The 51,223-nt window shown below is 61.7% G+C and carries 54 protein-coding genes and 1 pseudogene; 16 read left to right on the top strand and 39 right to left on the bottom strand.

What is annotated here, in order from left to right:
* The 4 genes from OJJ21_RS14370 to OJJ21_RS14355 form a co-directional block, all read left to right on the top strand.
* The coding region (locus OJJ21_RS14370) for an ABC transporter permease (RefSeq protein ID WP_297687270.1) at window positions 1-590 on the top strand (590 nt) is incomplete at its 5' end.
* A complete protein-coding gene (locus OJJ21_RS14365) occupies window positions 587-1,375 on the top strand; it encodes an ABC transporter ATP-binding protein (RefSeq protein ID WP_297687269.1) in 789 nt (262 codons plus the stop codon). The genes OJJ21_RS14370 and OJJ21_RS14365, both read left to right, overlap by 4 nt.
* 138 nt (window positions 1,376-1,513) lie before the next feature.
* Window positions 1,514-1,723: a dodecin family protein gene (locus OJJ21_RS14360; protein ID WP_297687268.1), complete on the top strand. Its 210-nt coding sequence runs from the start codon at window positions 1,514-1,516 to the stop codon at window positions 1,721-1,723.
* 39 nt (window positions 1,724-1,762) lie between these two features.
* A complete protein-coding gene (locus OJJ21_RS14355) occupies window positions 1,763-2,194 on the top strand; it encodes a GNAT family acetyltransferase (protein ID WP_297687267.1) in 432 nt (143 codons plus the stop codon).
* Between the two features lie 22 nt (window positions 2,195-2,216).
* Here the strand turns inward: OJJ21_RS14355 and OJJ21_RS14350 are convergent, their stop codons facing one another.
* The 5 genes from OJJ21_RS14350 to OJJ21_RS14330 all read right to left on the bottom strand — a co-directional run bounded on the left by OJJ21_RS14350 (window position 2,217) and on the right by OJJ21_RS14330 (window position 7,992).
* Window positions 2,217-2,723 carry a DUF1993 domain-containing protein gene (locus tag OJJ21_RS14350; RefSeq protein ID WP_297687266.1) on the bottom strand — a complete coding sequence of 169 codons (507 nt, stop codon included), beginning with the start codon at window positions 2,721-2,723 and terminating at the stop codon, window positions 2,217-2,219.
* A 120-nt stretch (window positions 2,724-2,843) separates the two neighbouring features.
* Entirely contained in the window at window positions 2,844-5,273 is a 2,430-nt protein-coding gene (locus OJJ21_RS14345) for a methyl-accepting chemotaxis protein (protein ID WP_297687265.1), read from the bottom strand.
* A 111-nt stretch (window positions 5,274-5,384) separates the two neighbouring features.
* A complete protein-coding gene (locus OJJ21_RS14340) occupies window positions 5,385-5,981 on the bottom strand; it encodes a PAS domain-containing protein (RefSeq protein ID WP_297687264.1) in 597 nt (198 codons plus the stop codon).
* A 233-nt stretch (window positions 5,982-6,214) separates the two neighbouring features.
* Window positions 6,215-7,297 carry an AraC family transcriptional regulator gene (locus OJJ21_RS14335; protein ID WP_297687263.1) on the bottom strand — a complete coding sequence of 361 codons (1,083 nt, stop codon included), beginning with the start codon at window positions 7,295-7,297 and terminating at the stop codon, window positions 6,215-6,217.
* 338 nt (window positions 7,298-7,635) lie between these two features.
* Window positions 7,636-7,992, bottom strand: coding sequence for an ArsC family reductase (locus OJJ21_RS14330; RefSeq protein ID WP_297687262.1), 357 nt, complete (start codon window positions 7,990-7,992; stop codon window positions 7,636-7,638).
* Between the two features lie 86 nt (window positions 7,993-8,078).
* Here OJJ21_RS14330 and OJJ21_RS14325 point away from each other — a divergent pair, with 86 nt between their 5' ends.
* Window positions 8,079-8,900, top strand: coding sequence for a potassium channel family protein (locus OJJ21_RS14325; RefSeq protein ID WP_297687261.1), 822 nt, complete (start codon window positions 8,079-8,081; stop codon window positions 8,898-8,900).
* Between the two features lie 18 nt (window positions 8,901-8,918).
* Here OJJ21_RS14325 and OJJ21_RS14320 read toward each other — a convergent pair whose 3' ends face one another.
* From OJJ21_RS14320 to OJJ21_RS14300, 5 genes are all read right to left on the bottom strand, one after another.
* The gene (locus OJJ21_RS14320) at window positions 8,919-9,347 is read right to left on the bottom strand and encodes a RidA family protein (protein ID WP_297687260.1); all 429 of its coding nucleotides are present in this window, start codon (window positions 9,345-9,347) and stop codon (window positions 8,919-8,921) included.
* A gap of 13 nt (window positions 9,348-9,360) precedes the next feature.
* Window positions 9,361-10,542, bottom strand: a complete 1,182-nt coding sequence (purT, locus tag OJJ21_RS14315; protein WP_297687259.1) for a formate-dependent phosphoribosylglycinamide formyltransferase — start codon at window positions 10,540-10,542, stop codon at window positions 9,361-9,363.
* A gap of 110 nt (window positions 10,543-10,652) precedes the next feature.
* Complete coding sequence (locus OJJ21_RS14310; RefSeq protein ID WP_297687258.1) at window positions 10,653-11,087, bottom strand: GFA family protein; 435 nt, start codon at window positions 11,085-11,087, stop codon at window positions 10,653-10,655.
* Between the two features lie 89 nt (window positions 11,088-11,176).
* Window positions 11,177-11,671 carry an SRPBCC domain-containing protein gene (locus OJJ21_RS14305; RefSeq protein WP_297687257.1) on the bottom strand — a complete coding sequence of 165 codons (495 nt, stop codon included), beginning with the start codon at window positions 11,669-11,671 and terminating at the stop codon, window positions 11,177-11,179.
* Window positions 11,668-11,997 (bottom strand): metalloregulator ArsR/SmtB family transcription factor, encoded by a 330-nt coding sequence (locus OJJ21_RS14300; protein ID WP_297687256.1) that lies wholly within the window; start codon window positions 11,995-11,997, stop codon window positions 11,668-11,670. The genes OJJ21_RS14305 and OJJ21_RS14300 overlap by 4 nt, the downstream gene beginning before the upstream one ends.
* A gap of 129 nt (window positions 11,998-12,126) precedes the next feature.
* Here OJJ21_RS14300 and OJJ21_RS14295 point away from each other — a divergent pair, with 129 nt between their 5' ends.
* Window positions 12,127-12,600, top strand: a complete 474-nt coding sequence (locus OJJ21_RS14295) for a VOC family protein (RefSeq protein WP_297687255.1) — start codon at window positions 12,127-12,129, stop codon at window positions 12,598-12,600.
* Window position 12,601: 1 nt separating this feature from the next.
* On the opposite strand, the gene OJJ21_RS14290 is transcribed toward OJJ21_RS14295, so the two are convergent.
* Window positions 12,602-13,537, bottom strand: coding sequence for a LysR family transcriptional regulator (locus OJJ21_RS14290; protein ID WP_297687254.1), 936 nt, complete (start codon window positions 13,535-13,537; stop codon window positions 12,602-12,604).
* 97 nt (window positions 13,538-13,634) lie between these two features.
* Here OJJ21_RS14290 and OJJ21_RS14285 point away from each other — a divergent pair, with 97 nt between their 5' ends.
* The gene (locus OJJ21_RS14285; RefSeq protein ID WP_297687253.1) at window positions 13,635-14,036 is read left to right on the top strand and encodes a RidA family protein; all 402 of its coding nucleotides are present in this window, start codon (window positions 13,635-13,637) and stop codon (window positions 14,034-14,036) included.
* Between the two features lie 481 nt (window positions 14,037-14,517).
* Here OJJ21_RS14285 and OJJ21_RS14280 read toward each other — a convergent pair whose 3' ends face one another.
* The 3 genes from OJJ21_RS14280 to OJJ21_RS14270 form a co-directional block, all read right to left on the bottom strand.
* Complete coding sequence (locus tag OJJ21_RS14280; protein WP_297687252.1) at window positions 14,518-16,146, bottom strand: ABC-F family ATP-binding cassette domain-containing protein; 1,629 nt, start codon at window positions 16,144-16,146, stop codon at window positions 14,518-14,520.
* A gap of 165 nt (window positions 16,147-16,311) precedes the next feature.
* A complete protein-coding gene (locus tag OJJ21_RS14275; protein ID WP_297687251.1) occupies window positions 16,312-17,193 on the bottom strand; it encodes an NAD(P)H-binding protein in 882 nt (293 codons plus the stop codon).
* Window positions 17,194-17,263: 70 nt separating this feature from the next.
* Window positions 17,264-17,938: a class I SAM-dependent methyltransferase gene (locus OJJ21_RS14270; RefSeq protein WP_297687250.1), complete on the bottom strand. Its 675-nt coding sequence runs from the start codon at window positions 17,936-17,938 to the stop codon at window positions 17,264-17,266.
* Window positions 17,939-18,024: 86 nt separating this feature from the next.
* Here OJJ21_RS14270 and OJJ21_RS14265 point away from each other — a divergent pair, with 86 nt between their 5' ends.
* Complete coding sequence (locus OJJ21_RS14265; RefSeq protein WP_297687271.1) at window positions 18,025-18,654, top strand: TetR family transcriptional regulator; 630 nt, start codon at window positions 18,025-18,027, stop codon at window positions 18,652-18,654.
* 95 nt (window positions 18,655-18,749) lie between these two features.
* Here the strand turns inward: OJJ21_RS14265 and OJJ21_RS24410 are convergent.
* Both OJJ21_RS24410 and OJJ21_RS14260 read right to left on the bottom strand, forming a co-directional pair.
* A pseudogene (locus OJJ21_RS24410) lies at window positions 18,750-18,812 on the bottom strand (hypothetical protein); the annotation flags it as partial.
* Window positions 18,813-18,832: 20 nt separating this feature from the next.
* Complete coding sequence (locus OJJ21_RS14260) at window positions 18,833-19,903, bottom strand: NAD-dependent epimerase/dehydratase family protein (protein WP_297687249.1); 1,071 nt, start codon at window positions 19,901-19,903, stop codon at window positions 18,833-18,835.
* Window positions 19,904-20,027: 124 nt separating this feature from the next.
* Between OJJ21_RS14260 and OJJ21_RS14255 the strand changes: the two genes are divergently transcribed.
* On the top strand, window positions 20,028-20,669 hold the full coding sequence (locus OJJ21_RS14255; protein WP_297687248.1) for a TetR family transcriptional regulator: 642 nt from the start codon (window positions 20,028-20,030) through the stop codon (window positions 20,667-20,669).
* Between the two features lie 40 nt (window positions 20,670-20,709).
* Here the strand turns inward: OJJ21_RS14255 and guaA are convergent, their stop codons facing one another.
* The 9 genes from guaA to OJJ21_RS14210 all read right to left on the bottom strand — a co-directional run bounded on the left by guaA (window position 20,710) and on the right by OJJ21_RS14210 (window position 29,904).
* A complete protein-coding gene (gene guaA / locus OJJ21_RS14250) occupies window positions 20,710-22,269 on the bottom strand; it encodes a glutamine-hydrolyzing GMP synthase (protein ID WP_297687247.1) in 1,560 nt (519 codons plus the stop codon).
* Between the two features lie 43 nt (window positions 22,270-22,312).
* A complete protein-coding gene (locus tag OJJ21_RS14245; protein WP_297687246.1) occupies window positions 22,313-22,810 on the bottom strand; it encodes a tetratricopeptide repeat protein in 498 nt (165 codons plus the stop codon).
* Between the two features lie 117 nt (window positions 22,811-22,927).
* Entirely contained in the window at window positions 22,928-23,422 is a 495-nt protein-coding gene (locus tag OJJ21_RS14240) for a tetratricopeptide repeat protein (RefSeq protein WP_297687245.1), read from the bottom strand.
* A gap of 33 nt (window positions 23,423-23,455) precedes the next feature.
* The gene (locus tag OJJ21_RS14235; protein ID WP_297687244.1) at window positions 23,456-24,748 is read right to left on the bottom strand and encodes an RsmB/NOP family class I SAM-dependent RNA methyltransferase; all 1,293 of its coding nucleotides are present in this window, start codon (window positions 24,746-24,748) and stop codon (window positions 23,456-23,458) included.
* Between the two features lie 6 nt (window positions 24,749-24,754).
* Entirely contained in the window at window positions 24,755-26,218 is a 1,464-nt protein-coding gene (gene guaB / locus OJJ21_RS14230; RefSeq protein ID WP_297687243.1) for an IMP dehydrogenase, read from the bottom strand.
* Between the two features lie 11 nt (window positions 26,219-26,229).
* The gene (locus OJJ21_RS14225) at window positions 26,230-26,946 is read right to left on the bottom strand and encodes a transglutaminase family protein (protein WP_297687242.1); all 717 of its coding nucleotides are present in this window, start codon (window positions 26,944-26,946) and stop codon (window positions 26,230-26,232) included.
* A 104-nt stretch (window positions 26,947-27,050) separates the two neighbouring features.
* The gene (locus OJJ21_RS14220; protein ID WP_297687241.1) at window positions 27,051-27,740 is read right to left on the bottom strand and encodes an RlmE family RNA methyltransferase; all 690 of its coding nucleotides are present in this window, start codon (window positions 27,738-27,740) and stop codon (window positions 27,051-27,053) included.
* Complete coding sequence (locus OJJ21_RS14215; protein ID WP_297687240.1) at window positions 27,737-28,741, bottom strand: Ppx/GppA phosphatase family protein; 1,005 nt, start codon at window positions 28,739-28,741, stop codon at window positions 27,737-27,739. Before OJJ21_RS14215 ends, OJJ21_RS14220 begins: the two co-directional genes overlap by 4 nt.
* 209 nt (window positions 28,742-28,950) lie before the next feature.
* On the bottom strand, window positions 28,951-29,904 hold the full coding sequence (locus OJJ21_RS14210; protein WP_297687239.1) for an Ig-like domain-containing protein: 954 nt from the start codon (window positions 29,902-29,904) through the stop codon (window positions 28,951-28,953).
* Window positions 29,905-30,133: 229 nt separating this feature from the next.
* Here OJJ21_RS14210 and OJJ21_RS14205 point away from each other — a divergent pair, with 229 nt between their 5' ends.
* Window positions 30,134-30,838, top strand: coding sequence for a cytochrome b/b6 domain-containing protein (locus OJJ21_RS14205; protein ID WP_297687238.1), 705 nt, complete (start codon window positions 30,134-30,136; stop codon window positions 30,836-30,838).
* A gap of 328 nt (window positions 30,839-31,166) precedes the next feature.
* Here the strand turns inward: OJJ21_RS14205 and OJJ21_RS14200 are convergent, their stop codons facing one another.
* The gene (locus OJJ21_RS14200) at window positions 31,167-31,718 is read right to left on the bottom strand and encodes a hypothetical protein (protein ID WP_297687237.1); all 552 of its coding nucleotides are present in this window, start codon (window positions 31,716-31,718) and stop codon (window positions 31,167-31,169) included.
* 186 nt (window positions 31,719-31,904) lie between these two features.
* Here OJJ21_RS14200 and OJJ21_RS14195 point away from each other — a divergent pair, with 186 nt between their 5' ends.
* Entirely contained in the window at window positions 31,905-32,882 is a 978-nt protein-coding gene (locus tag OJJ21_RS14195) for a TniQ family protein (RefSeq protein WP_297687236.1), read from the top strand.
* Window positions 32,883-32,903: 21 nt separating this feature from the next.
* Here the strand turns inward: OJJ21_RS14195 and OJJ21_RS14190 are convergent, their stop codons facing one another.
* From OJJ21_RS14190 to OJJ21_RS14160, 7 genes are all read right to left on the bottom strand, one after another.
* On the bottom strand, window positions 32,904-34,322 hold the full coding sequence (locus OJJ21_RS14190; protein ID WP_297687235.1) for a hypothetical protein: 1,419 nt from the start codon (window positions 34,320-34,322) through the stop codon (window positions 32,904-32,906).
* An 8-nt stretch (window positions 34,323-34,330) separates the two neighbouring features.
* Window positions 34,331-36,247, bottom strand: coding sequence for a TniQ family protein (locus OJJ21_RS14185; protein ID WP_297687234.1), 1,917 nt, complete (start codon window positions 36,245-36,247; stop codon window positions 34,331-34,333).
* A 2-nt stretch (window positions 36,248-36,249) separates the two neighbouring features.
* A complete protein-coding gene (locus tag OJJ21_RS14180; RefSeq protein ID WP_297687233.1) occupies window positions 36,250-37,320 on the bottom strand; it encodes a TniB family NTP-binding protein in 1,071 nt (356 codons plus the stop codon).
* 64 nt (window positions 37,321-37,384) lie between these two features.
* Window positions 37,385-39,427 (bottom strand): Mu transposase C-terminal domain-containing protein, encoded by a 2,043-nt coding sequence (locus OJJ21_RS14175; protein WP_297687232.1) that lies wholly within the window; start codon window positions 39,425-39,427, stop codon window positions 37,385-37,387.
* Between the two features lie 21 nt (window positions 39,428-39,448).
* Window positions 39,449-40,108, bottom strand: coding sequence for a TnsA endonuclease N-terminal domain-containing protein (locus OJJ21_RS14170; protein WP_297687231.1), 660 nt, complete (start codon window positions 40,106-40,108; stop codon window positions 39,449-39,451).
* A 352-nt stretch (window positions 40,109-40,460) separates the two neighbouring features.
* Window positions 40,461-40,676, bottom strand: coding sequence for a hypothetical protein (locus OJJ21_RS14165; protein WP_297687230.1), 216 nt, complete (start codon window positions 40,674-40,676; stop codon window positions 40,461-40,463).
* Window positions 40,677-40,688: 12 nt separating this feature from the next.
* On the bottom strand, window positions 40,689-41,021 hold the full coding sequence (locus OJJ21_RS14160) for a hypothetical protein (RefSeq protein WP_297687229.1): 333 nt from the start codon (window positions 41,019-41,021) through the stop codon (window positions 40,689-40,691).
* A gap of 762 nt (window positions 41,022-41,783) precedes the next feature.
* Here OJJ21_RS14160 and OJJ21_RS14155 point away from each other — a divergent pair.
* Window positions 41,784-42,644: a hypothetical protein gene (locus OJJ21_RS14155; RefSeq protein WP_297687228.1), complete on the top strand. Its 861-nt coding sequence runs from the start codon at window positions 41,784-41,786 to the stop codon at window positions 42,642-42,644.
* A gap of 132 nt (window positions 42,645-42,776) precedes the next feature.
* Here OJJ21_RS14155 and OJJ21_RS14150 read toward each other — a convergent pair whose 3' ends face one another.
* From OJJ21_RS14150 to OJJ21_RS14140, 3 genes are all read right to left on the bottom strand, one after another.
* Window positions 42,777-43,286 (bottom strand): hypothetical protein, encoded by a 510-nt coding sequence (locus tag OJJ21_RS14150; protein ID WP_297687227.1) that lies wholly within the window; start codon window positions 43,284-43,286, stop codon window positions 42,777-42,779.
* A 46-nt stretch (window positions 43,287-43,332) separates the two neighbouring features.
* Window positions 43,333-43,569 (bottom strand): type II toxin-antitoxin system prevent-host-death family antitoxin, encoded by a 237-nt coding sequence (locus OJJ21_RS14145; protein ID WP_297687226.1) that lies wholly within the window; start codon window positions 43,567-43,569, stop codon window positions 43,333-43,335.
* A 189-nt stretch (window positions 43,570-43,758) separates the two neighbouring features.
* Window positions 43,759-44,256 (bottom strand): hypothetical protein, encoded by a 498-nt coding sequence (locus tag OJJ21_RS14140; RefSeq protein WP_297687225.1) that lies wholly within the window; start codon window positions 44,254-44,256, stop codon window positions 43,759-43,761.
* Window positions 44,257-44,415: 159 nt separating this feature from the next.
* Between OJJ21_RS14140 and OJJ21_RS14135 the strand changes: the two genes are divergently transcribed.
* Window positions 44,416-44,793: a helix-turn-helix transcriptional regulator gene (locus OJJ21_RS14135; protein ID WP_297687224.1), complete on the top strand. Its 378-nt coding sequence runs from the start codon at window positions 44,416-44,418 to the stop codon at window positions 44,791-44,793.
* A gap of 124 nt (window positions 44,794-44,917) precedes the next feature.
* Here the strand turns inward: OJJ21_RS14135 and OJJ21_RS14130 are convergent, their stop codons facing one another.
* The 3 genes from OJJ21_RS14130 to OJJ21_RS14120 form a co-directional block, all read right to left on the bottom strand.
* Window positions 44,918-45,403 (bottom strand): hypothetical protein, encoded by a 486-nt coding sequence (locus tag OJJ21_RS14130; protein WP_297687223.1) that lies wholly within the window; start codon window positions 45,401-45,403, stop codon window positions 44,918-44,920.
* Window positions 45,404-45,710: 307 nt separating this feature from the next.
* Complete coding sequence (locus OJJ21_RS14125) at window positions 45,711-48,248, bottom strand: S8 family peptidase (protein ID WP_297687222.1); 2,538 nt, start codon at window positions 48,246-48,248, stop codon at window positions 45,711-45,713.
* The gene (locus OJJ21_RS14120) at window positions 48,160-49,224 is read right to left on the bottom strand and encodes an ATP-binding protein (protein WP_297687221.1); all 1,065 of its coding nucleotides are present in this window, start codon (window positions 49,222-49,224) and stop codon (window positions 48,160-48,162) included. The genes OJJ21_RS14125 and OJJ21_RS14120 overlap by 89 nt, the downstream gene beginning before the upstream one ends.
* A 559-nt stretch (window positions 49,225-49,783) precedes the next feature.
* Between OJJ21_RS14120 and OJJ21_RS14115 the strand changes: the two genes are divergently transcribed.
* From OJJ21_RS14115 to OJJ21_RS14105, 3 genes are all read left to right on the top strand, one after another.
* Complete coding sequence (locus tag OJJ21_RS14115) at window positions 49,784-50,137, top strand: DUF6634 family protein (protein ID WP_297687220.1); 354 nt, start codon at window positions 49,784-49,786, stop codon at window positions 50,135-50,137.
* 87 nt (window positions 50,138-50,224) lie between these two features.
* The gene (locus OJJ21_RS14110; protein ID WP_297687219.1) at window positions 50,225-50,539 is read left to right on the top strand and encodes a hypothetical protein; all 315 of its coding nucleotides are present in this window, start codon (window positions 50,225-50,227) and stop codon (window positions 50,537-50,539) included.
* 35 nt (window positions 50,540-50,574) lie between these two features.
* Window positions 50,575-51,223 (top strand): metallophosphoesterase (locus OJJ21_RS14105; RefSeq protein WP_297687218.1); only part of this gene is annotated, 649 nt, incomplete at its 3' end.

Genomic DNA, 51,223 nt, shown 5'->3' with positions numbered 1-51,223 from the left:
ATATCGCCATCACCATCTGGCGCGTGCTCGGCGGCTTCGTGATTGCCGCCGTCTTCGCCGTGCCGCTCGGCATCCTGATGGGCGCTTTCAAGAGCGTGGAGGCCTTCTTCGAGCCTTTCATTTCCTTCGCCCGCTACCTGCCCGCCTCGGCCTTCATCCCGCTGCTGATCCTGTGGGCAGGCGTCGGCGAGGCGCAGAAACTGTCCGTGATTGTCATCGGCTCCTTCTTCCAGATCGTGCTGATGGTCGCCGTGATCGTCGGCGGCAGCCGGCTCGACCTGGTCGAAGCCTCCAAGACGTTAGGCGCAAAACGCTCCGGCATCGTGCTGCGCGTGCTGCTGCCCGGCGCCCAGCCGCAGATCGCCGAGACGCTGCGCCTGGTGCTGGGCTGGGCCTGGACCTATGTGATCGTCGCCGAACTGATTGGCGCGCAGAGCGGCATCGGCCATATGATCATGGACAGCCAGCGCCTGCTCGATACCGGGCAGATGATCTTCGGCATCTTCGTCATCGGCGTGATCGGCCTGGTGTCCGATTTCCTGTTCAAGCAGGCCAACCAGCGCCTCTATCCCTGGTATTTCATCAAGTGAGCAAACTTCGCATCGAAAACGTCAGTCGCGTTTTCCCGGGCGTGCGTGGCGGCGAGCCCACGCGCGCGCTGGAACCGGCGACGCTGAACGTGGAAGACAACGACTTCATCACCATCCTGGGGCCCTCGGGCTGCGGCAAGAGCACGCTGCTGCGCATCGTCGCCGGCCTGGATCAGCCCACCACCGGCCAGGTTCTGCTGGATGGTGCAGCAGTGCGCGATCCCGGCCCCGATCGCGGCATGGTGTTCCAGTCCTACACGCTGTTTCCCTGGCTGACCGTGCGGCAGAATATCTGTTTCGGCCTGCGCGAGAAGAACGTGCCGGACAAGCAGCAGGAAGAGATCGCCGCCCATTTCATCGAGCAGGTCGGCCTGCGCGGCTTCGAGAATCATTTCCCCAAGATGCTGTCGGGCGGCATGCAGCAGCGCACCGCGCTGGCCCGCGCGCTGGCCAACGATCCGAAAATCCTGCTGCTCGACGAGCCTTTCGGCGCGCTGGACAACCAGACCCGCGCGCTGATGCAGGAACTGCTGCTCGGCATCTGGGAGCAGCATAAAAAGACCGTGCTGTTCGTCACCCACGATATCGACGAAGCGATCTTCATGGCCAACCGCGTGCTGGTGATGACCGCCCGCCCCGGCAAGGTGAAATGCGACATCGGCATCGACCTGCCGCATCCGCGCCATTACACGGTGAAGACGACGCCGGAATTCGCCGCCTACAAGGCGCGCCTGACCGAGGAAATCCGCGTCGAGTCGATCCGCGCGGCCCAGCTCGAGCACTGACCGCCGATATTCCGCTTCCGCGCCCCGGACAACCGGGCTAGGCTTGCCACGGCCCGTCACAGAAGCGGGACCGTATGCTGCGCATCGTCGCGGCGGTTCGCGATGGCCCGCAGCCCAACAGGCAACCGGGAGAACGTCATGGCCGATAGCGTCTATAAAGTGATCGAAATCGTCGGCACCAGCAAGGATTCCTGGGAGAAGGCAGCCAAGGTGGCTGTCGATCGCGCCGCGAAGTCGCTGCGCGATCTGCGCGTCGCCGAAGTGGTACAGCTTGATATGCAGATGAATAACGGCAAGATCGAAGCCTATCGCGCGAAACTCAAGGTCTCGTTCAAATACGAGGGCTGACATCGGAGATCACGGCGTTGCGGCCGGACGTGTATTAAAATGGATATCAGAGTCTTTCTGCCCCGTGACCGCGACGCCGTCATCGCCCTGTGGGAAGCCTGCGGCCTGACACGGCCATGGAACGATCCCGGCAGCGACATCGCTTTCTGCGTCTCGAAGCCTGAATCGACCATCCTGGTCGGCGAGGCCGAAGGCCCAGAGAACACCAAACGCGTCGTGGCCAGCGTGATGTGCGGCCATGACGGCCATCGCGGCTGGCTGTATTACCTCGCCGTCGATCCCGCCCTGCAGAAAGGCGGCCATGGCCGCGCCATGGTGGCCGCCGCCGAGAACTGGCTCAAAAGCCGCGGCGTGCCGAAAGTCATGCTGATGGTGCGGCCGGAAAACGACAGGGTGCGCGCCTTCTACGACGCACTGGGCTATGCGGAAGAACCGCGCGTGATCTTCAGCCGCCGGCTGGACGGGAAGTAACCCGCCCAGCCTGCCTGCGACCTCAGCCCAGGTTGAGGAAGTCCCGCTTCACCAGCGGCAGACCCTTGTGGCGCAGGATGTCGTAGGCCGTGACCGCGTGGAAAAAGAAGTTCGGCAGCGCAAAACCGAGCAGATACTCCTGCCCGGTGAAACTCAGCTCACCGCTGCCGGTCTTCAGCGATACCGGGCGGGTTTCCGAACCCGCGAACGCAGCCTCGCCGATGCCGTTGATGAAATCCAGCACCGCCGTGATGCGCGCCTGCAGCTCGGCGAAGCTGGTTTCGGTGTCGGGATGGCTCGGCGGGGTCACGCCCGCCGGCCGCGCGGCGCCGAATTTTGCCGCGTCGCAGGCAGCCTGGATCTGGCGCGTGAGCGCATACATGTCAGGCGCCAGCCGCGCCTCCAGCAGTTCCTCGGGCTTCATGCCCTGGGCGGCGGCATGGGCCTCGGCCTTGGCCAGCAGGTTGGACAGCATGCGCAGGCTGCGGGCAAAGACCGGCACCGAGGCCTGGTACATCGATAACGACATGTGATCTGATCTCCGGATGGCAGGATGAATGGCGGCCGCACTGCGCGGTCGCGACAGGACCCGTGTCCAGTTAGGCGCCGGCCATGCAAATGGCAAGCCCGCGACCGTGCAGCCAGGCGTTCAGTTTGCGCCGAAATAGGCTTTCAGCGTGGCCGCCATGGTATCGTCCAGTGGACGATAGCTGACCGCCACCATGCCGCCTTCGACACGGATCACCTTGGCTTCGACCTCGAAGTCCTGCTGGCGCCCCTCGATCCGGACGGCCGCCTTCAGCCGGATCGCGGCGCCGGCAGCAGGAGCCGTGGCAACCGGTCCGAACAGCATGCCGTTGCTGCTCCAGTTGCGCAGCGGCGCGACCGCACCATTCAGCGTGACGCGGTCGTCGGCATGGCTGTCGTGCCGGCTGGTGCGACGGCGCTCTGCCACGCTGCCCGCGCCATGGCTGAAGAAATCGACCAGGGTGGTCAGTTCGCGCGACTGGTAGGAGAGATTCTGCGTCGAGGCATTGGTCTGCTCGACCAGCGCGGCATTGCGCTGGGTCATCTCGTCCATCTGGCCGATGGCGGTATTGACCTCCTGCATCGCCCGCGCCTGCTCGCCGCTGGCGGTGGCGATTTCGGCCACCACTTCGCCGACCTGCAGCACCGAGGCAAGGATATTCTGCAGCGACGAGCTGGTCTGGTTGACCAGATCGACACCCTGCCTGACCTGGCCATTGGACGTATTGATCAGCGTCTTGATGTCTTTCGACGCATTGGCCGAACGTTGTGCCAGCGCACGCACTTCCTGCGCCACCACGGCAAAGCCCTTGCCCGCCTCGCCGGCCCGCGCCGCCTCGACTGAAGCGTTGAGCGCCAGCAGGTTTGTCTGGAAAGCGATCTCGTCGATCAGCCCGACGATATCGCCGATCTTCTGCGCGCTGCCTTCGATTTCGCTCATCGCCGTGACCGCGGCATCGAGCACGGTGCCGCCCTGCCGGGCGGTATCGCGCGCCTCGGCGGCGCTGCGGTTGGCCGCCTGCGCATTGTCGGCATTCCGCTTAACCGTTTCCGTCATCTGATGCATGGCGGCGGCGGTCTGCTCCAGCGTGGCCGCCTGGCTTTCGGTGCGATGCGCGAGGTCCTGTGTGCCGGTGGCGATTTCCGCAGAGGCCTCGTTCACATTGGTGGCGGCATCGCCGATCCGCCCGGTGATTTCCCTGAGCTTGTCGATGGTGGCATTGCAGCTGTCCTGCAGGTGCCTGAGCTGACCGGCGAAATCGCCGTCCATGCGGCGATTCAGGTTGCCCTGCGCCATCTGCTCCATCACACCGTCGAGCGCATCGACGGCCCGCGCCACCGTGTCGACCAGACCGTTGATGCCGGCGGCGATGTCGCGCATGAAGCCGGTTTTGCCCTGCAGCGAGAGACGCGAGCGGAATTCGCCACCGTTGGCCTGCTCGACCAGACCGCGCACCTCGTTCTCGACCGTGACCATGTCGCTGACATCGATGAACTGGATCACCGCGCCGACCTTCGCGCCGGACCGGCTGAGGGTTTCGGCGGCCTCGATGTCGTAGACCTGCTCACCGAACCGCAGACGCAAGGCGCCGGTCCGTGCGGTCAGGGCCCCCAGATCGCCAAGCTGCGCATGAACGGCGCCCAGCTGCCGCCCCACCACGGAGTCGGCCCGGAAGTCGGCGAGCTGCGCCCGGATCACCGGTTCGGCCCGCTCCAGCATGGCGAACATCGCTGCATTGGCAAACAGGACCAGTCCCTGCGTATCGACCACCATGAAACCGGCGCGCGCACCGTTCAGGGCGTTGAGCGCGCGGGCGGAATCGATGGCGGCTTCCTGCAGCGTGATGATGCCGCGCGCGATGGCGCCGAACGCATCCCGGCGCTGGCTGCCCGGCACGGCGCCGTCATAATCGCCGCCGGTCAGGCGCTCCAGCGCATCGGCGAGCCGCTGCGGCAAGGCGTTGCAACTGCGCGCGGCATAGCCGGAAATGGCCAGGCTCGCAGCACCACCGATGACAACGGGCCACCACCAGTTGCCGGTGCCGGAGAGCGCATAACCCGCGATCCCGACGCCGCCCAGCAGCAGGCCGAGCGCCGCATTGCCCCAGAGCAGGCCGGGCATCGTCAGGCTGGTGCCGGATGCGCTGCTGTCGCCGCCGCGGAACTGCCGCTGCAGCCGGCGCCGCCAGGACAGCAGAGCGCGCGTCAGCTCGGTGGAGACGATATGGAACGGGCCGCTCGGCGCGGTATCGCGGTCGTAGCCGGCACGGTCGCCGGTCAGCGCCTTGCGCAGGGTGTCGCCGGCGCAACGGTGAAATTCGGCATGCAGCTGGCGTACGCGCTCGTAATCGGCGCCACGTTCGGCCAGCGGTGCCGCCGCGCCTTCACTGTAAATCCATTTGCCGAACTGGCAGCGGTTGTCGAGGCAGGCCTGTTCCGGCGCAATGTCGCTGGTCTGCGTCTCCACGGCGCTCTTGAGGCGATCCTTCCACTGGGCATGCGCCTTAACGGCAGTATCGAGCGCGGTGAGGATCGGTTTTTCGACAGTCATTTTTTATCTCGGCGAAGCGGGCAGTACCTTGCCTGGAGTAATACACCCCAGATTGAATATCCTTTGTACAATCCTATTTTGTGATTAAAGCAAGCCTTATCCGGGTTATTTTTACCCGGGCCCAGGCAGGTGTCGGACCGACAGCGCCGCCTGGATGCTCCCTTCTCCGCGCTGCTCGTCGAAATACAGCCGCAACAACGGCAGGGCATTGCCGTGGTCCTGCACCACCAGCGCCATGTCCATGGTCTCGCCGTCGCCGCCGAGCGGCAGGCGCAGCACGTTGTAGGACAGCGGCTGGCCGCCGCTGCTGATCGCGCTGAGCTGGACATACTGCGGTTCCAGGGTCTGCTGCATCTCGCACAGCGCGTTCCACAGCAGGCGGCCATGCTGCGGCGGCACCAGATCAAGCACCGACCGGCCGGTCCAGTCCTCGCCGGTCAGATCGCGGCTGAGCGTGCCGGCCAGGCGATAGCGGAAGTCGGGCGGGTCGGGCACCACCTCGATCAGCATCAGACGGGACAGGATCGGTTTGAGTTCGAGCGGATCGAAGTCGCTGCGCGATGGCAGGCGGCGCGGGCCACGTTTGCGCTGCCATAACTCGCAGGGCAGCCGGAACACCGGATGGTCGAGCGCCTGCGCCAGCGGCAGATGCGCATGCTGCACCCGGCGGTCTTTCGGATCGACGGCAACGGGCCGGTGCAGCGCCACGATGTGGTCCTCCCTGCCCCGTCTGCGCGGGGCCCGGATCAGGATAGACCGATGGCGCCGGCGCGCAAGCCGGGGAACTCCCTGCGGACGGCAGTTGGCACCGCGGCGGCATAGAGATAAGGAGAACACGATATGATCGTGCACTGCGACAGCAACAATCACGTAGTTATACGGTCACGTGACGCGAACAACACCCTTCACGGCGAGAGTGAATATTATATTGGTACCGCTCATCACCTGACCCCGGCAATGGTGCCGTGAGATTGCCAGAGCAGTGTTGTCGCCCAACGCGACATCAAATCAGCGGCGTTTTGGGCTGAATCGCCGATCTGCGGGAGCGGAACGATGCCGGCTGGACGTGCCAATTCGGCATCCCGAGCCTGGCGCGGTGTCACGCCGAAATGCTCGCGGAAAAGCCGGCTGAACTGGCTGGGCGAGGCGAAGCCGTAGTCGAGAGCGATGTCGAAGATGCCGCGGTGTCGTGTGTGCGGCGAGGTCAAGGCCTGGAAACAGGCGACAAGACGGCGGCGCTGGATGTGGCTCCACAGTCCGCCCTGCTGCTTGAACAGACGATAGACAGTCGCGCGCGAGCAGCGAAAATGCCGGCAAATTTTTGCTGGGCTAAGATCAAAATCACTCAGATTCTTCTCGATGTAGCGGCAGATGACAGCGAAAGAAGCGCCCTCAGCAGCGCTCGATGCGATGTCGCCGTGCCGCGCCAGGGAATCCATCAGGCCGAGCGTGACCTGAACGATGGAGTCGGCCTCCTCCGCCCGGGCCGCAGAAAGGGTTTCGCGAAGTGATACCAGATAGCTGGAGAATATCCGCGCGGCAGCCGAGCCGTCGGGCAGGAAGCTGCCGCGGAGATCGGTCAGATAGGGTAGTTCCTCGCGCAGCAAGGGGCGCGGCAGCACGAATGTTATGGCCCGGGCATCGACAGATTGCGCATCGAGCTCATAGGCCATGTTGACCGCATAGACATTGCCCCATTTCTGAACGAAATCAGCTTTCCCGTTGACGACGTGGTTGCTGCCTTCACAGAGCAATTGAAACAGGACGTGATCGACATCGTCGAACCTGGCCATCCATTGGCGGTCGCGCCTGAATGTCTGGGCTGCGAATTTCGATTCGGCCAGTATCGCCCTGCCCAGATGGAACTGGTGAATTTCCGGGAGGGGATCGCCGGGGCGCGATTCACGGACGGGTTGCACATCGAAATAGGGCGCGACGCTTTGCCGCCACAAGACGAGGTGCTCATCCTCTGGCACGATACCGGGCGACAGCGATGTACTTAAGATTCGATTTTCCATCGACATGCTGTTTCTATCGGCCCTGGGCAACTATCAGTCGCCGGTAGGCTAGGCTGGGTGCCGACGGGGATGCAACCATAAAGAAGCAGGTCCCAGGAACCTTGGTTTAAAGATACGGAGGGGACATTTATGCGCGTATATAAAGGGCGAATGCGCAATTATGAGTTCTGCTTTTTCATTCAGCAGAGAGTTCAGATTTCGCTCAACGCAATCAATCAATTCGGCTGATTTGAATCACCAGACCCTACCGAGTGATCCGGCTTATATCTGTTTGCGCAGCATGCGGCACATTCTTGATGCCAAACCTCAGCATGCAAACTGGCCCTGCGTAAATGGGCACTGCTTTAGCCTTTCTTCAGCGCCGCCGCATAAAGCTCCGGCTTGAAGCCGGCCATCACTCTGCCGCCGCCATAATCCAGCATCGGCCGCTTGATCATCGCGGGCTGCGCGATCATCAGCGCGATGGCCCTGGCCTCGGTCAGGCCTTCGCGGTCGGCGTCGGGCAGCTTGCGGAAGGTGGTGCCGGCGCGGTTCAGCACGGTTTCCCAGCCGAGCGCCCTGCACCAGGCCTGCAGATGCGCGCGGTCGATGCCTGCCGCCTTGTAGTCGTGGAAGTCGTAGGAAACGCCATGGCCGGACAGCCAGGCGAAGGCCTTCTTCATGGTGTCGCAGTTTTTGATGCCATAGATGGTGACGGTCATGGATTTCGCCTAGAATGCTGTCCGGATTTTATGCCGGATCGCGGCGGGGTGGCGCAAGCCGGCCCAGGCGCCTAAACTGCGTGCCGATGACAGAGCTATTCTCAGACCAGGAAAACGCCGAGCGGCCGGTGCCATCGGGTCGCGGCTTCCGGCGCCGGCTGCAGGATCTCTATTTCGGCGAGGATCGCGAGGCGCGGCGCTTCCGCTACGGCCTGGTCATTTTCGATATCCTGACCATCGCGCTGTTTATCCTGGTTTCCACCGTGGATGACCACTGGTGGGTCTTGCCGCTCGATTTCGCGCTCGGCGCCCTGCTCAGCCTTGAGCTCGCGCTGCGCCTCTATGCCGAACCCGACCGGCGCCGCCAGGTCTTCAGCCTGGCCATGCTGGCCGACCTGGCGGTGATCGCCTCGCTGTTCCTGCCGGTGCTGCTGGAAAATCTCGCCTTCCTGCGCATCTTCCGCGCCTTGCGGCTGCTGCGCTCCTATCACCTGCTGCGCGACCTGCGCTCAAGCTCGCTGTGGTTCCGCCTGCATGAAGACGTGATCTGGCGCAGCCTGAACCTGGTCGTCTTCATCTTCATCGTGACCTCCTTCGTCTATGTCACGCAGCACGGCGTCAATCGCGGCATCTCGACCTATGTCGACGCGCTGTATTTCACCATCACGACACTGACCACCACCGGCTTCGGCGACATCACGCTGGTGGGGCCCGGCGGCCGGCTGCTGTCGGTGCTTATCATGATCGTCGGCGTCAGCCTGTTCCTGCGCCTGCTGCAGGCGATTTTCCGGCCCAACAAGGTGCGCTACGAATGCCCCGACTGCGCCCTGCGCCTGCACGACGCGGATGCCGTGCACTGCAAGCATTGCGGCCGCGTGCTGCCGATCCCGAGCGACGGCGCGGACTAGGCCGTCGCAACTGTCCGCTCAGGGTCCGGGCGGATCGCCGGCGCCGTCGCCCTGCAACGCGGCAATCACTTCGATCTCGATCAGGAAATCCGGATTGACCAGCGCGGTGACGCCGACCAGCGTGCTGGCCGGATAGGGACCGTCGCCGAACACCTTTGCGCGCGCGCCGCGCACCGCCGGCAGCTTGTCGGGCGTCAGGCCGACCACATAGGTCACCATCTTGAACACATGCGAGAAATCCGCGCCGACCGAGGCCAGCGCGGTCTTCAGATTCTTCAGCACCTGCTCGGTCTGCGCGCCCAGATCGCCCTTGCCGACCAGGTTGCCCTCGGCATCGAGCGCCACCTGGCCCGAGATATGAACCTGCCGGCCGGCCGTGACGACAGTGACATGCGTATAGCCGGTCGGCTTCGACAGGCCCGGTGGGTTGCTGCGGTCGATGGTCATGGCCCTGCCCTCTTCAGCTGTTGTACCTGATCTTCACCTTGTCGGCGGCGGCCTTCGCGGCCTTGCGTGCGGCATCGGTATCGCCGTCCTTCACCAGCGCCAGCGCCACGCCCATGCGGCGATAGGGCCGCGTGGTCGGCTTGCTGAAAATGCGCAGGTCGATATCGGTGCCGGGCGCCGGCGACTGCAGCGCGTCGGCCAGGCCTTCGATGGCGAAGTCGGTGGCGTCGCGGTCGGCCAGGATGACGGCCGAGGCGCTCGCGCCATGCTGGGTGATGCCGGGGATCGGCAGGCCGAGGATGGCGCGGGCATGCAGGTCGAATTCGGTCAGGTTCTGCGAGATCAGCGTCACCATGCCGGTATCGTGCGGGCGCGGCGACAGTTCGGAGAAGATCACCGCGTCGTCCTTGATGAAGAATTCGACGCCGAACAGGCCATAGCCGCCGAGATTGTCGACCACGGCTTTCGCCTGGCGCTGCGCCTCGGCGATGGCCTTGGCCGACATCGGCGTCGGCTGCCAGCTTTCCTGATAATCGCCGCGTTCCTGCCGGTGGCCGATCGGCGGGCAGAAGAGCACGCCGTCGCGGGTGCGGATGGTGAGCAGGGTGATCTCGTAGTCGAAGGCGATGAAGGCCTCGACGATCACGCGCTTGCGGTCGCCGCGCATGCCGGCCACGGCATAATCCCAGGCCCTGTCGATATCGGCCGGCGCCTTCACCGTGCTCTGGCCTTTTCCAGAAGATGACATGACTGGCTTTACGACGCAGGGGATGCCGACGCTGGCGACGGCAGCGCGCATCTCCTCCAGGCTTTCGGCATAGAGGAATTTCGACGTCGGCAGGCCGAGTTCGTTGGCCGCCACATCGCGGATGCGGTCGCGGTTCATGGTCATCAGCGTGGCGCGCGCCGAGGGCACCACCTTCTGGCCGCGCTCCTCATATTCTTTCAGCACTTCGGTGCGGATCGCTTCCACTTCCGGCACCACGAAGTCGGGCTTGTGTTTGTCGATGGCGGCGCCGAGTGCTGCGCCATCCAGCATCGAGAAGACCTCGAAACCATCGGCTACCTGCATGGCCGGCGCGCCGGCATAACTGTCGCAGGCGATCACCTGGGCGCCGAGGCGCTTGGCGGAGATGACAAATTCGCGGCCCAGCTCACCCGAGCCGAGCAGGAGGATTTTGGCGGTGGGGGTCATGGTCTTGGTGGTCTCGCTCGCCGTTACATGCAAGCAAGGCTTATAGCAGCCGCGGCCCGCGCAAGGCAAAGCCCGGCCCCCGAATCTGGCCCCCCAGAACGCGCCCGGAGTCAGCCCGTCGGCATGGTCTCGAACTTTGTCAGGGCCGGATCGAGCGGGTCCCAGGCCGGACTGCGCGCGGCATAGGTGACCACCTGCGGCGTGAAGCGCGACGGATCGTCCAGGCTGGCGGCGTGGATGGTGAAGAGATCGGGCATCGCGGCAAAGGTCAGGTAGACCGGCGCGCCGCAGTTTGGGCAGAAGCCATGCCGCTTCAGGTTGCCGCTGTCGCCGGCGATCTCCCATTCCGTTGCCGTGCCGCTGAGGCTCACCGCCTTGCGATCCGCAAAGGTGAGGTAGGAGCCGTGGCCGGTGCCGCTGCGCTGCTGGCAGTGGCGACACTGGCAGTGGTTGGAAAACACCGGCTCGGCCGCGATCTCGTAGCGGATGGCGCCGCAGGCGCATCCACCATTATAAGGTTTGGCGCCGGTATAAGGCTTGGTCATCGGATTTCCCCTAAACGTAAAAATTCGGACGCAGTTGCCCTGTCCGCCGGAGGCCGGCGGCGAAACAGTTCAGATCGGTTGGGTTTAACTCAGCTCTGCTCGCCGGCGACGCTGCCGAGAGTCTCGACACATTTGACCCAGCCCTTGCCCATATTGGTGTAGGCCGTGTCGTTCTTCGGCAGCACGAAGCCGGAATGCTCCATGCGCAGTCGCGTACCGGTCTGCACACGGTGCAGCGTGAAGGTCACCACCGTGTCGAGCTTCGAGCCGTAGCCGACATTGGCTTCGTCGCCGCCGCGCCAGGCAAAGGCGAAGCGTTCGAGCGGCGCAACCTCCAGCACTTCGCAGCGGATGGTGCCATCCCAGGCGCCGGCCGGCGCGGTCCGGAAGGTGAAGCGGTTGCCCACCACCGGTTCGAAACCGGCCGGCTTCATCATCCAGCGTCCCATCAGGTCGCCATTGGTGATGGCCTTCCACAGCACTTCGGCGCGATGCGGGAAAACCTCGTCGATCACGATCGAAGTCGAATTTGGCGAGGTGGTGTCGGCAGACTGCATGTCGGATTTCACGGCAATGTTGTTCATGGGTCGATATCCTTGAGCACGGCGCGCAGCCTGTCGAAGTTGTCACGCCAGAAGGCAGAGTAGTGGGTCATCCAGTCGACCAGCGGCAGCAGCCCGTCTGGCTGCGCGCGGTAATAAACGTTGCGGCCCTCGGGCCGTTCGATCACCAGGCCGGCCTGCTTCAGCGATCTGAGATGCTGCGAGATGGCGCCCTGGGTGACGCCGCTGCCGCGCGTCAGCTCGGCCACGGTGATTTCCTCGGCGCTGACCACGCGCTCGAACACCGCCCGGCGGGTGGGGTCGGCAAGGGCGCGCATGACAGCGGAAACGGGTGTGGCTTCGATCATGGAATTATATTAGCCACGACTTATTGATTAGTCAATACTAATTTGTCACTTTTATTTCTCCGCGCTGTCGGAACAGCCGCCCCGGCAGCGTCCTTGGGTGACAAACCCCTGCAGAGGAAGGAACACGCCATGAAGGTTACGCAATGTCTCTGGTTCGAGAAGGACATGGACGCAGCGCTCCGCCTCTACACATCCCTGATCCCCGGGTCGTCGCTCGACTGGGGTTCGGCACTGCCCGCTGAATCGCCGTCGGGGCCGGCCGGCAGCGTGAAAATCGCCGGCTTCACGCTGGGCGACCAGCGCTACATGGCCTTCCAGGCCGCCGGACGGCCCGATGCCTTCAACCACTGCATCTCGATCATGATCGAATGCGACAGCCAGGCCGAGATCGACCGCCTGTGGGATGCCCTGGGCAAGGACGGCCGGTACGAGCAATGCGGCTGGCTGCGCGACCGCTGGGGTCTCGCCTGGCAGATCAACGCCAGGCGGCTTGGCGAGCTGCAGAAAGGCCCGGACCGCGCGGCGGCGAAACGCGTGACCGAAACCATGCTCAAGATGGTGAAGATCGATATCGCCGCGCTGGAAGCGGCAGCGAAGGGGTAACCTACCGGCCTCTGCCGCTTTCCTTGACGATATCGAGGAAGGCGCGGAGCGCCGGCGGCACGGCGCGGTGGCCGGGATAATACACAGACAGCGTCTCCGCCGCCGGCATCCAGCCGGACAGCACCTGGCGCAGCTGCTTCGTCTTGAGCGCAGCAGTTGCGGCGGCATCCGCGACATAGGCGATGCCCAGCCCCTGCGCTGCTGCTTCCGCCATCAGCCGGTCGTCATCGAGGATGAGCGCGCCGGGCGGATCGAGCACCAGTGTTTGTTTGCCGCGCTCGAACTCCCAGCGGTACAGCTTGCCACCCGGCAGCCGGTGACGGATGCAGCGGTGGCGCATCAGGTCGTCGGGTGTTTTCGGCAGGCCGGCACGCTTGAGATAGCCCGGCGCGGCGACGCAGACGAAACCCACCGGCCGGCCGAAGCGCACGGCGATCATGTCGCGCGGGATCGTATCCCCCAGCCGCAGCCCGGCATCGAACCCGCCGGCGACGATATCGACCAGCCGTCCCTCGGCGACCAGATCGACGGTGACATCGGGAAAGCGTTCGGCCATGCGCGGCAGCACCTCGCGGATCAGCAGCGCGATGCCGAGCGGCGGCGCATTGATCCGTACCATGCCAGCAACCTTCCCGCTGCCGCGAAACGCCGCGACGCTGTCGAGCGCATCGTCCAGCGAGGCCAGCGCGGTCTGCAGGCTGGCCAGCAGCCGGACGCCGGCCTCGGTGGGCGAGACGCTGCGCGTGGTGCGGTTCAGCAGGCGCACGCCCAGCCGCTCCTCCAGCCCGCGCATGGCATGGCTCAAGGTCGAGGGCGCCGTGCCGAGTTCATCAGCCGCGCGGCGGAAGCTGCGGTGGGTGGCGACCGCCACGAAGGCGGCCAGATCGCTTAAGGATGGCCGGGTGGCTGAGGGCCGGGGGATTGAAGGCTGGGTCATTGCTGGTGATTTTGCATCACCCTGTACGGATTTCAACGTCTAATCCCAGCAATCCCCCGCCGCTATATCAGGCCTGTAGTCAAAACAGGAGCCTGCCATGACCAGACGCGACGCCGTTTTCCCGCCCGACCGCCACGCGCTGTATGACGCGCATCAGTATTCGCCGGCGATCCGTTCCGGCGACCTGCTCTTCGTCTCGGGCCAGGTCGGCAGCCGCGCCGACGGCTCGCCCGAACCGGACTTCGCCAGACAGGTGAAACTCGCCTTCGACAATCTCAACGCCGTGCTGAAGGCGGCCGGCGCCAGCTTCGACGACGTGATCGACGTGATCAGTTTCCACACCGATCCGGAAAAGCAGTTTGAAACCGTGATGGGGATCCGCGCGCAGGAAATCGGCGAGGCGCCCTGGCCGACCTGGACGGCGCTGGGCGTGACCTGGCTGGCCGGCTTCGATTTCGAGATCAAGGTGGTGGCGCGGGTGCCGCTGGCGAAGATGTGATTGCGAAATGCGGTCGTGCTCCGACGGCCGCTTCCAACTACCAAACATTCGAGCGGTGCAAACAACCGCCAGCACAGGCAATAGAGAAAACCTATAATTTTCAATATATAGGCAATCCTGCGCAGGATATCCTTGACGGTCTCGAGGCGCAAAGATGATGCAAGCCAATCAGCTGCGAGGGCTGAAATATCGCTTGGTCTGGACCAAGCGGTGCCATTCAGGATACCATATTGAAATTCTCTATTGCGCACTCTGTTGCCAGTATATGCCTATGGACAAACAGAAAACCGATAAAAGGCGAGGATACCTGGTTCAACTACAAGCCGACCAGGCTTCGCAAATAGGCTTGCCCGTCAAGAGGGCAAAGTTTGGCAAAGGAAAGCGTCGGAGAGAGTAACTTTTAGTCTTATTAGCTGGCTTGCCTTCGCGTTCAAGAGTCCCGGCGAAAGGCTAGACAGAAAAGGGAGGAAGGCCTTCCTCCCTACCCGCCCGGATGCAGCCCCGGCGCTTCTTGGCCGGTCCGTTCCACATATTCGGTATAGCCGCCGGTGAACTGATGCACGCCTTCCGGCGTCAGTTCCAGCACGCGGTTTGAAAGCGCGGCGAGGAAATGGCGGTCATGCGACACGAACAGCATGGTGCCCTCGAAATCCGCCAATGCTGCGACCAGCATCTCTTTCGTGGCCATGTCGAGATGGTTGGTCGGTTCGTCGAGCACCAGGAAGTTCGGCGGATCGTACAGCATCTTGGCCATCACCAGACGCGCCTTCTCGCCGCCCGACAGCACGCGGCAGGTCTTCTCGATGTCGTCGCCGGAAAAGCCGAAGCAGCCGGCCAGCGTGCGCAAAGCCGGCTGTCCGGCCTGCGGGAATGACTTGTCGAGCGTTTCGAAAATCGTGTCGTCGCCGTCCAGCAGGTCCATCGAATGCTGGGCGAAATAGCCCATCTTCACGCTGCTGCCCAGCGAGACGCTGCCCTGGTCGGGTTTGGTGTCGCCGGCGATCAGCTTCAGCAGGGTGGATTTGCCCGTGCCGTTGGCGCCCAGCACGCACCAGCGCTCTTTGCGCCGCACCTGGAAATCCAGCCCGGCATAGATCGGCTGGCTGCCATAGCTCTTGTGCACGTCGCGGAAGTTCGCCACGTCTTCGCCCGAGCGCGGCGGGGTGCGGAATTCGAACTGCACGGCCTGGCGCCGCCGCGGCGGCTCGACGCGTTCGATCTTGTCCAGCTTCTTCACCCGGCTCTGGACTTGCGCGGCATGAGAGGCACGCGCCTTGAAGCGCTCGATGAACTTGATCTCCTTGGCCAGCATCGCCTGCTGGCGCTCGAACTGCGCCTGGCGATGCTTTTCGTTCAGCGCGCGCTGCTGGTCGTAGAAATCGTAATTGCCGGAATAGGTGGTGAGCGAACCGCCGTCGATCTCGACGATCTTGCCGACGATGCGGTTCATGAACTCGCGGTCATGCGAGGTCATCAGCAGCGCGCCATCGTAATCCTTGAGGAAGGCTTCCAGCCAGATCAGGCTTTCAAGGTCGAGATGGTTGCTCGGCTCGTCGAGCAGCATGCCGTCGGGCCGCATCAGCAGGATACGGCCAAGCGCCACGCGCATCTTCCAGCCGCCGGATAACAGGCCCACATCGCCATCCATCCGCTCCTGGCTGAAACTCAGGCCGGCCAGCACCTCGCGCGCCTTGGCCTCCAGCGCATAGCCGTCCAGTTCCTGGAAGCGGCCCTGCACCTCGCCGTAGCGTTCGATGATGGCGTCCATCTCGTCGGCTTGCTCAGGGTCGACCATCGCGGCTTCCAGCTGCGCCATTTCGGCGGCCAGCGCGCTCACCGGCCCGACGCCGTCCATGACGGCCGCGACCGCGCTCTGGCCCGACATCTCGCCGACATCCTGGTTGAAATAGCCGATCGTCATGCCGGTATCGATCGCCACCTGGCCATCGTCGGGCTTTTCCTCGCCGACGATCATGCGGAACAGCGTCGACTTGCCGGCGCCGTTCGGCCCGACCAGCCCCGCCTTCTCCCCCTTCTGGAGGCCCATCGACGCATCGATGAACAGAATCTGGTGGCCGTGCTGCTTGCTGACGTTATCGAGGCGAATCATGGGTCCGTACGGGCTGAAATCGGCGGCTAAAAATCGGCCGAAAGTACCGTCAGCATCGGCGCTTATCAAGCAGCTGCGCTGAGGGACCGTATTTTAGAGCTGCCAAATCTCTTCTTCAGAGGAAAGGTCATGATCGTCTTCGCGATGACGAACGAGCAACGGTGCCTAGCTGGCGATCAACGGACGCAAAACATCCTGGCAGAATGCGCGAAAGCTCGTTCGCCCGGTGCTCTGCGGGTTACGCCGTGCCAAACTATCAATGCCCTCTTCCTTGGCTCGATACATGTCGACATAACCTTGGGCGAAGGACTCGCTCGCACCACGGTCGAGGAACTGCTGCCGGAACTGCTCATAACTGATCTGCTGATAACAGATCCGGCGACCGATTACGTCCGACATGATCTCCGCCTGATCTCTGAAGGACAGGTCCTCTGGTCCCAGCAACGGAACGTCCTCCTGGCCCGTCCAGCGATCGTCGCCAAGCAGGCGAGCGGCAACCACGGCGATATCGCGGGTTGCGGTGAACGGGAGCTCCCTGTCCGGGTTGATCGGGCCGAAGAACATGCCCTTCTCGCGAATCACGCCGGCCTGGCGAGCCACATTCTCCATGAATGACGGCATGGCGATGCCACGAAAGGCGGCGCCGCTCGCCATCAACATATCGTCGGCCCGGATCGATGCGGTGACCGGCCCGGCCTTGTCCTGCCAGGGCGTGCCGCGCCCGAGCGCGGTCACCGAGACCACGCGCGGCACGGCATTCGACCGCAGCGCCGCAGCCGCAGGCCGCGTGAAGTCAAGCCAAGCCGCATCAAGACTCTTCGTCATGTCGGCCGGGACCAGCCAGAACACGGCACTGGCCCGGCTGAAGGCGCGATCCACAATCGATGGGTCGCCATGCGAGCCTTCGATGACTTCGACGCGATGGCGTATGGCGCCGGGAAGCTTGGCGACATCACGAACAACAAGGCGCAAGCTGGCGTCGGTGGCTAGAAGGTCGTCGACAATTTTCCTGCCGATCTGGCTTGTGGGTGCTGTTACGACGATCATGGGGATTCCTTTTTTCAAGTCGAGCCCAAAAGAAGATGGGCGGCGCGAATTTCGCCCCCCAGCTCGGGGATCACAGGCGGATGGTCAGTTCAATGTCATCGGCAAAGGGCACAGATCGATAGCCACTGCCGGTAGCTCGTACGCGGTCCAGATAACCCGGGCAAAAATCAGCATTGTCTGCGACGATCAGGGCGCCTGAATGCAGTCGCGGCGCAATCAGGTCGAGAACGTCCTTGTAGAGAGCCTTGGCGCCATCGAGCAGCAGCAGGTCAACGCTCTCGGGCAGGTCGCGTGCCAGTGTCTCCAGCGCGTCTCCCTCCCGAAACTCCACGAGATCGGCAAGGCCTGCCTCGACCAGGTTCGCCTTGGCACGCGCGACCTTTGAACGCTCGAACTCGCTAGTGATCAACCTGCCATCACCATTGTCCCTTAGCGCCGCTGCAAGGCAGATCGTCGACAGACCGAAGGATGTACCGAATTCGACGACCGACATCGCCCGCATCGACCGCGCGAGCATGTAGAGCAGATCGCCGGTCTGGCGCGAGACGGCCAGCGGGATGTCCTTCATCCGGCTGTAGAGATCCTTGTAATCCGCGCGGCTGCGCACGAGGCGCGCCTTATCCTCGCTGGTGAGGCCGTTCCAATACTCAGCGACGGAGGGCGTGGTGGCAGGGTCGACCGCATCGGCCTCGGTGAAGAGTCGGTCGAGCAGTGAGGCAACAGGGTTTGTGGTCAGGGTGGTCATGGACAGGCTCCTAGAATGCGTCTTGCGATGGCAGTGAAAATACGATTAGTTCGTCACATTCACTATTCGCATCCTGGAGAACGGTCATCGCCGCGCATAAAATTCCGCAGATTTCCTCGCGAAAGCAACCTCAGCAGGCACGCGCAAACGACCTCGTAGCATCGGTGCTCGCCGCTGCTGTTCAGGTTCTAAGGGCCGAGGGAGCCGCTCGATTCACCACGGCCCGCGTCGCCGAACGGGCGGGTGTCAGTGTCGGATCGCTTTACCAATATTTTCCGAACAAGGCAGCAATCCTCTTTCGCCTGCAAAGCGACGAATGGCTGCAAACAAGCGCGTTATTGCGGGACATCCTGAAGGATCGCAATCATTCTGCCGATGAGCGGCTGCGCACGCTCGTGCACGCCTTTCTCCGTTCCGAATGCGACGAGGCAGAGATTCGCACGGCGCTCGCCGATGCCGCACCGCTCTACCGCAACGCGCCCGAGGCTGACGCTGCGCGCGAGGCCGGGTCACTCATCATCGTCACTTTCCTGCGCGAGGCTCTTCCCACGCTCGACCAGGCGACCGTCGAGTTGGCCGCTGACCTCATAGAGACCACGCTTTCGCAGGTGGGTAGCCGCTTTTCGGAGCGCCCGAGAACGGAGCAAGAGATCGGCGCCTACGCCGATGCCATGGCGGACATGTTCTGCGCTTACCTTGCGCGGCTTTCCCGCTGAGGCGGCATATCTGGCGCCGTTATTAGCGATCTATCGAAGCGTCGAAACCGCCGATGCTACGACGCAGTATCCCGCAGCATCCAAACTACGCCCCCTCATTCCCATTCAATCGTGCCGGGCGGCTTCGAGGTGATGTCGTAGGTGAGCCGGTTGATGCCCTATCAGGACCGGTGACAAATCAGGGGCCAGCCGGCGCCGGCGCCGGTCGCGCCAGGCCGGGCACTGCATGTACGGCATGCGTGCCGCGACCCATGATCGCAATTCCTTCGGCAAAGCTGACGCGCGGCACGTAGCCAAGGTCTGCGCGCGCCTTGGCGATACTGATGGTGAACGGCTTGCCGATCAGACGCAGCATCTGGCGCGTAATGGGTGGCTCGCCGCTACGCCCCAGCATGCGCCATGCCGCACCCATGACGCCCGCCATCATCCAGGCCAGGCGGAACGGCACGGCACGGGCCTTCGGTACTATGTCGCGCGTGGCCAGCAACGCCGAGATGACGTTCTTCAGCGTGCCGTTTTCTCCGTCGGACACGAAGTAGGCCTCGCCGCCGCGGCCACGGTCGACGGCCAGCAGCAGCGCCTCGCAGAGATTGTCGACATGGCAGGTGGACATGGCCTGTCCGCCGCCGCCGACCCACTGGAAACGCCCGGCCCGCACGGTTTCGACCATGTGATCCAGGGTCGGCATATCCGGACCCCAGATAAAGGGCGGACGGATGGCGATGGTCTCGAAGCCTGGCCGGCGGCTATTGGCGGCCAGCAGCAGACGCTCGCCTTCGGCCTTCGACGACGAGTAGGGTGCGAAGTCGCGGGTCTGGAGCGGAAGACTCTCATCCACCTCGAGCATCGGTTCCGGATCCCCCATCACGACCGCCGCCGCACTGACGCCAATAACGCGGCGCAAGCCACTGGTCGCCATCGCAGCCTCCACAAGCGCTCGGGTCCCTTCGACATTCACTTGGTCGAAGACGGCGCGCGGCCCCCAGAGTTTGAAATGCGCGGCAACGTGGAAGACAACCTCGCAGCCCTCCAGACCGGAGCGCAGGGCGCGGGCGTCCGTCAAATCACCGTAGATCGACATAGCACCGACCCGCTGCACGGCTTCAATGGCCGCCCGGCTGCGCGCCAGCGCTTTCACCTGCCAGCCACGGCTGACAAGCAGCGTGATCAGGCGGGAGCCGACAAAGCCTGAGCCACCGGTGACGAAGGCGGTGCGCGGGGTCGCGGCGGGCTGGGAGCTGGGTTGCATGAAAACCTCCGGGTTAGGGCGATGCTGCGCCCCACTATATTCAAACCCGAACAATATACAACGAACATTTTATATAATTTGTTCTATGTTGCATATCCAGACAAGTTGCCCTAAAGTTCTCATCATGAAGACGCCCCCCGTCAGCACCGGCGAAGACCCTTCGTTTCGAGCACAGATTCTCGACGCTGCCCGCGCCCAGTTGAGGCGCTTCGGCGAAGCGAAAACGAATGTCGTCGATATCGCCCGCGCACTCGGAACGTCGCATACCACGATCTATCGCCACTTCCGCTCCAAGGCGGACATCTTCGATGCTGTGGTCGCGGAAGCCATGCGCGACGAAGAAGAGATGGCGCGTCGCTTCGTCGATGTGGATGGCCCGGCGGCCGAGCGGCTTGAGGCCATGGTGCTGGCCCTGCATGCCCGCAAGCGCGAGCGTTTCGCGGGCGACCCGGAGGTTTATCAGCTCTATCGGCGCATTGTTGAAGTGCGGCCGGACATCATCGCGGCTTATGCCCGCGCGATGACGGCGCTCATAGCCGAAATCATAGCAGACGGCGTCAAGCGGCGGGAATTCAGGGTCGATGACGTCGCGACCGCGGCGGGTGTGGTGCGGGATGCCGTCACCGTGTTCGTGCATCCCGCGCATGTCGAGGCCGCCGTGAAGGCCGGTCTGCCGGCCGAGGCGATGGCAAAGAATGTGATCCGCAGCCTTGTCGCCGCCTTCCGCACCGGCATGCAGTACGGACAGGCCGGCTCAGAAGGCTAACCGCCCACCCCTGGCGCATAGGCGGTGGTGACCGCCGGAATTACTCCCACTCGATCGTGCCCGGCGGCTTCGAGGTGATGTCGTAGGTCACGCGGTTGATGCCACGCACCTCGTTGATGATGCGGGTCGCCACGCGGCCGAGGAAGTCATGCGGGAAGGGGAAGTAATCCGCCGTCATACCGTCGGTCGAGGTGACCGCGCGCAGCGCGCAGGCCTGGTCATAGGTGCGGCCGTCGCCCATCACGCCGACGGTGCGCACCGGCAGCAGCACGGCGAAGGCCTGCCAGATCTGGTCATATAGCCCGGAGCGGCGGATTTCATCGAGATAGACCGCATCCACCTCGCGCAGCAGGTCGAGCTTTTCCTTGGTGATGTCGCCCGGAATGCGGATCGCCAGGCCCGGGCCCGGGAACGGGTGCCGACCGACGAGAGATTCCGGCAGGCCGAGTTCGCGGCCCAGCATGCGGACTTCATCCTTGAACAGCTCGCGCAACGGTTCGACCAGCTGCATGTTCATGCGCGCCGGCAGGCCGCCGACATTGTGATGCGACTTGATGGTGACACTGGGCCCGCCGGAGAAGCTGATGCTTTCGATCACGTCGGGGTAGAGCGTGCCCTGGGCGAGGAACTGCGCGCCGCCGATCTTCTTGGCCTCGGCCTCGAACACATCGATGAACAACCCGCCGATGGTCTTGCGCTTGGTCTCCGGATCGCTGACGCCGGCCAGCTTGCTTAAGAAAAGGTCAGACGCGTCGTTGTGGATCAGCGGGATGTTGTAATGGTCGCGGAACAGCCGCACGACCTCTTCGCCCTCGCCCTTGCGCAGCAGGCCGTGATCGACGAAGACGCAGGTGAGCTGGTCGCCGATGGCTTCGTGGATCAGCACGGCCGCCACCGAGCTGTCGACGCCGCCGGAGAGGCCGCAGATCACGCGGCCCTTGCCGACCTGTTCGCGGATTTTGGCGATGGCCTCGTTGCGGAAGCCCTTCATGGTCCACTCGCCCGAACAGCCGGCCACCTTGCGCACGAAATTGCGCAGCAGCTTGGCGCCATCCAGCGTGTGCATCACTTCGGGGTGGAACTGCACGGCGTAGATCTTGCGCACGTCATCGGCGATGGCGGCGAAGGGCGAACCGTCGCTGACGCCGACGGCGCGGAAGCCGGTCGGGATCTCGGTGATCTTGTCGCCATGGCTCATCCAGACCTGGTGCTTCTCGCCCTTGGACCAGACGCCGTCGAACAGGTCGCAGTTATCCTTGATCTCGAGGAAGGCGCGGCCGAATTCGCGGTGATGGCCGGTTTCCACGCTGCCGCCGAGCTGCATGCAGATGGTCTGTTCGCCGTAGCAGATGCCGAAGATCGGCAGGCCGAGCTTGAAGACGCCTTCAGGCGCGCGCGGCGAGAATTCTTCCGTCGTCGAGGCCGGACCGCCGGAGAAGATGATGCCCTTCAGCGTGCCGTGGTCGTTGACGAGGTCAAGGCACTTGTCCGCCTTCTGGAAGGGCACGATCTCGCAATACACGCCGGACTCGCGCACGCGGCGGGCGATCAGCTGGGTGACCTGCGATCCGAAATCGATAATAAGAATGCGCTCCGCCATCGGCGTTTTTAAACTCCTCTGCTGTAGAAAAAACCGGCTCGACTTAGCTCGGCTTGGCCGCCTTGTAGGCGGCGATCCTGGTTTTCAGTTCGGTCAGCTCGGCGCAGCCGAAGGTGCAGATGCTGTCGAGGCGCCTGAGGTGTTCCTCCGCCTTCTCGACATTGTTCACCTTCAGATAGGCCTCGCCGATATATTCATGGGCGCCCTTGTGGCGCGGATCGATGGCCAGCGCCTTCTCGTAAGCCGCAAAGGCTTTCGGATAGTCGCCCTGGTTGCGCTGGGCATAGCCGAGCCAGTTGAAGGCATCGGCATTCCTGTCGTCTTTCGCCACCACGCTGGAGAACAGCTCGACCGCCCTGGCCCAGTCCTTGGCGTCGATCGCCTTTTTGCCTTCGGCGAAATTCGGATCGACCGCCTTGGGCATGCCGGCGGCGGGATCGCTGCTGCCCATGGCGAAGGATGGTGCCGCCGGCACAGCCAGCGCGGCCAACAGGGTGAAAACAGCGATGGAAAGGCGGGAAAACTTGCGCGGGTCAGCCATGGCGGGGCTCCTTGGAACAGACGTCCTGGACACCCGCCATTATAGGCCGGACCGGCAGGACCGGGCCACCCTCCCGACAGGAGGGGGCGGCCCGGCCAGCAGTAAAAAACGCGCCGGTCAGCTCGGCTTGGCGGCCTTGTAGGCGGCGATCTTGTTTTTCAGCTCGGTGTATTCGGCGCAGCCGAAGGTGCACAGGCTGTCGAGCCGCTTGAGATGCTCCTCGGCCTTCGGCAGGTTGTTCACCTTGAGATACGCCTCGCCGATATATTCGTGGGCGCCGCGATGGCGCGGATCGATGGTCAGCGCCTTGGTGTAATTCGCAAAGGACATGTCGTAGTTGCCCTGGTTGCGCCAGGCATAGCCCAGCCAGTTGAAGGCATCGGCATTCTGGGCGTCCTTGGCCACCACCTGCTCGAACAGCGGAATCGCCCTGGCCCAGTCCTTGGCATCGATCGCCTTGCGGCCCTCGGTGAAATTCGGGTCGGCCGGCTTGGCCGCGGGGGCCGGATCGGAACCGGCGGCCAGGACCGGTCCTGCGATCAAGACCGGCGCGGCCAACATGAAGCAGGCGGCCAGGGCAAGGACAAAGCGGGAGATCGAAAGACGCGACATGCAGAAGCTCCTCATGTTGATGTCCAGGCCGGCTCATGCCTGCCCCCCTGACGGCTGCCTTTGGAAAGCGGCGGCGAAAAAGCCGTCGGTGCCATGCCGGTAAGGGGTCAGGTTCAGGCGGTCGCCGGACCGGATACGCTGATCGGTTACACCCGCCGGCCACGCCTCGGCCAGAGGCAATGCCGTAAACTCCGCGTGATGCGCCAGGAACCAGTCGGCCTGGTCGCCATTCTCGGCCGGCAGGATCGAGCAGGTGGCATAGACCAGCCGGCCGCCCGGACGCACCAGCTTTGCGCCATCTTCCAGCAGGCCGCGCTGGCGGCGCAATACCTCGTCAAGGCTGGCGGGATCGTAGCGCCAGCGCGCTTCCGGATTGCGGCGCCAGGTGCCGCTGCCCGAGCAGGGCACATCCAGCAGCACGCGATCCGCCCTGCCTTCAAGCTCGGCCAGCAGCGCCGGCATCGCATCGGCATCGCGGATCACGATGTTGCGAGCCCCGGCACGTTCCAGTCGCGGCACCAGCCGGGCGAGCCGGCGTGCGTCGTTATCGCAGGCCTGCAGCACGCCCTGATTGCGCATGCAGGCGGCCAGTAACAGCGTCTTGCCGCCGGCGCCGGCACAGAGATCGACCACGGTTTCATCCGGTTTCGCATCGACCAGCAGGCCGGCCAGCTGGGCCGCTTCATCCTGCGGTTCGATCAGTCCGTCGCGATATAAGGAATTCATGTCGAGCCGCACGCGTTCCGGAATCCGGATGCCGATCGGCGACAGCGGCGTGGCGGCGGCGGCGATGCCATCGGCGCGCAGCTGTTCCAGCACCGTTTCGCGGTTGGCCTGCAGCGTGTTCACCCGCAGATCGAGCGGCGCGCGGCCGTTCAGCGCGGCGAGTTCCATCTCGGTATGCACACCGAAAGTGGCCTGTACCATCTCGGCCACACTGGGCGGCAGGTTGGCGCGCGCCCAGAGCGGCGCGTCTTCATCGCTGGGCAGTTTCGACAGCGCCGCGATCTCGGTGTCATCCAGCGCCGGCGGGCCATAGCCGCCCGCTGTGCAAAGCTCCTGCCAGACATGCAGCGGCGTGGCCGCATCGGCAAACACCAGCAGGCGCGGCGTCAGTTCGGCACCGGCCTGTTCGACACGCCAGCGCCGCATGCCCTGCTCGCGCAGCACGGCATAAACGGTTTCGCTCACCGCGCGGCGATCCTTGGCACCGGCAAAACGGCTGCGCCGCTGCCATTCAGTGACCACACGGTCGGCGGCAGCGGCGCGCTGTAAAATCTCGGCGATGATCTCGATGCTGGCGGCGAGCCGCGCCGCAGGGGTCATGCGACCTCAGCCCTCCTGCCGGTAATTCGGCGCTTCGCGGGTGATCGCCACGTCATGCACATGACTTTCGCGCAGACCGGCCGAGGTGATGCGCAGGAAGCGGCAGTTGCTGCGCATCTCTTCCAGCGTCGCATTGCCGGTATAGCCCATGGCGGCGCGCAGGCCGCCGACCAGCTGATGCAGGATGGTGCCAACCGGACCCTTGTAGGCGACACGGCCTTCGATGCCTTCGGGCACCAGCTTCAGCTTGTCGCCGACTTCCTGCTGGAAGTAGCGGTCGGCCGAACCGCGGCCCATGGCGCCCAGCGAGCCCATGCCGCGATAGGATTTGTATGAGCGGCCCTGGTAGAGGAAGACCTCGCCCGGCGCCTCGTCGGTGCCGGCCAGCAGCGAGCCGATCATGCAGGCGCTGGCGCCGGCGGCGATCGCCTTGGCCAGATCGCCCGAGAACTTGATGCCGCCATCGGCGATCACCGGCACGCCGGCCTTGTTGGCCACCGACACCGCATCGGCGACAGCAGTGAGCTGCGGCACGCCGACGCCGGCGACGATGCGCGTGGTGCAGATCGAGCCCGGGCCGATGCCGACCTTGACGGCATCGACGCCGGCATCGATCAGCGCCTTGGTGCCTTCGGATGTCGCGACATTGCCGCCGATCACCTGGGTGAGATTCGAACGCTTCTTGATCGCCGCGATGGTTTCCAGCACGCGGCTGGAATGACCATGCGCGGTATCGACGATGACGATATCCACGCCGGCATCGATCAGCGCCTGGGCACGTTCCAGCCCGTCGGCACCGGTGGAAACGGCGGCGGCGCAGCGCAGGCGGCCCTGCTCGTCCTTGCTGGCATTGGGATGCAGGCGGGCCTTTTCGATATCCTTCACCGTGATCAGGCCGACGCAATGATAAGCCTCGTCCACCACCACCAGCTTCTCGATACGATGCTGGTGCAGCAGGCGCTTGGCCTCGCCGCTGGAAACGCCCTCCCGCACGGTGATCAGCGGACTCTTGGTCATCAGCTCATGCACCGGCTGCGCCATGTTGGTGGCGAAACGCACGTCGCGGTTGGTCAGGATGCCGACCAGCTTGCCGCCCTGCCCTTCGGTGACCGGAATGCCGTGGATGCCGTAGCGCTCCATCAGCGCCAGCGCATCGGCCAGCGTGGCATTCGGCTCGATGGTGAGCGGATTGACCACCATGCCGGATTCGAATTTCTTGACCGCGATGACCTCGCGGGCCTGTTCCTCGATGGTCATGTTCTTGTGCAGCACGCCGATGGCGCCGGCCTGCGCCATGGCAATCGCCATCTTGGCCTCGGTGACGGTGTCCATCGCCGCCGAGATCAGCGGGATGCCGAGTTCGATGCTGCGGGTGATGCGCGTGCGGGTATCGACTTCGGTGGGCAGCACGCTGGAAGCTGCCGGCTCGAGCAGAACGTCATCGAATGTATAGGCTTCACGGAACTGCATCGGGTGGCTCCTTACGGGGTCTTGTTCTGGGGTTTCTTATTTGATTCAGCGGCGGCCTCGGCGGCGAAATCGCCGCCGGATCGCTTTTCAGTCATCAGATAGGGATAGTGTTTCAGCATGGCGTCGCGCCACTCGCCGAACGGCATGTCGGCGAAGCTGCCGCGGTCGGCCACGTATTCCATATGGCGGCGGTTGTCGGCATCGAAGGGATGGAACACCGAGTCCGTCTCGCCATCGAACTCCAGCGGCAGCACGCGGAATTTCTCACAGAGCTCCAGATTGAAGGCCGGTGTCGCCTTGACCCATTTTCCGTCGAGGAACAGTTCGGTGAAGCCGTGGTAGTAGAAAACATCGGTGCCCATCTGGGCCCGCAGGCGCGCGGTGGCCAGATGGTTCTTCACATCGGCCAGGCCGATGCGCGATGGAATGCCCTCGGCGCGCGCCACGGCGGCCAGCAGGATCGCCTTGTTGACGCAGAAGCCCTTGCCGCGCGCGATCACGCCCGAGGCCCGCATGCCGTCCTGGCTGACTTCGACGCTGTAGGGATCGTAGAGGAAACGGTCGCGCACCGCGTAATAGAGCCGGATCGCCTTGGCCTTGCTGTCCGTTTCATCCCCGACTGCCTCGCGCGCCAGAGCGCGCACGGCCGCATGATCGCTGTCGATAAAGGGGGTGGCGGCAAGGTATGCCGGGTCCACCGCGGGCTCGGAAAGCTCCGGCGCGGTCATTGGCAAGGCGGCTCCTGACTGGGAGTAAGGTATCCTTGCCGCGGAGGATATAGACCGTCTTTCCGGCCCGGTCCAGCCTCAAGAAAGGCAGGGATTCAGGACATTTAGCCGCGGAAGCCGGTGGCGATCACATAACTCTCGGCCGAATCCGCCCGGCTGGCCGGCGGTTTGACATGCCGGACGGTGCGGAAATCCCGCTTCATGGTGTTGAGCAGCTCGTTTTCGGTACCACCGCGCAGCACCTTGGCCAGGAAGCCGCCGCCCGGATTGAGCACACGGATGGCGAAATCCAGCGCCACCTCGCACAGTGCCATGATGCGGATATGGTCGGTCTGGCGATGGCCGGTGGCTGGCGCGGCCATGTCGGAGAAAACGAAGTCGGCCTTGCCGCCCATCGCGTCGATCACCTTCTGGTCGGCGCCCTCGGCGAGAAAATCCTGCAGCAGCAGCGAGGCACCGGGGATCGGGTCGACCGGGTTGATGTCGACACCGAGCACGAAGCCGCCGCCGGCGCCGGGGCCCTTGTCGAGCGACTTTACGCGCTTGACCGCCACCTGGGTCCAGCCGCCGGGTGCCGCGCCGAGATCGACGATGCGCATGCCGGGCTTGAGCAGTTTGTACTTGTCGTCCAGTTCGATCAGCTTGTAGGCGGCACGGCTGCGCCAGCCCTCGGTCTTGGCCGCCGCGACATAGGGGTCGTTGAGCTGGCGCAGCAGCCATTTCGCCTGACCGACACTGCGGCCGCGCGCCGTGCGCACCTTCACCTTGGGCCCGGGTTTGCGCGGTGCGTTCATGACGTCTTCCTGCGCTGCTGCCGCATCAGTTCCACCAGTACGCCCTCGCGCACGCCGCGATCGGCCACGCGCAGCCGGGTTGCCGGCCAGAAGCGATAGAGCGCCTCGAGAATGGCACAGCCCGCCACCACCAGATCGGCGCGTTCCTCGCCGATGCAGGGATACAGCGCGCGTTCCGGCACGCTCTGCGCCGCCAGCCGGCGCGACTGTTCGATCACGGTAGGGAATTCCAGCCAGCAGCCGTCGACATGGCGGCGCTCATAGCGCGGCAGGTTGAGGTGAACGCCGGCCAGGGTGGTGACCGTGCCCGACGTGCCGAGCACCTGGATATGGCCGGTCTTGAGCTGCTGCGACAGATTGTGCCTGGCCTCGAAAGGCTGCAGCGCCTCGGCCACCGTGTCGATCATCTGCGCGTAACTGCCGCTGTGGCTGTCGCCCGGGCCGAAGCGTTCGGTCAGGTTGACCACGCCGAACGGCAGCGAGATCCAGTCGATCACCTCGGTGCGGCCGCCGCCGAGCAGGCGGGCCCAGAGGATTTCGGTCGAGCCGCCGCCGATATCGAAAACGATGGCCTGGCGATGCGGCGCTTCCAGCAGCGGCGCACAGCCGGTCAGCGCCAGCCGCGCCTCTTCCGCCGTCGAGATGATATCGAGGCTGATACCGGTCGCGACTTTCACCTCATGCAGGAATTCGACCCCGTTGGCGGCGCGGCGGCAGGCCTCGGTGGCGACGGCGCGGGCGAAGGCGACATTGCGCCGCGCCATCTTCTCGGAACAGATCTTCAGCGCCTCGATCGTGCGCGCCATCGCCGCATCAGACAGCCGGCCGGACAGGCTGAGGCCCTCGCCCAGCCGCACGATGCGGGAAAACGCCTCGATGACGCGAAAATTCTCGCGCCCAAGCCTGTCGCGATGGGGCCGCGCGATCAGCAGGCGGCAGTTGTTGGTCCCCAGATCGATGGCGGCAAAGACCGGCGCCGGGTCGCCCGGCGCAGCGGACACGCCTGGTATGCCGGCACTACCCTGTCGGGGAAGGGGGGAATCCATGCTCACGAAAACGGTCCTCGATGCGCCCGGCAGGCCGCCCGGCTTCGCGGGCACCCCTCTCGGCGCAATTGGAATTGGCGATCATGGCAAGAGTGTAGCGCGCCCGGGCCGGCGCGGTAAGGGATCAGGACCGGCCCCGGCATACCGGGACCGGCCGTTTCACCTCAGTTCGACTTGCCGGCGGGGCTGGCGGCCGGCTGACCGCCGGACTGACCGTTAGGTTTTGCGCCGGGTACCGCGAAGACCTGGCCGGGATAGATCAGGTCAGGATCGGTGATCTGGGCCTGGTTGGCCCGGTAGATTTCAGTATAGCGCGGTCCCAGGCCGTAAACCTGGCGGGCGATGCGCCACAGGCTGTTGCCGGGCTGCACGATGATGCTGTTGCCGCTGGCGTCGAATTTGACATCCTCCGGCCGCGCGCGGGCAAAAGGCATCTCCAGGCGTGAGGCCACCTTGCCGCCGGCCTGCTCGACCTGGTCGACACGCAGCGAATAGATGCCAGGATCGACCGCCTTGTCGGGCCGGAGCGTCCAGCGTCCCTTGTCGTCGGCCGTGGCGACGCCGATCGGCTCGTTGTTCAGATAAACCTGCACCGTCGAGCCCGGCTGGGCACGACCGGACAGGATCAGGTTGCCGGCCTGGTCGTATTCAATGGCATCGAGCGCGAGCCCCTTGCGGGCGGGATCGAGCGGACCGTCGGGCCGCTGCAGCAGGCGGCTGGCGCCTTTCAGCGGTGTCAGCACGGCAATCGCCTGCTCGCCGCCCTCGCCCGGCTGGCATTCCGGCACCACGGCAACCACCGAGGCCTCGGCCCTGATCGGCTCCTGGCCCTGCATCTGGGATTCCAGCGTGAATTCCTGATTGCCGCGTTCCAGCGGCAGGTCCGGCACCAGCACCCATTCGCCGCGGGTATCGGCCGTCACCCGGCCAAGCTCGCGCTGGCCGGACTTGACCATCACCACCGAACCGGCCATGGCGCGGCCGGCGAAAACCGAGGTGCAGTTGCGGCTGATGCGCACCACATCGAAGCTGGGCGGTGCCTTGGCGACACTGTCCGGCGCCGGCGTGGCTGGCGCGGCCGGCACCGGCGGCGGCGGAATATTGGCCGTCGGTGTCATGCCCCGATTGTTGGAGTCTGCGCCAAAAAAGATCACGGCCAGGATACCCAGGACCGCAGCGGCGAGAAGAATGAAGAAGAAGCGACTGCCCCGCACCCGATTGTCCCGGTTAGCAACATTGTGAACGACGCGTGAGATTAAGTCCTCGCCACAGACGCCGCAACACCTCTAACTTGCCTAGTGTTTGCAAATCCTTACGATTGCGGCGCACAACCCCCAGAGAGTGCCGATGACCATTGAAACGCCCCATTCCGCTTCCGGGTCGCCTGCGGCCAAGCCCGGCTTCGTCCCCATCCGGGTCTGGGATCTGCCGACCCGCCTGTTTCACTGGGGTTTGGTCGCCCTGGTGATCGCCATGGTCTGGACCGGCTGGCAGGGCAAGCTGGACCTGCATATGACCCTGGGCCAGGTGGTGCTCAGCCTGGTGCTGTTCCGCCTGATCTGGGGTTTTGCCGGCAACCGCTACGCCCGGTTCACAGATTTCGTCGCCGGGCCGATGGCCGGCCTGCGCTATCTCGGCACGCTCTTCGGCCGCCCGGGCCCGAAATACATCGGCCATAACCCGGTCGGCGGCTATGCCGTGCTGGCCATGCTGGGGCTGCTGGCCCTGCAGGCCGGCACCGGCCTGTTCACCAGCGACGATATCGTCACCGACGGGCCGCTGTATTCCAAAGTGCCCAGCAGCACCGCTGCCCTGCTGGGTACCCTCCACCGCCGGACGATCTGGGTTCTGGGGGCGGTGATCGCCGTGCATCTGCTGTCCACCGTATTTTACCTGACGGTGAAAAAGGAAAACCTCGTTACCCCGATGGTGACCGGCCGCAAGCATGCTGCCGCTGCGGCGGATGCTGCGGGCGGCCATCCGGCGCTGGCCCTGGCGATCTTCGCTGCCTGCCTCGCCGTCGTCTTCGGCGGGATATCACTGCTGAAATAAAAAAAAGGCGCGGCCCATGGAGCCGTGTGCGTGATCACTTAAAACGGTTGCCACCCCACGTCATGTCAATAACTTAGCCGATTTCGTGCTCACCATTATCGAACACGAATGCCAGCAATTACCTACATTCTCCGCCAGAGCAATCACGATTAGTGACTCCGGCTTTCGCGGTCCCCCCAGCATGGGGGCGGCGAGGGGGACCGTAGGCAATATTCCACTGGCTACGACAGGCGCCCTCGCCACAATCACAAGCCCCACCAACGGCGTTCGGACGGCCAAATCCGCTGGAATTCCAAGCGCTGGCTGGACCACAACAATCCGCCCGTCCTCAGGCAAAGTACGGTTCGTGAACCCGAATACGCACCGCCTCTTCCGCCAATTCCTTGAAAGCATCCCGGAAGGAATAGATCTCCACCGACCTGTAGGCATAACTCGGAACCGCGTCACTGAAGCCATGGCGCTTGGGTATCAAGGTCATTTTCCGGGTCGCATACCAGGACGGCACCAGCGCGAACCCGCGGTCTCTTCCCCACGGCTGGACGATGCCGTGAGCAATTTCATTCCGGCGGCCTGAAAGACCCCTTGCCTTCGCAATCACTGCTCGAAGCCGTTTGGAATCGTCGTCCTCGCCCTTCTCGGCAAAGAAGACCTCAGCAGCTGCTTCAATCATCTGAACGCGACCGGTGAAAGCCACCACGGTGCCGTACGCCCTGCCGACAGCCGAGTTGGGTTCGAATTCGCCGATGAAGCCGCAGACGTCGATGAATATGTTCGCTAGCCACGCTTCGAGATGCTCCCATTGGCTCAGGGCCGCCCCCACCGCGGCAAAGGTGATGTCCTGGGACGCATCGCCTATTTCGAATTTTGGAGCCTCGGCCATCTGTCCCTCCCTCGATTCCGCCAGCTCCAATCCTAGCCCGCGCCACGGGATCGAGCCCCAACTTCCGCCGCCAAAGTTGCAAAATCTTGCCCTTCCACACCCTGAAATCCTTGATATCGTTCCGACCCTCCCCGAAAATCCTTCGGTAAATCAAAGAAACGCTCCCCGAATTCAAAGAAAAGTCCCGTGGCCAACCCGATAGAACCGCTTCCCCTTCGCATCGAAAATCCCGGTCACGACGAAAGCCTGAACAGCTTCATAGGTCGTCTCGGCACCCGGAACGGGGTCTTCAACATCAGTAGCTGGGCATCGAGTACTTTCGGCATCCATTTCGCTCAAGAAACCTATTCCGACGACGCTATTGAGCGAATCTCGGTCGCTTCTGGCATCCCGGCCGCCCGCCTGCAACTGATGCAGGAACACCATTTTATTCTCGGAAATGCCTATGAGGTCGGCGACCGGGTCGCTGAGCCAGCCATTGTGCTCCGGAAGCGGCGGGTCTGCCCTGCCTGCCTGCGCGAGCATGGCTTCACCAAGACCGCTGCCGAGATGCGTTTCGTGCGCATATGCCCCGAACATCGCACACACCTGGTCTGCCATGTTCCCGGCACCGAGGAATTGCTGACATGGAATACCAAGGCGCCAAACATCTGTGGCGACAACATCGACCTCAGCTCTATACAGCAGCAACTGGTCGACCCGGTGTTTCTCGAAGGCCAGACCTATCTGCTCAACGCCATGAACGGCATCGAGCAATTCGAGCCACCGCTCCTCAGGGGCATGAAGCCGCAGGACCTCTGGTTTCTGTTAAGCCGTTTTGGATATTTCGCCCATGTCTCCCGTGGCATCAATCCCGCCGACCCATTCCACCGGCACATCGAACAGCTTCAGCTGGATGGCCCGAAAGACCTGCAGCAACGCACCGACATCAGCGAACTGCAGTTCAGCCTCTTCCTGACCGCAGGCCTGCGCATCCTCTCAGACGACCCCGAAATCTTCGAAGCGGGCGTAACCCATGCGCTTGCCAATCGAGAAACCAAGGCCGTCTACTTTATCGACAGGATTCGGCCCGCCTTCACCCACTGGACGCCCAGGTCGCTGATAGCTGACTGCATTGAGCGCGCCTACGAGGAACGACCGCCGAAGCACGCCCGGCTCGCATGACACACCAGACCGAACTGGCGGTCAGCTCCCCGGAGGGAGCCCGCCTTGGTTATTGTATTTAGACAGCGCCATGCTGACCGCCTGCTCCCACTCCGCATAGAGCTGCTCTGCGTTTTGCGGCACGAATGAGCGGTTCAGCGCGTTTTCGATGTTCTCGCGGGTAAACACTAGGATGCCGAGCTTCTCAGCCTGCTCCAGGTCGGCTGCAACATCGTTCTTGCTCTTTGCGGTTACAATAACCGGCAGGATGCGAATATTGCTGTGGCCGGACGTTTCGAAAGACCGTCGCATCGCTTGCACCCGATCGTAAAGGTTGGCGAGCTTGTTTTCGGCTTTCAGCAGACCGGTCGTGCATTCCACCACGGCAATATTGCCGTTCGGACTGGTGACGATGATATCAGGCGCATCGCTGGTCTTCGTTGCACTCAGGTGCGCAGCACTGAAGCCAAGCAGCCAGACCAGCCAGGAGATTCCGACCTCGAAGTCACGCGCATCTGAGCCGCGAAAGCTATCACGAATCAGGATGTCCCTGAGCTTATCCAGCTGCGGGTCATAGGCATGCAGGGCGGTCCGCCGAGTATTGTGTGTCGTGGTGGGGTCGCTTACCCAGTAATAGCTCTGGGTGTCGCCGCCGTAGATGGCGAAGCACTGCAGTATCGACGCCTTTGGAACATGAATGTGCGCAGTGCCCAGAGTGAAGTCGGGCGCTCTCGTCCACTTCAGGTCCTTGCCCGCAATCTGCATCCTCTCAATCGGGCTTCCCGGCTTCAGTATCCTGACGCCGATGGCCGCATCTTTCTTTTTGAGGCCATGAGCGAGCCGGATGCCGATATCGGCATCTTCATCAATCACCTGCGATGCGCCATTAATCAGTGCGGCGGTGTGCGCGATGACAAGAACATGGACGACACCATTGGCCTGGAGTGTGCCGAGCTGGAATTCGTTCATCAGCTCCTGGATGTTGTCATAGGGCGTCACAGCGGCCCGCAACTCCCAATCCAGCATGGGCTGCCGGATAAATGTCGCCTGCTGCGCGCCGGAGATCTGCAAAGTATTCACCCGACTCTGAGCCTGGAGCGCAGGCGTCCAGAAAGGCGAAAAGTAAGTCAAGCGCGCGTTCGAATAGTCGCCAGGAAATTTCAGTTCGGTACCGTGAACCTTGACCGACCCGGCGAACAGCGCCTCGACGAATTGTCGCGGTGATAGGCCGATGTCTTTGAGGAGACAGTTTCCGGCACGGACATGCTCGGTCGAGAACAGGGTGTAGGGCAGCGAAGGCTTCGCCACATGACGCTGCAACGCTGCCTGCAGCAGAATGAACGCACCCTCGTGCTTCACAGCAATATAGGAGAAAGAGTCGTACTTAAAGGCAGGCTCCAGCGCCTTCACGGCGTCGAAGAAGGCATCGACATTCTTTTGGTCGTGCTCGGGAAGCGCCATATCGTCCATCATGCCAATCGGGAGGGAATGCGCCGCGAGCCAACCGTACCCTGCTCACCGGCCCCGCCGAAATTAGCAGAAAACAGGGAACTGCGCTCCACATCCTGGCGCCGGAACACGAACTGCCGCCCGCCGTCCACGCCCGGCCCCGATACCGGCACGAGACCCTCCGCCACCAACTGCTCTGACGTCCAGCCCCGATAACGCCCCTCGTCCAGCCCGAGTTGCCGCGGAATGACGTAGGCCGCATGGAAGGCCACGATATCGGCATCGCCAACCCGGCGCCCATTCTGTCCAGGAACCCTGCCGCATCCAAGAATCTCCCTGTTCACCAAGTGATAGCCGACCTGCTCCTTCACCCCGAGCTTCACTGCGGCCTCGGGGATGGTGGATGGCCCAGCCGCACGCGCCCGCCGAAATACCCGCTCGTCCAGCAGCAGCGCTGCAAGACCTTCACCCGCGCCATCCCAGCTGCAGTGCTGGAATTCCCGCTTCATTGCAAATGGACTCCAGTCCACTACGGCAAAGCGGCTGTCACTCAGTGCTTTCGACATCGGAACCGCCTTACGCGGTCTACGGTTTCCAACCGTTTCCGCCTTCATCTGAGCCAGCGTCGCGCACACGGCCTTCTTGCTCCAGACGGGTCGCCCAGCAAGTTCAGCCGCCGCTCCACTAGCCGGTTCTAACCAGCCCGCTTTCAAGAAGACCTTCAGCCCGACGCGCGAGCATTTCAGCATTGTACGCAACGTTTTCTCATCGGCGAAGTCAAAGAGATCCATCTGCAGCCGCCACACCGCACGTGCATTGACCAGGATGGGTGCGCCGCCACCCTTCTGGTCATCGCGGATGACATGGCCATGGCGCATCAGGACGTCACGGACCTTTCCATGCGCGCGGCGCAGCGCCTGCTGAGCCTCATCAAGTGTCAGCAGGCTGCCGTCGTCATTTGATACAACCCGCGCTGAGCGCAACGACGCGGCGTATTTGAGGTCGGGATGACGGCTCATCGCATCGGTGAGCACAGCACGGACTTCATCGGAGGTGTCCGCGTGTTTCATCCAGAAAGCCACCGGGCCGAAGGTAAGCTCCAGCCCGTACCGGCGCCCGTTTTGATGGCGACCATCCTGTAGACGGCCAAGACATTCGAATAACCTGTCTGGCCAGCCCAGGCAGATATTGAACCCGCCATTCAGTGTTTGGCCGATTTCGCCATCGCGCAGGCTTGCGATGCGGCGGCGACGTTGGGTCCGACCTGCAGCAACGGTGCCAAGACCGAGCATCAGCTCGATGGCATGCACTGGTGCGAGTTTATCCAAAACTTTCGAACTACTATTCCTGACCGTCCCCTCGATGCGCCCGAGCACATACTTCAGGGCGCGCAGCTCCTGGTCGGGCACTGGAATGGATGCGGAAGTTGAATATGACTTCCCGCAGGGGCAGAAGCCGACGCTGCCGAAGGTCCAGTCAGCGGGGCGCGCGCAATACCGGCAGGCGTCCTGCAGGTACAAACCATGCCGGATGCAGACAGTGGTAATCGTCAGGTCCCAGACGGCTCGATGATGCGCGCCTTCCTTAAGGCAGGCGGGACAAAAGCGTCGATTCTGAAGAGCCAGGTCTTCGCAGCGCAGACTAGTGCCAAAGAAGTCGATGAGGCCGTTCTCGATTGGCCGGTAGGCCATGGCTTCCAGGCTTCCCGCCGGGATGCCGCATCGTGTGTTCAGCCGCGACATGTCACTGGCAGACAGGGCAAGCGCTGAGACCGTCGTGTGCTGGCCACTGCAGTAAGCCAGGAAAGCGATGGGGTCGTTGACTTTGTTCCGCTCCGCCAGTCGCAGGAGAAAGCCCAGAAGGCTCTCGCCCGCGACCGGCGTCGCCGGAAAAGGCAGCCGCGCCAGTTCAGTATTGTCTGTCATGGCGCGGCCCATACTCACGCCGCCTCCTGGTCAGGAAGGATAATCTTTGCCTTCTTGCGGTGCAGGCGGGTCACCCGGCTCGTGTCCTTCTGGGCGACAAAGCCGCTAAGGGCCTGGTCATCCTGGACATCGAAGACGTTGAACCAGTCCGGACGGTCCTCGCGGAACCCTTCGAGCGTGTCCCGCAGCACCTCCCAGTGCAGATACTGGGCGCCCGACACCAACGCCCGTTGCGTGGCGTTGATGATGAAATCCACGGCCTTGCCGAACAGGCCGTCGGAAATCATGTACAGGCGAAGCGCTGTCCGGACGTCACTGAGCGACGACTTGTGGTGCAGGGGAATGTGCACCTCGAACTGTTGGAGCATCGCCCGGAAGGCGTCGCGGTGCTCCTGGTTGTTCCAGTCCAGACGTCCCAACTTCAGCTGCGCGATGGCACGCCGCTTCAGCTCGTGGCAGGAATTGAACAACTCCTCGGCATTCGGCGAACTGCCTGCCAGAACGACGGGACAGATATTGTCGTTCAGGATTGCCTTGAAGTAGTCCGGCGGAATCGCCGACTGGTACCCGGAATTGTGCGCCAGATGCTGAAGTTCATCGAAGATGATGAGCTTCACCCCGCGCTCCCGCATGAAATACAGCATGCGGGATTCCAGCGCCGACTGATTGCCCGAAGTGCCCCTGCCACCGATTGCGCCCAGCGCACGAAGGCAGTGCTCGACCAGCCCCTTGACCGTCGCCTTTGCCGGAATACTCACCTTGAGCACCGGAAGCGTCGTCCGATCGGGAAGGCGAACCGGCAGATGCCGATTAGCGTACCGATTCAGCAGACGGGATTTACCGCCGCCTGGTGGGCCGGTCACGAGCAGCGTCTGTTCGGAGATGCCTTCCGGCGCCCCCGACAGGGCGTGCTCCATCAGCTGGTCGAGCGTGTCGTAAATCCGGTTGGTCCAGTCGGAGTCAATGTAGACGCTCCGAAGCTGCCGGATACGCGCGATACGCTCGTCCCTTGGCACCGCCGCCCCATATTGGGGCGGCGGGTTGGGGTTGTCGTTGGCCGACGAGCCATTGACGGGAGTATTCATGCAGGCCTCATTCGTTGTTGATGGGATGGTTGGTACGCACGCTACGCACTGAACTGGGCTGAACTTATGCCGCCGTCTTCAGGCCGAGCTTGGCCGCGACGACCGAAAGGTCGGTGTCGTCGTTCACCGCAGCAGGCGGCACAGGCGCGGTGTTGGCGGACAGCGGAAGCTCGACCGGAGCCTCCTCAGTCTTATGCACAATGGGCATGCCCTGATTGCCCGACTTGGCCGCTTCCTCGCCCATCGCCGAAAGCAGGCGCTTGGCAAGTTTCTTCTTGCGCTTCATTTCACGCACGGACTCGCGGAACTCTTCGCGGGCCTGCTGGAGCTGACGCACCGTCACACGCTGATGCGCCTTGCGCTTCAGTTTGGCCTGGTTGGTCAGGATTTCGTGCATTTCCAGACGCAGGCCATTGGTGTAGTCCGGGTCGATCGACGGCACCACATGGGTCGTGCCATCCCGCCAGTCCTCGACGACGATCGAACTCATGTCGTCGATGTCGATGCGGATATTCACCTTCGCAGGCTTATCCGGGCGGTTGATCATCTTCCGGAACTCGGGGTCCTTCGAATTGTAGACAAGACCCCGATACTCGATGCCCTTACGGGTCAGAGCGCGCATCGCCGTCAACGTCAGCAGCAGGTTCAGCTGGCTGACATCCGAGGGAAGGCGGACCGAATACTTTTTGGTCGCCTCCTCCCATTTCTCAGCCGGTGACATGCCGATGCCGCGGTGCTCGCGGACCCGGTAAATTTTCCGGACCCACAGATCGAAGGCCGCCAAGAAGTCGGAAAGTGTGCAGACCGCTTCCTCCTCGGCTTTGTAATCGCCACGCTTGATCACATTCGCATGGACATAGCCCGGGATTTTCTGGACCACATCCATGGCGACCGTGCCGAACAGACGCTCGACCTTCCCCTTGTACTGAGGCGTTCGGACCGGCGCTCTGACGACATCGATGCCGAGCGCGTAACAGCCACCATTGAACTGGGCGCTGTCGAATTCTGCACCGTTGTCGACGATGATGGTGTCGGGAACCCCAAACACCGGCCAGGGCGCCTTCGCCTCCCCGTTCTCGTCGCCCTCGCCGTCCTTCGGCGTACAGATGTGCTTGATGCACAAGCCCACCGTATACGCGCTGGGCGCATGGAACCCGATATGGTATCCCGAGATTTCACGGGTGTACCTGTCGAGCCCGAGTGTCAGCCATGGACGACCGAGCACCATATTCCGCTCATCATCGATGAGGATGATGTCGAGCAGATGGTGGTCGATTTCGACCTCACCCAGCGGACGGTCGCCCTGCGGCCCACGCAGCACAGGTTCGTGCAGACGCTTCGCCTCGACGGGACCCCGCTGGGTACGTGTCACGACCTCCTTGTCGATCGACTTCAGCCAGCGGCGCAAGGTAACCAGGCTCGGATACAGCAGAGCCTTGCCATCCTTGGTCCGATAGATGGGATGGATGTCGTCCACCCGCATCTTTTCGACGGCAGTCTCAATCATCGAGTGGACTTCCTTGGCGGATTCAGGCTTCCGCCTCAGAAACTCCCGGTCGATGATGTCCCAGGTCAGGTCGACGACCTCACGGCAGAACCGGCTCTGGGAATTGCCGCGCAGGTGGTAACGGGGGGCCAGCCAGCGGATATTGCTCTGGTCTGGCGTACCGTTACGCCCATACAGCTTCACCCATTCCGACACCCGGCGTGCTGTCGGCACAACTGTATCGCCGATTTCCGCTGCTACCCGGAAGATGATGGGGTCCAGGGCTTCGCTGGTATGGAACAGCGGATTTGCCAGCATCACGGCCCGGACATAGTGCATCCTGCGTTCGGCAGCCGCCTTGGTCTTGTCCGGCAAGGAGGAGAAGTCGGCCATCAGAACCTGACGTTCCTTGTCCGACATCGTGCCCTCCTTGTTGTCCGGCACGCGGATGAGGTCGCCTTCGCGCCAAAGCTTGGCCAGCTCCTCATCGGTCTTCGTCACCATGAATCCGCCGGTGACATGCTCAAGATTGAGCGCGCCCAGTGGCGTCCGGCTGAAGACCTTGAACTGCTCGCCTTCGATTTCGAGCAGCTCGTTACGCGAAAAGTTGATACTCGTCATGCAAGAGCCCCTCCCAGGGCTTTAGGCGTAAGGACGGAAAACCTTGCTGTCGGGTGACAGGGGTGCCGTCTCCAGGTCGATGTTGATGTCCCCCCGGAGAGCGAGCGCATAGAGCTCGCCCAACCGGGAGTCTGGTAGCCGGATGGCTCCCATCAAATCACGCACTGTTACGAGCCGCTGCGTGGTCACGGCTTCCATTACGTCGAGCTCCAGACGCCCCTTCGATTCCACCCGCCGGTAGCGCAGCAATTCTTTCGCATTGCTGAGCCGCGGCTGTCGGCGGATTTCCTTCTCGGTGGCGACATGGAAATCGGCACCGAGTTTGCGACATACGGAATCGATGGCCTCGAATTTCGCCACGTTGTCCAAGCGCTTGGCGTCCTCCTCGTACTTGACCTCCACATACACGCGCCTGCCGTCCCTCCGGTGGACCAGTGCATCGGCTGTGTATGAGCGGGTCTGACCATCCAGCGGATAGTCGATAGGCGGTGGTTGCGGGTGGTACTCCTTCACGTAGTTGTCGGTCTCAAGAACTCGGAAATGGTCCCATTCCAGGAACGACTCCCATTCAAGTGGTCCGTGCATCTTGTCGCTGACAAACCGTCCGACCGGCCGGTGCGGAGCACGCGTCACGATTGGACGTGATGGCTCCGGGCGGCACGGGAACTGTCGCTTCAGCATGGGAAGCACATGCTTCATTCGTTTGGATGGGTTTCGGGCTTCATCCCGCAAATCCATTGCTCGCAGTCTCATAGTGACCTCAGGCTCTGTTTCACTTCGGGTTCTCACTCAGTGAAAAGGCACAAGCCTGCCGACCACGCTGCATAAGCAGCATGTTGGTAATGCCTTGGACCTCCTGAGTGGCGGCTGCCGTTTCTGGCAACCGGCCTTGCAGTGCTACTGCATCAGACCGGACTGCCGCTTATTCGATATGTACACATTCGAAAGCGAAGTCCTCTTCAGGAGTGATGAGTTGGGCTTACCCGACAGCCGGATAACACCGGCCGTCGGGCAAACCATCAGATGTCCAGACCTAGTGGGCGTATTCAGGTGCAGGGCACTTGACCACTCGGCCCTGCAGTGCCATGTCCCACATACTGCTCTCCGGGAAGTACCGGACCTTCCTGGAGCCCCGCTTACGCAGCTTGAGCGCCATGAAGTACCCGCAGTTCACGCGGCCCTGGACGGTGTGATCGACACCGTCGATCGTGAGCTCGTCGTTACGACGAAAACGGCTGTGTGTACGCATGTGGCAGTCTCCTTAGTTATCGTTGCTGGGTTTACGACGGCGGCGGGCGAACGGGTCTTGGCTGAGATCCATCGCCCGGAGGTCACGGCGAGCCAAGTGCCGTGACCGCAGGCCGCGCGTACGCGCCCCTGACATCAGCACCATGCGGAACCCTTCCTTGCTCTGCCGGGCCCGACGTTTCGCACTGGCGCCAGGCCTGTAGTCGTCAAGCTCGACGACCTCGGCCTTCACGTCCCAGAACAGGGCGTCGGGGTAGGACGGCGGGTCCATGTCGTCACCGCCACCACCGGCAGCACCGGCAGTCCGCGGCTTGGCAACAGGCCAAGCTTCTTCGTTCACGCTCAAGAGCGCGTTGCTACTAGTTCGCATACTGGTTGGCCCTCCTTGGGCCTCAGTGTTTCGTTGGCTGGCGGACGCCCACCCGATGTTGGGTGGGCATCACAGCCAATCGAAATTTGATTTTCTGTATTTACGTGGCATGGCGACCATCGTCGGCTTCCTGCGGAAATTGAAACAGAACTTCGTTCTTCGATGGTCGCCCAAGAATGCGCTGTCCGAATTTTGGACAAAGCTTTCCCGTCCGCCGGTTCCACGTCTGAACCCGGCGGGTCTTGGTCGATCGGGAAACTGCCTCACGACCAAGTTTTTGGACCTAACGCACTACTCATTCGCACACTGAACGCACGTCGACGCACGCGGGCTTAAAGCAAGCCCGCACGATCGTAGAGGAGTAGCTCCGTTAAGTTATGTTGGGGATACGATGACCCGTAGCCTGGAGCTGCGTCCAAGCTGCGGTGAGAAGGGTGTGTGAAATGCTCTCGGTCATCATGCGAACACTCTACATAAAGAGAACACAAAAGTCAAGAAAAAAATGAATTAGATGTTGCATTGATGCGTAGAAAGTTGCAGTCCCCACCCCTTTGTCAACTTCGCCCAGTTTTGAGAACACAAATTTGCGATCATGCAGTTTCGTCGCACGGATGAATTTGCGATCGCGAATTTGCAGTTACGATCGGAGGTCCGCGCCGTCTGAACAAAGAAATCCTTTGCCTCTTGCAACGGCACTAAGGATTCTCAAAGGAGAACAAAGATTTTTGGACCGAAAATATGTCGAGCGAGTTGGGCGCCACTTCAAATTCTCCGATCGCAAACAAAGCCCGAACTCGGCCGGATGAGGCGTCTTTAAGAAACTACGATCGGAAAATTCGGTTTGGCCGCCCTCCGGGACGACACAAAAAACATTTTGAACAAATTCTTGCATACTTTGCTGAAAAACAGGGCCCAGCTCGGTCAATAGATCTCATCAATGCCGGTCTCGATCGGGCTGCGATAAAAGAAATGCTGGATGACGGGCGCCTTTGGAGTCCGCTTTACGGTCTCTACTGCCTACCTGGAGACTACGATTCGCTCCATCTCGCGATCGCGGCTATCCGAGCGCACGGACCCGAATTCGCCGTCTGCTTCAACACAGCTGCCGCGTTTCACGGGATTTGCGCCCTGAAAACAGAGGAGCTGTGGCTCGCCCTTCCCGCTGGACGGCGGCTGTCAAAGTCGATTGATGGGTTTGTGCCGATCGCTGTGAACTGGCAGGCCATGCTACCACCCACAGAACCCGACGCGTCGGTTCCGGGAGTAGCGGACGGATACTGGCACGAGGTCATCAGTGACCTGGAGCTGACCGAAAAGCATTTCGGCTTCGATCGTCATATGGTTTACGGGCATGAGGTTCTGGTGACCTCCCCAGCCAGGACGGTCTGCGACCTGCTGGTCTTCCGCAACAGGGTTCTACGCCCCAAGAAAGAGAACGCCACCAGCTTCTCCGATGGGATCGCGTTCGGTGCATTGAAAGCATACGCTGATAGGTATGACCTGGATGAAGTCCGGGAAATGGCTGACCGTCTCGGGTATCGCGAAGAGGTCTTCCCGCTCCTAGATCTCGCGAACCGTTTCATACCTTCCCTTAGGTAAAGGGCGGTGGACTGACAGTATATATATGTGTAGCCGGAGGAATGGGTCGTGGGCGGGGCGTCTATCGGCTGGCCAGCCATTAATTGATTGCCGCCGGCAGGCGAAGCCTGCCGGCCAACGGCCTTTCGGTTTTCAAACCAATCTTTGCTGACGGTCCTGCCCCGGCTCAACCGCCCATATCCCTCGGAAGACGTCAAACAAGCCGGGCAACGGGAAACGCTCATGGACTTCCAGGAAGTGTCGGATGTTGCCGGACACCACGGTCGCCCGATGGCAGATGGCAATTGCGGCTATCCTCAGGTCGTTCCCCAAGGCCAACTTCCCCGCCTTCGGGCCGGTGAACACGAAGTTCCGCAAGGCTGGTGTTTCCCGCATAGCACCGAACAGCAGGGCGGCCTCCGGAGTGTCGGCCAGAATCTGAGGCTGGCCAAACGTGACAATCCGCATCAGCCAGCGATCCAGGAGGGCCGCCCGGTCTGCATCCTGGCGCCGGATATTCTCGATGCCAGCCTTCAGTTCTTCAATGGTCACGGTTGTGGTGGTGATGTCCGCAGGAGCCTGTTCCGCCAGCCAGCTCACGACATTGGGGTCGGGACGCCGTCGGGCCAGCTGACTGATGACGTCGGTATCCAAGACGAACAAGGCCAACGCTCCGGCACATATACCGGAGGCGTCACCTCAGGCCCAACTACTGCGAGCCCTTGATCTCGTCATCCAGCGCATCACCCGCCAGACCAGGGCGTTCCCCGGTCAGCAATGTGATCTTAAGCGAAGGAGCGATCTGGTCGAAATGGGTTTTCGAAATGAGAACGACATCCGAGCCGTCTTCAGACCGGATACGTTGCGGTTCGCCATCCGCCGCGGCTTTTATCAGGTCGGCGAATTGTACTTTTGCGTCGCTGGCGCGCCAGATTTTGGTCGACATGTTTTCTTTCCGATTTCGGAATTCAAAGAAAACACATCCGTTGTGTATCGGATGTCAATCCACAACCATTAGCGCGTTCCCAGAGGTCGTGCCAGTGGTGAATTGAGATCGGCCAACCTTCAATGACAAATGCCTGCCAAGTTTATGTGGCATGTCTCACATTTAGACAATCGCGAAGACGACTATTCTCTACCCATTCAGCGCTGCCGTGAGCTGCTCTTTTGTGGGCTTAGCGGAAAACAGAATCGCCAAGCAGCCCAATCCTCCAAAGAATGTGAGACCGCACGCAACAATCGTGACGGCGACAACCAATCCCATGAGCTCGCCCTTACCACCAAGCAATATGGCTAACACGGCCGGGAGGAACAGAAGCAAGCCGAAAATAAATACTTTGAGGACGGTTTTGCGACCCTTGTTCCATTCATCCCAGGACTCTGCGATACGTCCATCTGAATACTTCATCCCAATGAATGTCGGGCTCGGGTCATTCGTAAAAACGAAGGTCGCTTCCGTGCCGGGAAATGCATGAGAGCGCATGAGTTCTCCTGCACTGACCTGCTTAAGCATAACATCCCGCCCGTTCTCATCTTCGATGCGCCAGAACGTCCAGTTGGTGCGACCGTGCTTACTGGTTTCATATTCGCCCGTGACTTGCAGGGTGCCCTTCACCACTTTGAGCGACGACATCCAGTCTACCTCTTGCCCAAGTTTGTCCCGATTCGCGAGCACGCTTGTCCATCCACTCGCCAATTATGGCATTGAATGCCATTTCTTTGATTTAAATTCAAGAAAATATGGCACTACGCGCCATGTACTATTCCGCCAGGCTTGGCCCATGGTCCGGCCATGCGAGAAAAGGACATCCTCGAAGCTCTGGGGGCCCAAATCCGGGATTACCGGAAGAGCGCCGGGCTAACCCAGCAGCAGCTGGCCGACAAAGCCGGGGTGTCCCTCGACGCCATCGGCAATCTGGAACGAGGCGAGTTCTTCAATTCGGCGCTGACGCTATTCAAGATTGCGCAGGCTCTTGGCCGGAACATGGATGAGTTGTTCGTCGGCGTAACTCGGGTAAAGAAGCGCGGCCCGGAGGCGGCCATTGACCAAGCTGTCGGCCAGTTCCGGGCAATGCTGGAATCCGGCCAAGCCATCGAAGTTGAGGACCTGGCCGCAGTCTTCGACAAAGCCGCCAAAAAACAGCCTAAGGCTCCCAAGAAACGCGGATAACATTACCGTGCGGTAAGATTAGGGGTGGTTAGAAGCCAGTGACGTTGGCGCTTGGCCAGAAACGCCCTCCGGCGACGACATCGCCAGACTTTGACCGTAACACACGGGCAAAGTCAGAGGCATCCTAACGGCCGCGGAAAAGCATCCCGTCGTACTTCTGGTTATTGATGTAGACAGTAGGCTTCGTTCCTTCGACCACAATAATTTTGACGTCCGGGCGGTAAGAGTACGAATAGCTGTAGGTCATGCACTTGAAGATAAGGCCGTTGTCGAACCTATAGGTCTTGTCGAACTCACAGCCTTCGAAGGAATCAGACACTTTGGTCTTTATGACTGAGCCCTTATGCAATCGCCCATTTATTCTCTGTTTGCCAATGGTGATGACCTGTAGGCCTGATGCAATCACTTCCGGCATGAACTCATAGAAGTAATTGTACTCCTGGCACTCAAGGATGCCGCCGCCAAGCAGGGCGTAATACTTCCCGAATTCGCAGCCATCGAACGTACCCTCAATCTGATATCGCTCGGCAGCATTGGCCGCAGACGCCGTCAACCCCAGAGCGACGAGTGCCGCCCCGAAAGTGCGCGTCACCTGAAGTAGCTGGAACATCAGAAGCCGTTCCGCTTTCGATAGGCGCGAACCATGTCGTCGGAGATGTCATTGGGGTAGCAGAGCGGCGCAGCGCCACCCGGGCGGCTGTAAGCACTGCTCCGACCACACTCACGGCCATTGCGCATCAGATTGTAGGGGCACGGGCAATTCCCGCTGTAGCCTCGGAGGGACTCTTGAATTATCCGATCGCGCACCTCGGCATCGCTGAGGGCCGGGGCACTCAATGCGGAAAATGCCACGAAAGCGCAGAAAATAGAAATTAATACTGGCGCAAATACCAAGGCATATGACCGCCACTGGAGCATTATCGCACGCCCGGACGAAGCTGAACGCCGAGGCGTTGACGCACCTGTTCATAAATTTCGTTCACCCCCGGCATCGTGACTGTCACCGCCAGACCGAACGGAACCTCTTCCTCGAAATCATCCCCGTTATCAATTTCGCGCTGGATATTTAGAGTGAAGTCCATATTCGGTATGACAACAGGCGCCTTATCTCCGCTCCATCGGCGAGAGATCAATGTGCCGCGGCGCATCTGATTTTGATCAGGCTGAGGAACACCGGATCCCGAAACGCCAAGACCGGAAACAGCCTCCTTGGGTTCCAATAAATTAAGTCGAACACCTTTATAGGATTGCCGCCCTGGCTGAACTGGCGTGAACCAAGCCAGCGTCGCGCACAGCGCGTGAGGACGAGTCAGGTTCGCGATGCACAGAGGAATAGGGACATCGACAGTAACGGCGTTTTCAAGCCCGATTTGACCGCACGCCCAGAATGTGGCCCTGTCTGCAGCGCACGCAACCGCATCATCTCCATCGACCAATCCGTATCCGATATATCTCCGGACGTTGTCTTTCTGCTTCATGTGCAACTTGTTATCTGCGGGCCCCGCGATGCCGACGATAAAATCTCTTGTTGCTTTCGACCATATCGCAGTGTGGCAAGTGAGTGCTTTAAGCAGAACAGCTCGATGCCTATGCGAAAGGCGAATAAACGCCTCACCATAGGTATCTTCCAAAGCGTCATGAATGCGATGTGCCGTTCGGGAAGCCTGCGCTGCAGCAGCACTGGTCCCGTTTGTGTATCCCTCGCGAGCTAAGTCACCCGCAGCAGGAGGCGATGCCACTCTAATCCCGAAGCTCCTTGTGGCTTGAACTGGCTGCAAGGCAACGGCGGCACCGGTTAAGAAGGGACGCAAGTGCTCGCGGCCTCCAGGAAAAATTACATCCGGTTTCACGGAATTATTGAGCCCCGGTCCCAAGCGGCTGCTTGGATTTGAGGTGTCAAACTCAGGAAACGGGTCAATGAGACCGACCGCTCTCTGCCGATGGATCGGTGGAACATTGTCCTGATTGGCCGCCCCAACGGTCAGGCCATTCAACGTCTCAGCAGGCGAGATAATTCTCCGGTCCGCCTTCAAACCTTCCAACGCTTGCAGAATTCGGTTTTGCCGATGCCGCTGGTCAGCCTCTAACTCTATCGTGGTCCGATATGGCGCCACGTCGAACCTATCGGTGACATTCCCTGCGCTGACTACAAATAAGATGCCGTACTGCCATGCCAACCTATCGAGCAGTCGGGCCCAGCCAGACATTTGCCCGTGGAATGGCCGCCTTAGATTTCCCAGCGAAATATTGACAATAATTACATTGCCACCATCAGATTCAGCAGACCGCAGCGAAGTAACTGCTGTGTAAATCACATCTACGATAAGGCGGTCATCTGGAATGGCCTCCATACCACCATCCCAGCGCAATACTGGGACAGACAGTATTCGGCGTGGAAGCGGCTGCTCCGCACGATATCTGTCCCCCAGCGCGATAGCCGATGCCATCGCCGTGCCATGAGTGCGGTTAATTACTTGCGTTTCCTCCTCCAAGCCCAACGGGTCTTCGACGAGTAGACGCCCATTCAGAAGCGGATGGTTTGCGATAGGCACACCATCCAAGACGGCAAGGATCGGCGCCCCAGCGGGAACCGCCGCGTTGATTTGCTCTACTTCATCTTGGTCAGCGACCTGAATTGACGATGCCAAGCTTTGTGGGCGAATGTGCATTACTGCTGTCTCGCCTGCGAGGCCGTCCTCTTCGCGGTCGACGATTCCCTGAACGACAATTACAGGCAGATCAGCGAGAATGGCATGATAAGCGATATCGTCGCGACGGAAGGATGATACTGCTTCTCCGTCGCGGTCCGTGATCGCTCTCCGCAGGTCCTGCTCCATCTGCGTGCCAACATCCGGATTGCGCCGGTAAACCAGTTCAATCTCAACCCGAATACGTTCATCATCGTCCAAATTCTCGATGATGTTCTCAAGGACAGATCGCTCCCAGTCCGCAACACGGTCATCTGGCCCCCAGCGCCGCAAATCCTGAAGTGTCTCAAAGACGTGGCGCCACGGCGCATTTCCAATTCCGAGCTCCTCGTTCCGCTGCCATTTGTCCCAGAGGGAGAGGATTTGTCGGAGTGCCGCAACATCCGGGACGAGCATATATGCGACGGGCTTGCGGCCGTCTGCGTCCGGATCAAGTTCGTCTACGTCAATGAAGTCTAAGCCTGGTACTTGGTTGATGGCGCGCGCCAAATCCTGAACGGATTCTCTGACGACAAACACCAATAAGGTTTCTGGCGCCAACGCAGCCGGGTCTCTACGCAGTTCCAGGGCAGCTGGATCTCGCGCAAGCACTTCTTTCAATCGATTGAACAGAGGGCCGAAATTTTCAGCCTGTCGACGACGGTTGAAGCCCGCGGCCTTAGGCGGTCGGCCGCCTTTTCCTATCCGACGCTTTCCGTTTGGTTGTACTTCCAGACGGAGCAGCGGTTTTGTTGGATCGCTCGCCATTGCCTGCAATAGGTTTTACGCGCGATGCCCACAATTCCATCTCGGTCTTAAGAGCAACGTCGACGTGTGTTTCCCCCAGGCCGAGTATACTGCGTCGACGTACATTTTGAAGGAAATCTAGCGTTTCCGCGAAACTAGTATTTCCAAGCTGGGTTGCAATTTGGTTCGCAGCGACTTTCGGTCTCTCCGGCCAGCGAGAAATCTGCCTATCTACATATTCTGCAAGGACTTTCTGGTCAGGTTGCGGAAGCTGAAGTCGAACTTCAAACCGCCGCCATACGGCGCGGTCGAGTAATTCCGCATGATTAGTGGCTGCAATAGCAACTACATAGCTAGGTAGCTGGTCGAGCTGCATGAGCAGAAATGAAACGACCCGCTTGATTTCCCCAGTCTCATGCTCATCGCCACGCTCTTTACCAATTGCGTCGAACTCATCAAAGAAGAGGACACATGGTTGAGTACGGACGTAGTCAAATAGACGACGAAGCCTCGTGTTCGTCTCTCCGAGGAAACTTCCAACGATCACATCGTAGCGGATGACAAACAGAGGGAGCGCCAACGCCTCGGCGATCGCCTCGGCGTATGACGTCTTACCATTACCTGGCGGCCCCGATAGCAAAACCCGATGCCTAGGCTCCATCCCGTGAGCACGCAAGACTGTAGCGCGCCGGTGCTCTTCAATTAGCTGATCAGCAGTGCGGCGTGCCGGAAGCGGAAGAATAAGGTCGTCGAGTGAAACCTGTGGGTCCCGCTCCAAAATCGCTTCGCGCCCTGCATTATTCACTGAATGAGAAGTCACCAGCGAAGGCGGAGATACCGCAACCGTGTTCAGCGCTTTCTGCAGGCGATCTGCCAGTCCGTGATGGCTCTTTGCACGCTCATCCGCGACCATAGCCTCTACGGTAGATTTCAAAGTCTCCCTGTCACCAGCTGCGCTGGCTTTTACCAAGGAGATGAGTAGGTCGCTTCTCGCCATGTCAGAAAGTTGCTTTTTAATAGACTCGTTAAGGATGCCCAAGAGTACCAAAACGCAATCACTAGCGTCTCTTGAATCAGGCTGGCCTTGTGAATGCCGGGGATAACGGCCCTGGCCGCCACAAGGCCCTCAACATTCCAATGCCGCTCAAAATTCGCGAGTGACCGTTTGGGGTCGCGAACATCGCCGAATCACTCAGAGCACCCTGCGCTGTGTTCGGTTACCAACGTCTAAAACACGAGCGATTCCAATGCCCCATTCATCCGTCGGCGTCGGCAAATGCCTCGCCTGAAAATACCATGAGAAACAAGTTGACCGAATCTTATTTTTCTGTTTTGTTCTCTTCTATGAGAAAGATTGCTGAATACTGCAGAACATTGGGGGAGACCTACGGTCCTCTCTGCACTGCTCTGGGCACCTCCCAGTCCCGAATACCGAGCTGAGCCAGCCTCAGCCGACGGCCATTTTCTGCCTACACCCTGAGACTGCGCTCACCCTGAACCGCCCGCCGGAATTTCGACGGCTGGCCGACAGCAATCCCCATCTCAGGGACATCTTCATGTACCGCTACACTGATGAAGGCCTGGACAGGCCTACGACGAATGACATCCGTAAGCTGCGCTCCCTGGCCGACGACTTGGAGCGCCTGCTCCAATGGACTGCGCCCACCGAAGCAGATCTGACCCACGCGCCAGAACTGACTGACTATTGGGTCGATACACGTCCGATGTACTGCCTGAAGGGCGTCGTCAAGAACCACCCTCGCATCACGAGCCCAATGGCGACGACTAGTGACTTGTGGGTCTTCGCCCCCGGCCTGGGCTGGGCGAGGACCTACAGCCGCTGGTATCGGCTGAAGTCACCGCTGGAATTCCCACCGCGCATCACTTTCGACATTGGCGGTGCCCCTTGATTGCCGTCCCCGTAAACCCTCGCCTTGAAGGCCGAATACGGCGCTGACCTCCCAGTCAGCTCCGTCAGCCACAACCAAGGTGACACCATGATTTCGCTCGATCGCCAGATGAATGGCGACCTTCAGCACACTATTGCTCTTGTCGATGCATTGGCGCGGGACCTGAAAGCCATCCACGCCGGTCGCCAACCGCAGGGCCTGTCGACTGCGCCTGTTCTCGACAACGTGGTCCTGAGCAAGCGGGTATTACCGTGTCTGACCGGCCATCTCGTTCAGGCCGGACCGTATAGCGCTGTCGTCAAGACCAGCGAGTTGTGGGTCGCGAACTGGGACCGCGGCTGGGTCCGAGCGTTAAACGGCTTCTACCGTCTGAACCGCGCGCTCGACCTGAAGACGCGGTGAGCGCGATGCCGAACCGGAACATGAAGATTGCGCTCATGAGCGACCTCCATCTGGAATTCGAGAAAGTCTCTGATGGCATCAGGCTGCTTCCGGAACCAGCCCACCCCGCGCACGCCATCGAAGGTTTCTACGGGCGCAAATACATGTTGGGCCCGGACCTTCGGCCATTGAAGGCAGCGCGCCCCGATATGGTCATCCTAGCCGGTGATATCGCGCTGGGCGCCGCGGCAAGGGCATATGCGAATGCCGTGGCACGCTACCTTGAGACGCCCGTCGTCTTTCTGCCGGGCAACCATGAATTCTACGGCTCGACAATCGAGTGGGTGACACTGGCGTTATCAGAGCGCGCTGGTCGGGCTGTTTTCGCAGACAACACCGTTCTAAACGAGAACAGGTTTGGCATCCGTTTCCTGTTCACGACGCTGTGGACAGGCTTCGACAACAATCCACCCATGCTGAATGACTTCCGCACCATTGGCTATCGCGGAAAATATCTTCAACCACGGGATACCCAGCAGTTCCACAAAGACTCAGTCGCCTGGCTGGATAAGCAGCTCTCCACGCCTTGGGGCGGCAAAACTGTCGTCGTGACCCACCATGCTCCGAGCATGCGCCAAGAGCTGCTGAATCCCCAATACGAGGTCACCAACTTTACCAAGGCATTCCATGCCGAGCTGGATGACT

This window comes from Ferrovibrio sp. (assembly GCF_025869515.1).
Lineage (GTDB): Bacteria > Pseudomonadota > Alphaproteobacteria > Ferrovibrionales > Ferrovibrionaceae > Ferrovibrio.
The sequence above is the reverse complement of the archived record's forward strand: the minus strand, read 5'-3'. Positions and strand labels throughout refer to the sequence as shown.

Coding starts and splice junctions, on each gene's coding strand:
- OJJ21_RS14360 (WP_297687268.1), top strand. CDS start 1,514: ATGGCCGATAGCGTCTATAAAGTGATCGAAATCGTCGGCACCAGCAAG.
- OJJ21_RS14355 (WP_297687267.1), top strand. CDS start 1,763: ATGGATATCAGAGTCTTTCTGCCCCGTGACCGCGACGCCGTCATCGCC.
- OJJ21_RS14350 (WP_297687266.1), bottom strand. CDS start 2,723: ATGTCGTTATCGATGTACCAGGCCTCGGTGCCGGTCTTTGCCCGCAGC.
- OJJ21_RS14345 (WP_297687265.1), bottom strand. CDS start 5,273: ATGACTGTCGAAAAACCGATCCTCACCGCGCTCGATACTGCCGTTAAG.
- OJJ21_RS14335 (WP_297687263.1), bottom strand. CDS start 7,297: ATGTCGATGGAAAATCGAATCTTAAGTACATCGCTGTCGCCCGGTATC.
- OJJ21_RS14330 (WP_297687262.1), bottom strand. CDS start 7,992: ATGACCGTCACCATCTATGGCATCAAAAACTGCGACACCATGAAGAAG.
- OJJ21_RS14325 (WP_297687261.1), top strand. CDS start 8,079: ATGACAGAGCTATTCTCAGACCAGGAAAACGCCGAGCGGCCGGTGCCA.
- OJJ21_RS14320 (WP_297687260.1), bottom strand. CDS start 9,347: ATGACCATCGACCGCAGCAACCCACCGGGCCTGTCGAAGCCGACCGGC.
- purT (WP_297687259.1), bottom strand. CDS start 10,542: ATGACCCCCACCGCCAAAATCCTCCTGCTCGGCTCGGGTGAGCTGGGC.
- OJJ21_RS14310 (WP_297687258.1), bottom strand. CDS start 11,087: ATGACCAAGCCTTATACCGGCGCCAAACCTTATAATGGTGGATGCGCC.
- OJJ21_RS14305 (WP_297687257.1), bottom strand. CDS start 11,671: ATGAACAACATTGCCGTGAAATCCGACATGCAGTCTGCCGACACCACC.
- OJJ21_RS14300 (WP_297687256.1), bottom strand. CDS start 11,997: ATGATCGAAGCCACACCCGTTTCCGCTGTCATGCGCGCCCTTGCCGAC.
- OJJ21_RS14295 (WP_297687255.1), top strand. CDS start 12,127: ATGAAGGTTACGCAATGTCTCTGGTTCGAGAAGGACATGGACGCAGCG.
- OJJ21_RS14290 (WP_297687254.1), bottom strand. CDS start 13,537: ATGACCCAGCCTTCAATCCCCCGGCCCTCAGCCACCCGGCCATCCTTA.
- OJJ21_RS14285 (WP_297687253.1), top strand. CDS start 13,635: ATGACCAGACGCGACGCCGTTTTCCCGCCCGACCGCCACGCGCTGTAT.
- OJJ21_RS14280 (WP_297687252.1), bottom strand. CDS start 16,146: ATGATTCGCCTCGATAACGTCAGCAAGCAGCACGGCCACCAGATTCTG.
- OJJ21_RS14275 (WP_297687251.1), bottom strand. CDS start 17,193: ATGATCGTCGTAACAGCACCCACAAGCCAGATCGGCAGGAAAATTGTC.
- OJJ21_RS14270 (WP_297687250.1), bottom strand. CDS start 17,938: ATGACCACCCTGACCACAAACCCTGTTGCCTCACTGCTCGACCGACTC.
- OJJ21_RS14260 (WP_297687249.1), bottom strand. CDS start 19,903: ATGCAACCCAGCTCCCAGCCCGCCGCGACCCCGCGCACCGCCTTCGTC.
- OJJ21_RS14255 (WP_297687248.1), top strand. CDS start 20,028: ATGAAGACGCCCCCCGTCAGCACCGGCGAAGACCCTTCGTTTCGAGCA.
- guaA (WP_297687247.1), bottom strand. CDS start 22,269: ATGGCGGAGCGCATTCTTATTATCGATTTCGGATCGCAGGTCACCCAG.
- OJJ21_RS14245 (WP_297687246.1), bottom strand. CDS start 22,810: ATGGCTGACCCGCGCAAGTTTTCCCGCCTTTCCATCGCTGTTTTCACC.
- OJJ21_RS14240 (WP_297687245.1), bottom strand. CDS start 23,422: ATGTCGCGTCTTTCGATCTCCCGCTTTGTCCTTGCCCTGGCCGCCTGC.
- OJJ21_RS14235 (WP_297687244.1), bottom strand. CDS start 24,748: ATGACCCCTGCGGCGCGGCTCGCCGCCAGCATCGAGATCATCGCCGAG.
- guaB (WP_297687243.1), bottom strand. CDS start 26,218: ATGCAGTTCCGTGAAGCCTATACATTCGATGACGTTCTGCTCGAGCCG.
- OJJ21_RS14225 (WP_297687242.1), bottom strand. CDS start 26,946: ATGACCGCGCCGGAGCTTTCCGAGCCCGCGGTGGACCCGGCATACCTT.
- OJJ21_RS14220 (WP_297687241.1), bottom strand. CDS start 27,740: ATGAACGCACCGCGCAAACCCGGGCCCAAGGTGAAGGTGCGCACGGCG.
- OJJ21_RS14210 (WP_297687239.1), bottom strand. CDS start 29,904: ATGACACCGACGGCCAATATTCCGCCGCCGCCGGTGCCGGCCGCGCCA.
- OJJ21_RS14205 (WP_297687238.1), top strand. CDS start 30,134: ATGACCATTGAAACGCCCCATTCCGCTTCCGGGTCGCCTGCGGCCAAG.
- OJJ21_RS14200 (WP_297687237.1), bottom strand. CDS start 31,718: ATGGCCGAGGCTCCAAAATTCGAAATAGGCGATGCGTCCCAGGACATC.
- OJJ21_RS14190 (WP_297687235.1), bottom strand. CDS start 34,322: ATGGCGCTTCCCGAGCACGACCAAAAGAATGTCGATGCCTTCTTCGAC.
- OJJ21_RS14185 (WP_297687234.1), bottom strand. CDS start 36,247: ATGGGCCGCGCCATGACAGACAATACTGAACTGGCGCGGCTGCCTTTT.
- OJJ21_RS14180 (WP_297687233.1), bottom strand. CDS start 37,320: ATGAATACTCCCGTCAATGGCTCGTCGGCCAACGACAACCCCAACCCG.
- OJJ21_RS14175 (WP_297687232.1), bottom strand. CDS start 39,427: ATGACGAGTATCAACTTTTCGCGTAACGAGCTGCTCGAAATCGAAGGC.
- OJJ21_RS14170 (WP_297687231.1), bottom strand. CDS start 40,108: ATGCTGAAGCGACAGTTCCCGTGCCGCCCGGAGCCATCACGTCCAATC.
- OJJ21_RS14165 (WP_297687230.1), bottom strand. CDS start 40,676: ATGCGTACACACAGCCGTTTTCGTCGTAACGACGAGCTCACGATCGAC.
- OJJ21_RS14155 (WP_297687228.1), top strand. CDS start 41,784: ATGTCGAGCGAGTTGGGCGCCACTTCAAATTCTCCGATCGCAAACAAA.
- OJJ21_RS14145 (WP_297687226.1), bottom strand. CDS start 43,569: ATGTCGACCAAAATCTGGCGCGCCAGCGACGCAAAAGTACAATTCGCC.
- OJJ21_RS14140 (WP_297687225.1), bottom strand. CDS start 44,256: ATGTCGTCGCTCAAAGTGGTGAAGGGCACCCTGCAAGTCACGGGCGAA.
- OJJ21_RS14135 (WP_297687224.1), top strand. CDS start 44,416: ATGCGAGAAAAGGACATCCTCGAAGCTCTGGGGGCCCAAATCCGGGAT.
- OJJ21_RS14130 (WP_297687223.1), bottom strand. CDS start 45,403: ATGTTCCAGCTACTTCAGGTGACGCGCACTTTCGGGGCGGCACTCGTC.
- OJJ21_RS14125 (WP_297687222.1), bottom strand. CDS start 48,248: ATGGCGAGCGATCCAACAAAACCGCTGCTCCGTCTGGAAGTACAACCA.
- OJJ21_RS14120 (WP_297687221.1), bottom strand. CDS start 49,224: ATGGCGAGAAGCGACCTACTCATCTCCTTGGTAAAAGCCAGCGCAGCT.
- OJJ21_RS14115 (WP_297687220.1), top strand. CDS start 49,784: ATGTACCGCTACACTGATGAAGGCCTGGACAGGCCTACGACGAATGAC.
- OJJ21_RS14110 (WP_297687219.1), top strand. CDS start 50,225: ATGATTTCGCTCGATCGCCAGATGAATGGCGACCTTCAGCACACTATT.